This window comes from Aminobacterium sp. EBM-42 (genome assembly GCF_001896635.1).
GTDB lineage: Bacteria > Synergistota > Synergistia > Synergistales > Aminobacteriaceae > Aminobacterium > Aminobacterium colombiense.
Window position 1 is genome coordinate 56,489 of sequence record NZ_MPPC01000017.1, and the last position, 56,621, is coordinate 113,109.

A 56,621-nucleotide genomic window follows, 5' to 3' on the forward strand; every position below is an offset into this window, starting at 1 on the left:
TTGGTTTTGCCACTGGTCTTGAGCGGATAGTGCTCGTTATGGAAGAGCAAAACTGTTCTTTTGGACCTAGCCCAGATTTGGATGTATATGCCATTGGCCTGGACGAAGCTTCTCGCGAGGAATTGCAGAAGCTGGTGGCAGAGCTTAGGCAGGCAAATATTTCAACAGACATGGATTATATGGAGCGAGGGATGAAAGCTCAATTTAAATCAGCCGATGCTTCGGGAGCGGTTTTTGCCTGTATTCTTGGTGGGAACGAGTTGGCTAATGGTGTGGTCAACGTTAAGAACCTCAAGACTGGCGAACAAGTAGAGGTTGAAAGAACAGCCGTCCTTAACTACATAAAAAGCAATTTATAATAATAAAGCGAGTTTGCCATCTGTTGTGGAGGTTATAGAATGAGCAGGTCGGAACATTTTGATGTATCCTGGAAACGTACTGTACGGTGTGGAGAACTTTCTCTTGATCAAGAAGACAATAAAGTTGTTTTGAATGGATGGGTTCGCCGTCGCAGAGACCTCGGAGGACTTATCTTCATAGAGCTTTGGGATTATACAGGAGTTACACAAGTTGTGATCAATCCTGAGCTTGTTCCCGAAGTGCATGAACGAGCGAAGTCTTTGCGGAGCGAATTTGTTATTTCGGTTCACGGTAAGGTTCGGAAACGACCAGAAGGAACAGTAAATCTCTCTATGAAGACAGGCGAAATAGAAGTTGTAGCTGAGGACTTTATGTTGCTTTCCCCAGCAGCTCCTTTGCCTTTTGAAGTTTCCGATGCTACCAATAAAGTGGATGAAAATTTAAGGTTGCGCTATCGTTATCTCGATTTGAGACGGGATAAAATGCAGCGCAATCTCCGAATTCGTAACCAGATAATCAGATTTACCCGTGATTTTCTTGCCCGTTACGATTTTGTCGATATAGAGACCCCCATGTTGACAAAATCTACACCGGAAGGAGCCAGAGACTATCTTGTTCCGAGCCGTGTAAACCCTGGCACTTTCTACGCTTTGCCTCAGTCGCCGCAAATCTTTAAACAAATTCTGATGGTCAGTGGTTTTGATCGGTATTACCAGATAGTGAAATGCTTTAGAGATGAAGACCTCCGTGCTGACAGGCAGCCGGAATTTACTCAGATTGATATGGAAATGAGCTTTATCACAGAGGAAGATATTTATGCCCTGGTTGAGGAGTTTATGGCTGGTCTCTTTAGGGAGATAGCTCAAGTTGACATTCCTACTCCTTTTAGAAAAATGGACTATTGGGAAGCTATGGATCGTTTTGGCAGTGACAAACCAGATTTGCGCATCCCTTTTGAAATACATGATGTCGCTTATATCTTTAAAGAAAGTGACTTTGCACCATTTAAGGATCTTTTAGCCAAAGGCGGGTACGTAAGGGGCTTGCCCTTGCCCGGTGGCGCATCCCTTTCTCGGAAGGAAGTTTCACTTGTTGAGGAAAAGGCAAAAAAACTTGGCGCAAGCGGACTTGCGTGCTTCCAGTTTAAAGAGGGTTGTCTGAAAGGCCCTCTTGTAAAGTTTCTTTCAGAGGAACAGCGGCAGCGCCTTGTAGAGAAGGCCGCGTTGCATGAGGGTGATGCATTTTTTGTATTAGGCGACCTGAACCGATCTGTAGCAAGCCAAATACTGGGACAGCTTCGCCTGGATCTCGCAAAAGAACATAATCTTATGGATAGGGATAAATGGGAATTCCTTTGGGTTGTACATTTTCCTCTTTTCGAGAGAGATGAAGAAGAAAATAGATGGGTTGCAGTGCATCACCCATTTACGTCTCCTGTAATTGAAGACCTTCCTTTTCTTGATAGCGAGCCTCAAAAGGTCAGGTCACGAGCCTACGACTGTGTTCTTAACGGGAATGAAATAGGAGGAGGGTCTATCAGAATACATGATCCTGAAATACAGGAAAAGGTGTTTCAATGCCTGGCATTTAGCAGAGAAGAAGCCAGAAAACGTTTTGGTTTCCTTCTCGATGCCTTGAGCTCAGGTACGCCGCCTCATGGCGGCATTGCCTTTGGTGTGGACCGCCTTGTAATGCTTCTTTGCGGAGCCTCATCTATTCGCGATGTAATGGCATTTCCCAAAACCCAGAAGGCCCAGTGCTTAATGTCTGGAGCTCCTTCTTTTGTAAGTCAGGAGCAGCTGGACGAACTCCATATCGATAGTCTGGCCGAAGAAGACCAGGAATAGCATACTAAAAGGCCGGAGCGATCCGGCCTTTTTAAACAAAGAAAGGAGATGAAAACTATGGTTCGTATTCATTACGTAGGGCATGCCGCATTTCTCATCAAGACAGAAGAGTTCCAGCTTTTAATTGACCCTTTTATAACGGGGAACCCTCTTGCCGTTGACACAATAGATGCCTTCACTAACGTAGATTACATTTTTGTTACCCACGGTCATGGAGATCATCTGGGGGATACTGTAGAAATTCACAAGCGCACAAAGGCTACAGTGATTACAAATTTTGAAATTTCTCAGTATCTTGGTAATAAAGGCGTTGCGTGCCATGCCATGCATATTGGCGGTTCTTTCGCATTTCCCTTTGGCCAGGTGAAAATGACTCCGGCTCTTCACGGATCTGGCATAACAGACGAAAATGGAAATGTTATACCCGGAGGGAGTCCCTGTGGCTTTCTCATCGAAATTCAAGGCTGTAAAATCTATCATGCAGGGGACACAGGGCTGTCTGTGGAAATGCAACTTTTAAAAGACGAACATATCCATGTGGCTCTTCTGCCTATTGGAGGGAATTTTGTAATGAACGTTAAAGATGCTGCGAAAGCTGCAAATATTATTCAACCCTCTCTCGTTGTCCCTATGCATTACAACACTTTTGACCTTATTAAAGCAAATCCTGAAGAACTTGCACCTCTCATTACTGGCGATACGGAAGTTCGAATTCTTCAGCCGGGGGACGAGCTTCTTATCAAACCCTGACTCTAGTTTCTTTAATACCGCAGATCGTAGGTAGGATGGTAAACCTTTTCGTCATGAAGTCCCTGTGCTTGTTTTTCTAGTGCTTTTTTTGCCTCTTCTCCCATATTGACAGCCAGGATAGACGAGAGAATGTGTATAAGGAAAAGGGGGCCAATAAGAGAACTCCCAAAGGTAGGGCTCATATCGCTCACAAAGAACGAGAGATCAGCGAACTTGCAGATTGGAGCAGCTGGACTATCTGTAATAGTGATGATGTTGGCCCCCCGTTCTGCTGCTAGTTTGATCGAATTTGTAACCTCTATAACGTAGCTTGGCAATTCGCAAACTATAACAAGATCACCTTTTTCTATGGCTCGAGCTTGTTCGATGAGAGCTAGAGAACCTCTTTTCAGAAGTACGCCCTTCAAACCTAGTTCCAGCAGGCGAGTGTAAAGAGATTCAGCTACGAGGGCAGATATTCCCCAGCCTATGCAGAAAATGGTTTTTGCTTTCTGCAGCATGGCGCAAAAAACTGCGGCGTTGTCAGCCTGAATCTGGTTCCAGGTGTCATCGATGTTCGCATGCTCCAGGCGATATATTTCTTCTGGAAGATTTTTGTGGTCTTTCATAATTTTTGAAAGCATGGCAGAGGGATTGACTTGCTGCAAAACAGTTTTTTTAAGAGTGTCTTTCAATGCAGCATACCCATCGAATCCAAGCATTCTTGCTACACGAACAAGCTGCGCTTTTGATACGTCAAGCTTTTCTGCTACTTCTCCGATGGATAAAAAGGCTGCTTCTCTAGAATTGGCAAGAATATATTCTACAACCCGTCTCGCCTTATTAGGCATTCCCTCCATCTTATGTCTTAAGAGATCAAGGAATTCCTGATCAGACATGATCAAACACCTCCATCAAAACGTAATACTCTTTACATAGTTAGTGTACTTAAGTTTATTTCAAGATGCAACTAACGTCAATAATAAACAAAAGTTAGTTGGTGTTTTCCCAAATTACGATTTGAGCTTTTAGTTTTTCAGGTGATTGTCCTGTCATTTCAGATAAAAAAGAAAGTCCCCAACAGTTATGTCCAGTAAGTAAGGAAACATCTTTCTGAAATATAATCCATGGGCCTTTAGAGCTTATGCCAGTAAGCCTTAAAACAAAGGCTACACTTTTGGCCAATTCGCCAAATGAAGGATGATGCGGTCCTGCCGAAACTGATCTTTCTAAGCTTTCCGTTTGTTGCAGGCCAACTCGTTGCACAGAGAACCCCAGATTTTTGGCATAATAGAGAAGGGTTCCGACCCAATGGGCTGCTTCAGAAACTGAGAGGGGAGTGTATTGACCACTTAGTAACAAGTTTTCCAGCATAGTATTTCTTAAGACTAGACATGGGTAGAAACGCAAGGTTATACTACGCGGTCCCTTTAGTTCCGCAAGCTTAAAAAGATCTTCAAGACTGCTCTTCAAGTTTTGCGTAGGGAGTCCGACCATCATTTGGGCGGCGACGGAAAACCCCTGATCAAGGAGGAGTTTAAGGGCTTTTAATCCATCTTTTTCACTATACCCTCTGTTACAAAGTGATAGCACATGGTCGTCAAGGGATGAAATTCCAAGCTCTACCATAGAGATAGGAAATTTCTTTAGCCTTTCTACAGTATCTCTAGAAATACAGAGAGGGTGAGTCGAGAAGCGAACAGAACTTCCTGAAGGCGCAGCAACTATTGCTGCTAGATATTCTTCCTGCAGCCTTTCTGGCTGGCACGTAAAACTTCCCCCAAAATAACAGAGCTCTACTGGTTCCAAAAGTGTGGATAGCATAGTTACCACCTCGTGAGGCGAAGGTGGTTGATATTCTCCAGTAATAGCCCTCTGATCACAATAGATACACCGATGAGGGCAGTTTCTCATAGGGAGGAAGACGGCTCGCCTTTTCATCTTTTCTTTATCACTACTTGTCTAAATTCTCTTTGTTTTCATTTTGCCAAAAAGAAACGGTTGTTTCTATAAGCTGCAGAAGAAAGCAAAGTTCATTTTTTGAAAAACAATGGCTCTTATACCAAATTCCCCCACCCCCATGATTTTCGAGGAGTTCTTCGAGGTGGATTCGCCCAGATTCATCTGAAGGAGTTCCTTTTACCAAATCTGTAATTTCCACATCAAGGGCTTGCGCTAATTTTGAAAGAAGCTTCATAGAAGGAAGCCTCCTGTTACTTTCAAGGGCTTGAATGTAAATCCGGCTTACATCGGTTTTATCCGCAAGGGCCTGTTGGGTTAAACGTGCGGCTTTCCGCAATGTTTTGATACGTATCCCTAAACTCATAAAATAGAAACCTCCATTCAGAATCATTGTCGTATAATTTATATCATAAAAAGAATGATTACAAATCGTACATCATGTAAGAGAAACCCTCTCTTGACTGATTCTACCTGCTGAATGATACTACAGGAAGGGTAAAAATAAAGATGTAAAGTGATTTGTTATAGAATTAAGACAATGGAAAGGGGATTACAGACGTGGATTTTCGACAGCTCGAAAGTCTGGTGGAAGTACTCGGAAAAGGAAGCATTTCTGGAGCTGCAGCATCCCTTGGTATTTCTCAACCTGCCGTAAGCAAGCATATTGCCCGTCTTGAAGAAGAAATGGGCATAAAGATTTTTGTGCGGGGTCAGAAGTGCTCTAAGCTTACTGTAGAAGGGGAAATTCTTTATGATTTCGCCAAAAAAGTTGTTTCTTCTCTCAATGATATAAAACGAGAAGTGACCAATGTTTCTTCTGAGGTGGCCGGTACGGTGACCATAAGTGCGAGTTCAATACCTGGCGATTTCGTTTTGCCGTCAATACTCGTAGATTTTCGCCGTCAATACCCTTACGTAAATGTGGAGGTCTATATTTCAGATTCCAGAGAAGCCTTGGAAAGACTGGTAACCAAAGATACAGATATTGCGGTGACGGGTTTTAGCCGCAATACCTCTGGTCTTGAATCTTACCCCCTCTGTGAAGATGAACTTGTTCTTATCGTTTCTCCTGACCATCCACTGGCCAATCGCAGAGCAGTGACCATGAAAGATGTGGAAGATCTTGATCTCATTGGCCGAGTTCCCGGTTCCGCCACTCGCAGGATATGGGAAGATGCCTATAAAGAGCATTTTGGGGTGGAGAAGGAGGTCGGCTTGAGCTTTGGCCATGTTTCTGCTGTTGTAAATGCTGTAGAATCTGGAGGGGAAGGTGGCATTGTTTCCAGACTGGCGGTGGGCAAAAACACACACCTTGTTACAATTCCATTTTCCCCGGCATTAAAACGATTTTTTTACATTACTTATGGGACAGTTTCCACCCGTGCCATGAAAGTGCTGATAGATTTTTTGCGCGAAAGGGTGCTACAAATAATTGGAGGTGTAACTCGTGTCGACTGAGTTGGTTTTTGATCCTGTAGCTAACGTAACGGCTTTTCTTCGTGAAAATGGATATGATGTAAATATTACCATAAGCTGCCAGACTATTTTCACAGTGGATGACGCAGCTCTTGCTGTAGGGGCTCCTGCTGAACATATACTAAAGACCCTTCTCCTTCTTGTAGATGAAAAACCCGTCCTAGCCCTCATGTCAGGCCCTAACAGAGTAGACTTAAAAAAGGTAAAGCAGGTTTTTGGAGCTAAAAAGACAAAAATGGCTTCACCTGATTTTGTCTATGGCTATTCGGGCTATAAAATTGGAGGGGTCCCCCCTGTAGGATATCCGGAAAAGATCCCCGCAGTTCTTGATGAGGACCTTTTCCGGTATGAAACAGTTTGGGCTGCAGCTGGAACTGACCACGCCTTTTTTCCCATATCCCCTGAAAGACTTCAAATTCTTACGGAAGGGCGAAAGGCCGACATTAAAAAAGAACGATAGGTTATAGCCTTGTTTCGGGAGCTAAAGCCTCGAACCACTCGTCAAATTCACGGTTCAAATAAATTGTTTTGAGCGGAATGATGCATATTTCTACATTGTGATGGACGAGAGCCTGAAGAATATGTCCACCTAGGCATGTGTGGTCGGGGCGGCTGAAAACAGCGTGTAAATGGGGGTAGATCCCTTCGTGTTTGTAACTTACGTTACCGTTAAGGGCCAAGAGTTCCATAACGTTGTTATAGGTGGCTTTCTCATATTCTTTGCCATTGAACCATCCAAAAGTAACATTTGTTACCATGCCTGCTGCTGAAACAACAACTGCAGAGTCAACATCCCGTTCTTTGCAGACGAAACTGATGGAATTATGGATGTCTTCCCCATGGGTGAGCCGTAAAACAATCATTTCGTCAGTGGCTGCATACTTCATTTCTACACCTCCCGGTGGGAAATGATCTTTTGAAATATTGTATCACGAAAAGTCGATATTTTTAAAATATTATTTTTCGTATTACAACATGAGGGTTTCATATAATATGGTTTAACATATTTCTTGTGTTATTAGCAGGTGTTGTTGCAGGTTTTCTTAATGTTGCAGCAAAAGGCGGTAGCAGTAGTATGTTAATGTTGCCTTTTTGGGTTTTTCTTGGCATGAGTTTGGCTAATGCAGGCAGAGATAGGGTTCTCAATCCTAGAGAAGCAATTCATTTTGCAAGTGCTGTGAAAATGACATATGACGTTCTTCAATACGATATAAAAAGTATCAAGAAGAGCTGGGCTGTATTACTAGAAGAGCTGCCCAGCTCTTCTAGTTTATTGCGAGTAGAGAAATTTTTGAAGCTCTGAGCCTTTAAGGCCTGCTCCGAGGCCAGCGGAAAGTTTTAACCTCGCTTGAAGGGGTCTTAGATTCCCTCCGTCGTACACCCCTAGCTCAAGAAGTTTGTTGAGGCTCCCTTCAAAGTTAAAAAACCGCCGTGTACGTCCCATAAAACAGCGAGAGGAAATGACAACCGGGATGCCGTCCCTGATGATCTTCCTTAAAAAGGGGATCCATGATGGAGAAATAGTACCATCTCCGAAACCTGCGATAACGAGTCCATCGAGATCTCTATCTTTTGCTTCTGATAAGAGTTTGATAAGAAGCTCTCCTCCTCCAAGATTAGCGTATATCAACTCCACATTTCTGGCAGGAACATGATCTCCTTCAAGCACTTTGCTGCGTTTGTGAATTCTTAATATCTGTATGTCTTGACCAATTATCTCGCCAAGCGGGCCTCTGTCAGGTGATACAAAAGCGCTTCTGCGATGGTTTGTTTCCTCCGTTATTTCAGAGGCTGCAAACAACTGGTCCTGTAAGCACACTAGAACACCTAACCCCCAGCATTTTTGGGATGAGGCAGCATACATAGCCTGGGTTAAGTTAATAATAGCATCCGTACCCGGGACATCAAAAGGAAGTGTTGCTGCCGTGAAGATGACAGGTTGGGGGTAGGCCCAGAATAGATCTGTTAAATAGGCCATTTCTTCAAGGGTGTCAGTGCCGCTTGAAACAACAATGCCGTCCACACCTTCTATTATTAGCTTATTCAATATTTGAATAAGGTCAGTTGTCATACGAATAGAGTAGTGGCTACTTGGCTGATGGCTCCAATCTACAAGGAAAACATCTTGCGACATGTCCTCTGGAAGCCACGAAAGCATGGTTTCGCCACTTAAGAAGGGCTGGTGTCCAGAGTCCTCTTCTGTCTTCAACCCTATTTGCCCTCCAGCAATTACCAGAGCAATCTTCCCTCTTTTGGGCATTAGATCATCTCCTCCTTAAAACTGACAGACTTATACGAGAAATGGGAAGAGTGCATTGGCGATGATTTAGTATCCAAGATTTTCTCCTACAACGATTACGTGGGTTTCGCGTCCCGTGGTGGGGCGTTCAAGAATAAGAATTGCCCTGCAAACTCGAGTGGCGCTGTTGCAATCCACACAGTGGCCGACATGGGAACATGGAGTATCAATATTCAGGCGGATGGCGTTCGGAGGTGTCGCCTTATCTCGAATGCGGGCAAGGGCGCTGTCAACATCCCGCGCAATCTTGTTAATTCCAACGACAAAGATCAGTATATTAGTTCCCCATGCCATAGCGCTGACACGATTACCAGTGCCATCAATATTAACAAGCATGCCTTCTTCCGTTAATGCATTTGAGCTTGTAAGAAAATAATCTGAAAGGAATTCTTTTTTCAGAACTTCTTTTTTTTGCTCTGGACTTAAAGTGGGGTCCCAATGCTGAGCAATAGTGCAACCACGTTCTTGGAGTTTTTCGATAGCTCCAATTTGTCGGATGGTTACACTGCCGGGAATACCCACGGTAGCATTTTGGGGTATAAGTTTTAATACTTCTTCTAAAGCCTGTTCTCCCGTGTCTACATAAATAGCTTCAAATCCCTTGGACGTGAGGTTTTTAACGACATTGACACCTAGTTGTCGATTGCTGGCAGTCTGTGCTGCAGCAAATGGATCTTTTTTATTCGTCATATTTTTGCCTCCTTGTTATGCCCTATAGGGGCTATGATAAACGTGTCTATCATTACAAGAAAGATGGAAATTGTCCAGACATGATGTAAAGGTTTTGTCCTTGACACTCTTTTTGAAGGAGCGTATAATCACTCTGCTTTAAGAGGAGGTTTGATTCTGCCATGAGAGAAGAAGATCTTCTTGAAGATCGAATTTATCTAAACCAGCTTTATGATCTATACGGAGCTCTTTTGACAGAGAAACAGCGTAATGCTTATGAACATCATGAGTTTTCAGATCTTTCCATTACAGAAACCGCTGAACGTTTAGATACTACAAGGCAAGCTGCTTTTGACCTTATATCCAGGGCGAAAAGCAGGCTGGAAGAACTTGAAGCTCTTCTTAAACTGCACGAACGGATAAAGAATCTTGAAAAGCGAATAGAAGATTTGGAAGAGCGTTGCCAGGATAAATAGTACCCCCTTTCCTAGGAGGGATTCGTATATGTTTGAAGCGTTGAAAGAGCGTCTAGAATCTGTTTTTAATACTCTAAAAGGTAAAGGTAAACTATCAGAAGAAGATGTTAATGCCGCTTTGAGAGAAGTCCGCCGGGCCCTACTCGAGGCTGATGTAGACTACAAAGTAGTGAAGTCACTGGTAGACTCTATTCGGGGACGTTGTATTGGCCAGGAAGTTCTTGATTCTATTACTCCGGGTCAGCAGGTTGTCGCCATTGTGTACGAGGAACTTGTAAGTTTGATGGGGGAGGATGTTGTCCCCTTTATCATTTCTTCTAAGCCTCCCACGCTTTGCATGATGGTAGGTTTGCAAGGAAGCGGTAAAACCACATCAGCTGTAAAAATAGCAAAGCGCATTCAAAATGCCCATAATCCGTTGGTCGTAGCTTGCGACCTTCGTCGGCCTGCAGCCATAGAGCAGCTGAAAGTACTTACACAGCAGAGTAAAGTTGCTTTTTATGGCCCCTCAGGGGGAACCCAGGATGTTATCAAAGTAGCTAAGGAAGCCCTTGCCTATGCAGAGGATCATTTGAATGACGTTATTATTTTTGACACTGCGGGACGGCTTCATGTGGACGAAGATTTGATGGAGGAACTTTCTAGGCTTAAAGACCTTGTAAATCCTCATGAGATCTTGTTAGTAGTAGATGCTATGACAGGGCAGGAAGCAGTCAAAGTGGCAACAAGTTTTCATGAAAAGCTTTCTTTAACAGGTGTTGTTTTAAGCAAATTAGATGGTGATGCCCGAGGCGGAGCTGCATTGGCAATTAGAGCTACAACGCAGGTTCCCATAAAGTTTGCAGGTGTTGGAGAAGGTATTGATGCCATTGAATTGTTTGATGCCAAGCGGATGGCTCAGCGAATTATTGGCATGGGAGATGTGATGGGACTTGCTGAAAAAGTTCAGCAAGTGACATCTCAGGAAGATGTCGCGAAAATTACGAAAAGTCTTAAAAAAGACAAACTCACCATGGAGGATCTTTTATTGCAATTCGAGCAGATAGAAAAGCTCGGGCCTCTTGATAAGGTTATTGACATGCTTCCCGGCATGGGAAAAATGAAAGAATTAAAAAATGCTGAACTTGATCCGAAACGGCTAAAACAATCAAAAGCAATCATACAATCTATGACTCTGGAAGAACGCCGCAATCCTCAAATTATCAAAGGGAGCCGAAGGCGGCGTATTGCAGAAGGATCTGGAACTACTGTGCAAATGGTTAATCAGCTTCTCAAGCAGTATGACCAGATGAAACAACTTTGGAAGTATATGGGCAAAGGTAAAAAAGGTTTTCGCCTTCCGAAAGGACTTTTCGGAGGCGGAGGGTTTCCTTTCTAATCTAAACAAGGAAAGAAAATAAAAGATTGATCTATTTTTTATTAAAGCAGGAGGTGTCACATTCAATGGCGGTACGTATTCGTTTAGCCCGGTTCGGGCGCAAAAAAACTCCTTTTTATCGGCTTGTAGTAGCCGATTCGAGATCACCACGTGATGGACGGTTCATTGAGCTTCTGGGAACCTATAATCCCATGGTGGATCCCGCGGACATTAAGATCGACGAGGAAAAGGCTCTCTATTGGCTGAAAAATGGAGCTTCTCCCTCTGACACGGCTCGGGGCATCCTTAAGATGGCTGGTGTGTGGGAGAAATTCGCTGCAGAGAAAAACTCTGCTGAGTAATGATGGCTAATTACCAAGAACTTGTAAAATACATTGTCGATCACCTTGTTACTATCCCAGACCAGGTAGAAATTACCACAGAAGTGAATGACCGGGGAATAGTGATGGTTTTGATCAAAGTAGCTTCTGAAGATGTGGGACGGGTGATTGGAAAACGCGGCGCCACGATCAATGCCATCCGTTTAGTGGCAAAAGCTGCTGCTGTGAAAGAAAATGAACGAGTGGAAGTGGATATTGAAGCAGATTGAGGTGTGACGGTCCATGGAAAACCGTAACCTTGTTACAATTGGGCGTATCGTAGGAGTGCATGGTTTGCGTGGGGGTATTAAAATTTTTCCTCTCACTGATTTTCCCCAGCGCTTTTTTACGATGAAAAACCTTGCGGTTTATGGCGAAGATGAAAAACCTCTGGCTGTACTCACCGTTCAAGATATGAAATTTCTGGATGGCAAAGGAATTATCGTTGCCGAAACCCGTGAACTTCAAACGCCTAAAAGTGCTGAAAGCCTGAAAGACTGCTTGATCAAAATTACATCTGAAGAACGGTATTCTTTGGAAGAAGGGGAATACTGGATTGATGATTTAATCGGTATGAAGGTGTTTGAAAAGGGGAGCGGCCGCTATCTAGGGATGGTGCATAACGTTTTCTTTGCCGGGGAAAATGATATCTACACCGTGATTTCAGATGACGGAAAAGAGCATTTTATTCCCGCAGTATCAGAGTTTATAAAAAAGGTGGACATTGATAATCGCGTTATGGAAGTTGAGATGATCGAAGGATTGTGGGAGTAATGCGCGTTACTATAATTACCGCATTTCCTGAGTTTTTTCGTGATTTTCTTTCTACAAGCATCATTGGCCGGGCTGTGGAAACAGGTTTGATCAACGTAAATTTGATTAACCTCCGGGAGTATGGCTTCGGAAATTATCGACAGATCGATGATTATTCTTTCGGCGGCGATGGCATGGTGCTCATGGCCGAACCTCTTTCAAAGGCGCTGGAAAAGGCTCGAGAGGGTCATCAGGGGGTAGATACTGTAGTCTATCCCAGTCCTCAGGGGGCTATGCTTACCCAAGAAATGGTGGAGTCCCTTGCGAGCAGGGAGCATGTTATTATCATATGCGGCCATTATGAAGGCATCGATGAACGCTTTGCAGGGAAGTGTGTGGATCTTGAGGTTTCCATTGGAGACTATGTGTTAACTGGGGGAGAAATACCAGCGATGGCCATTATTGATGCTATGGCTCGTCTTGTCCCAAATGTAGTAGGAAGGGGCGGGGCAGTAGAAGAAGATTCCTTTTTCAGGGGTATGCTGGATTTTCCTCACTATACAAGACCAGCACTGTGGGAAGGAGATCAGGTACCGCCCGTACTCATTTCAGGGAACGAGAAAGAGATCGATAAATGGCGTAAGCAGCAGTCTGTACAGAGAACATTGCGAAGGCGACCTGATTTATTAAGTCGAGCTAACATAGCATCGTACCTTGAAAAAGGAGTGTATCTGGCTTTGGTCCACCATCCTGTTATGGACCATTATGGGCAAAAAACGACAGCGGCTCTCACTGGTCTTGATCTTTCGGATATTAGTCGTTCTTGTCGTACTTATGGGCTACGTAAATTTTTAGTGGTTACTCCTCTGAAAAGTCAGCGGGAACTCGCAAAAACCATGGCCGCTCATTGGGTGAAGGGCTATGGAGCATCTTTCAATCCGAGCAGAGCGGAAGCATTTAAGACAATGAAAACGGTTCCAACTCTTGATAAGGCTATTGAGTGGATAAAAAGCAAAGAACACGAAGAGCCTCTAGTTGTTGGAACCACAGCTAGAGCTTGTTCCGGGGCAATTCACTGGCTGGAAATGAAAAGGACTCTTCTGGAGAGCCAGAAACCAGTGCTTTTTGTGTTTGGTACGGCTTCCGGGTTGCACAAAGAAGTCACTGAACGATGTTCTGTTCTTTTGCAGCCTCTTTCTGGGGGAAAGGAAGATTATAACCATCTCTCTGTTCGAACTGCGGTAGGAGTGATTCTCGATAGGTTTTTCGGGTGGAGATAAACGATTTTTGTAATGGAGTAAGGAGGGTTAGCAATGGATGCCATTAAACTGGTTGAAAAGAAATATATGAAAAACGAAGTGCCAGAATTTCGTTCAGGAGACACTGTTCGTGTCCATGTGAAAGTTACTGAAGGGGCTCGTGAGCGTATTCAGGTTTTTGAAGGTGTTGTAATAGCGAGGAAACATGGCGGAGTCAATGAAACTTTTACCGTCAGAAAGATTTCAAATGGCGTTGGCGTTGAAAGAGTTTTTCCAATCCACTGTCCTTCAATCGATAAGATCGAAGTAAAACGCCTTGGGAAGGTACGTAGAGCTAAACTGTACTATCTGAGAAAGCTCAGTGGTAAGGCTGCTCGTATTAAAGAAAGAAGAGAATTCTAAGTTTTTAGCATCTCTATGTATTGACTTAATGGGCAAGCCCCATTATAATAACCGTCGTTCTGCGGGGGTGGCGGAACGGGTAGACGCGCAAGGCTAAGGACCTTGTGGCCTCTGGGCTGTGGGAGTTCGAGTCTCCCCCTCCGCACCATATTGGGTTTGAAAGGGAAACATCGTACGATGTTTCCCTTTTTTAGTGCGCGCCGTTTTCGGATTACCTCGTTATGAACGTTCTTTGATTTTCCGCGTTCAAAACGGTGAGGCTATAGCTTTTCGAATATATTCTTCCATAAGGGGAACAGCGAAATCATTAAGATATTTTTGAATTGATTCTTCTGAGTAGGCAACGCATCCGTTTTCTCCCACATAATTTCCGCTAAGTACACAATCTAGCTGACGTCGTCCCCCCTCCCATGATATCCCAAGGAGGCTTTCGATCTCACTGCCTTTACTAATATGGCGGAGGGGCATCTCCAGGGAGAGACCAAAAAGCTTAAAGAGAGCTATGTACCCATCAAGGGATACACTGATCTGATTTATTTTTATAGCACTGTCATGGGATTCTCTTTCTCCGGCTATAACAGTTTTTATTCCAAGCTGAAGGGCCAGGGGGATACGGATCCCATGAAGATATAGGTGGCAGCCTATACAGGGTGTATAAAAACCAAATTTAGCCAAGGATATAGCCGTGATAGAGCCGCAAACTCTTTTCCAAAGGGCTGGTGAACCCATAAATACAGGAGAATAAATATGGACCGATAATGAGCGAAGGTGATCTTTCATATAATCAAGGTTATCGTATAAACTTATCCAGTCGCCATATTCTGTCGCGGTGTAAGCGATGGTGGGAACAACCCCTTTAACAGAGTGGTTTTCCATGTATTTAAAAAGAGCAGCGAAACTATCTCGTCCCGCGACCTCAATGATGACAACATCCTCCGTAGCCCTTATCCTCTTTATGTCATCTCGTGGCAGCATCCATGGCGGAAAATCTGCAATGAGCTCCGGTTTTCTCAGCAGAATAGCTTTGAGTCGTTCTTCCATGATTCTCACCCTCTCAATGGGATGTATGGGCCGGGATAATACGGTTGGTCTACTGGTGAATCCATGAGTCCTGCGAGCTTCCCTCTATCTAGAAGGTTTAGGGTCATATACATGAGCTCATGCCCTCGCAACAATCCCAATCCGCCTGCGGCACAACTTATTTCATCAAAGACTTGTACGGAGTCTTTTCGAGTATAACGTCCACTCATAATGATGGGCACAGTTTCTCCAGAGTGAATCATGTTTCCTACACTGGCGGTAGAATGGTCAGAGGTTACGATAAACAGTACCTCGTCATCAGGAACTATTACCTCATAAGCGAATTTAAAAGCCTTGTCCAGGGCCTCTATCACATCTATTTTCTTTTGATAGCTTCTTTTGTGAGCCGCTTCATCTGTTGCCTTAGTATGAACATAGATAAAATCATAATCTGTCGCTTCATAGGCTGTGCGAAGCCGTTCTTCAAGGTCTTTCTCAGGGGCATCTGTGTCACTTACACGAAGGATATCCATGCCAAGAATAGAACACAAGCCATGATAGATGGCACCGGAAGCTATGCAGAGTGCCCGAAGCCCCCATTTCTGGTGGAAAGGTATAAGAGGGCGGTATTGCCCAGCTCGCTGAAGACCTATAAAATTTATTGGAGGTTCGTTGTCCCTCTCTCTTTTGCTGTTTATAGGATGGGAAGACAAAATCTCATAGGACCACCTCATGTAGTCATTAAGAATTTCAGCGGTGTAATGTGCTTTTTTGAAATTCTTTGTGTCTTCTCTGGGGAGAACTTGCATAATAGGCCGTTCTTCATAGATAGGATTGGAGTCTGTTACCTCCGAGGAAAGCCCAGGTCCCCGCATGATGGAGAGCCCGGCGATACCAGTGGTGGGAATAAATTCGATCTCTATGTTGTCCTTTCTATAGAACCTGATAGCGTCATGAAGTGGTTTTAATACGGAAGGATCAGGATTCATCTTTTCAATCTTCAAGATAAAGAGGTTTTCTTTTTTGTCTACTGAGAAAGTGCGAGAAAGCAAGGACACGTCGCCATCTCTTACAGGAACCCCCTCTGCCCTGGCTTCGATGTACCCTCTCCCGGGGAAGAAGGCGAGATCATAGCCAAACATTATAAAGTGGGCCATTTCACTTGGCAAAGCCTGACCTTGCAGGCAACTATGATAGAGGCCGCATGTGCCTGATGCCGCAATACGATCCAGATTGACAGTTCGAGCTGCCTGAAGGGGTGTCTTCCCTTCCAGGGGGGCTATTCCTTTATCTCCCAATCCATCGAGAACAACCAGTATACATCTCATGAAACGATTATAATATAAAAATATTAGTGGGAAAAGAATTTAAAAAGCGTGAAAGATGGGGGGCTGCACCAATGAAGGCACAAATAGCTTTCTCGCCAAGTTTCTCGTATTTTTTTTATCCTTCAAAAGAAGAAATGACGCCTCTTAATTTTCCCTTGCAAAGGCTTACCTCCGTAAAAGACGGTGTGGAGGCTTTGGGTGTGCCTCACACTGAGGTGGGGGAGATTCTGGTTAACGGAATTTCTGTTGATTTTAATTATCTTTTGAAGGATAGAGACAAGGCATGTATATTGCCGTTTTCCCCGCCAGTTGATGTTACTAAAGCGACACTTTTAAGGCCAGTACCTCTTGAGCGGCCTTCTTTTGTAGTTGACATTAATGTAGCCAGACTAGGATCCCTTCTTCGATTGATGGGGCTTGATACTGTTTACAACCATGCATGGCGTGATAAGGATATTGCTGCTATTTCTAAAGATGAAGGGAGAATTGTAATAACGAGAGACCGTTCCTTGTTAAAGCGAAAAATAATAACCTATGGACGGCTTATTCGCGAGGAAAGGCCCTGGGCCCAGCTATTTGAGGTTATAAAGTTTTATAATCTAAAATCGTGGCTTTTTCCTTTTAGCAGATGCAGTTTTTGTAACGAGACTCTTCGCCCCGTCCAAAAGGAAGATGTTCTTGATCGCCTGGAGCCTCTTACGCGGTTGTTCTATAATGAGTTTACCGAATGTCCAAAGTGCGGAAAGGTCTATTGGTCAGGATCTCATAAGCAGAGGATAAAAGAGAGAATTCTGGTTATGCTGGAGAAATCTCAGCAGTTGAAAGCAGAGGATGATTATACTTCTGATAACATGTTTTAATATAAAACCACAGTAGTGAAAAGAGGAAGGATTGATCATCACAATGTCTGAGGCAAAATTTGACAGATTGTTTAATCCCCGCTCCATTGCGTTAATAGGAGAGGGGCTTGCATGGAGCGGAGCGGCTGCAAGAGCTGAGAAGACCCTTCAGGAGTCTTCTTTTAATGGCCCCGTTATTGAGATTAAAAATGAAGAAGCCACTTTTCAACAGGTGGATTTAGCCATTTTAGACGTGGCGACATGTCGTTTGCCTTACTGGCTTGGCAGATGCGGAGAAGAAAATATTCCTTATGCCATGCTCCTTGCATCGGAACAAAGTGGAGTGTGGAGTCAAAAAGATAAAGAGACAGTCAGTCGAATACTTTCGAAAAGCGCATTACGCATTATAGGTCCGGATTCCATGGGATTTATCAATTTAAAAGATAAGATTGTTATTTCTCCTTTTCAAGGGTGCTTCAGCAAAGATCAATACGAGAAAGTAGCGCTTATTTCGCAAAGTGGGGATTTGGGCTTTGCTGTTGCTTCTGCTGCTCGATTAGCAGGGACAGGCTTTCGATATGTGATAACAACAGGTGGGACATCAGATATAGATTTGGCTGAGGTTGGAACATGGATTCTAAATGATCCTTGTGTAAAGTTAATGCTTTTCTGTCTGGAGGGATTGCGTGACGGAGTAGCTTTTTTAAGAATGGCTCGTGAAGCCAATCTGAGGGGAGTACGCCTTGGAGTTCTTAAAGCCGGGCAGAATGTTTCATCTCGCCAGGCTATTTCAAGTCATGTATCGGCTGGTGCAGGGAATGCGGCAATTTGGAGTGCTGCATTTAAGCAGTTTGGAATTCTTCCCCTGCGTGACACAGATGAAATAATAGACCTGGCCTGTGTCTATAATTCCTTCCTCCCCCCTGCTGGGCGAAAAACTATCATTGTTTCTCCTTCCCGAGGAGCAGGCATTGCCTTTTCTGATAATTGTTTTGAAGAGGGGCTGAAGGTGCCATCAGTTCCCGAAGATCTTCAAAGAGAGCTGAAAAAAAGCCTCCCTTCTGATGTTTATGTAAATAACCCTATCGATTTGGCTTCCCTTGGAATGGAGGGGGCAGAATATGTAACCTACCTGCTCCGACGTCTGATGAACTCTCCCAATTTGGACATAATAGCTGCTGTTTTAACAGAAAGCCGGGGAGAAGAAGTGCGAAATATTATGGCAGCGTTGCTTGATGTGGTCAGGGATAGAAAGCACCCGGTGGTGTGTTGTTCTATGGGAGGCATAGAGGAAGAAGAAGTGAGGGAAATGTTAAAGGAAGAAGGTATTCCCTTTTTTACCAGCCCAAGACGATGTGCTCGAGCCTTAGCGGGCTTGAGTGTCGGCATCCCTTCTCTTGAAGCATCAATGCCTGTAAGTTGTGAGGAGTGTGCTGTGGCGGAAGAGAAAGAAGGACTCCCTGACCTCCCCCAAAGCATGACAGAATATGATGCGAAACGACTTCTTGCTTTTCACAATATAGATATTACCAAAGAATATTTGTGCCACTCATTGGAAGAAGCTATTGAAACAGCAGAAACTATTGGCTATCCAGTTGCCCTCAAGGTGATGTCTCCGAATATCGTCCATAAAAGTGAAGCCCGAATAATAGCATTAAATTTGAGAGGGGAAGAGGAACTTAGAAATGCCTATGGCCGCACCTTGGAAAAAGCCAGACTGGCTAACCCAGCAGCGGATATCAGGGGGGTACTTGTTCAGGAGATGCTCGAGGACGGTATAGAGTGTACTGTTGCGATCAAACGGGATACTGTCTTTGGAGCGGTACTATCTGTTGGCCTCGGAGGTATATACGCGAGTGCCGTTCGGGATTTTGTCATGAGAGTTGCTCCTGTGGACGAAGAAAGTGCTATGGCGATGATTAGAGAATTGAAGGGATACTCTCTTTTACGCGGGGTTTGGGGGCGCCCTGGTTATGATGTGGCGGCATTTGCTAAAATGGTGGCCAGCCTTTCAAGATTGGCGTGTACTGAAACTAGGCTTGTTCAATTGGAAATAAACCCTGTTTTTGTAAAGAAAAAGGGTGCTGTTGTTGTGGATGCATTTGTTCTAAGGAGGTAACAATGACAAACTGGATGTGGATTCTAATTGCATATTTAGCAGGATCTTTCCCCACAGGATATGTCTTTGTTAAATTATTTTGTGGTGAAGATATCCGCACATTTGGTTCTGGGAACATAGGCGCCACTAATGTTGGACGTCGGATGGGGAAAAAATGGGCAATTATCGTGACGATTATAGATATGATTAAAGGCGGAATGGTGCTTGTTTTAGCAAGATCTATGAAAGTGGAAGGCTCCTCGCTTCTCGCTCTAATGGCATTTGCTAGTGTATGCGGGCATAATTTCCCCATATGGCTTAAAGGCAAAGGCGGCAAGGGTGTGGCGACGACCTTTGGTGTGGTTTTCTTTATGATACCTCCCTATAGCTCCTATGCTGCTTTGGCAGCTGGCATAATATGGTATGGAACCTTGAAAATTTCAAGGTATGTGTCTGTGGCTTCAATAGCATCTCTTTTCAGCCTTCCCCTTATTTTCATAACCCTTAAAATGGATTCTTCTCATGTTTTGGCAGTTCTCTCCATGGCTTTTCTGGCTCTTGTCCGCCACAAAGAGAACATAAAACGTATACGCAGCGGAGAAGAGAACCAAGTAGGCAAAAAATAATCTATCCCCCCTAATTCTGAAACAACCTTGACTAATATTGACCAATTCTCTACAATAAGAACACCAACGATTCAGGGTAGGAGGTTTGTGTTATGTCGAGCCTGACTGAGGTTATTGAAGATTATATTAATAAGCTTTTTCAAGAAGAAATGGAAGAAGAAGCTATTTCTTTACGACGTAAAGACCTTGCGGAATTCTTCGGTTGTGTCCCGAGTCAGATCAACTACGTTTTAAGAAGCCGTTTCACTCCTGAAAGAGGATATATAGTAGAAAGCCAGCGTGGGGGACATGGTTATATCCGCATAGTTCGTATCTGTTACGATGTGCCGGAAGAAAAGATAAGTCATATTGAAGATATAGTGGGTAATGCTGTAAGTGAACAGGATGCAAAACGTCTTTTAGCTGCCCTTCAGGACAGAGAGCTTCTTTCTGCGAGAGAACGTCTCGTGATAGAAGTGGCGATGAGGTTTTTAGATGAAGTGGCCAGCTCTGATTTCGATGTATCTCCTTACAAGCGAAATGCTTTGCAGGCCGAGATCTTAAAACGAATGCTTCGAGGTCTGGCCCTTGCATAAGAGCATTATTTGAAAGGGTGGAAAACCATGTGGCAGTTTTTTACGGAACGGGGCAAAAAAGTAGTTCAGCTTGCCCATAGAGAGGCTCTTCGGATGGGGCACGACGTAATCGGAACAGAGCATATCCTTCTTGGCCTTCTCGTAGAAGGAGAGGGTGTCGCTGCTCAGGTTCTCAATTCACTTGGCGTGAACTTTCAGGAAGTCCGTCGGCAAACAGAAGAACTCGTAGGAAAGGGACAGCCTATATTAAAGCCTATTGATCTTCCGTTGAGCCCACGAGCAAAACGAGTGCTTGATCTTGCCATTAAAGAAGCTCGGAATATGGGAGTTAACTATGTAGGCACAGAGCATGTGCTTCTCGGTCTCTTGGCCGAAGGGGAAGGTGTGGCAGCTCAGATCCTTCTGTCTTCAGGTGTAGATACTGTTATTGTTCAGCGGGAAATAAGCCGTTTCATAGCAAATAACGAAGCAGATAGGGGGGTACAGCCAGATCTATCCGGCGAAGGGCAAAGGAGCCTGCACTCCAAGACCCCTACTCTCGATCAGCTAGGTATAGATCTTTCAGAAAAGAGTCGAAAAGACGAACTTGACCCCGTTATAGGCCGAGACAAAGAAATTCAGCGAGTGATACAAATTCTTGCCAGACGAACCAAAAACAACCCGGTCCTTCTTGGGGATCCTGGAGTAGGGAAAACTGCAATAGTGGAAGGACTGGCACAGAAGATTCAAGATGGTAATATTGCTGAAATTTTGAGAGGGAAAAAAATAGTTCAGCTGAACATAGGAAATCTCGTAGCCGGAACAAAATACCGCGGCGAATTCGAAGAGAGGATGAGAAAGCTCTTAAAAGAACTTCGAGAAACAGGGGATGTTATCATCTTTATCGATGAGATTCACTCCATAATCGGTGCCGGTGGCGCAGAGGGAGCTGTGGATGCTGCCAATATACTCAAGCCAAGTTTATCGCGAGGTGAGTTTCAGGTCATTGGCGCTACTACATTAGATGAATATCGTAAATATATAGAAAAAGACGCAGCCCTTGAACGGCGCTTTCAGCCAGTAATGGTTGAGGAACCCTCGGTAGACGATACGATTAGCATACTTGAGGGACTCAGAGATCGATATGAGTCCCATCACAGGGTAAAGATATCAGACGATGCCCTTGTCGCTGCCGCTCGCCTTTCATCAAGATATATTACAGAGCGTTTTCTTCCCGATAAGGCGATTGACCTGATCGATGAAGCAGCTGCCCGAGCTCGCTTGAAAACCATGGAGATTCCCGCAAATCTTAAAGATATAGAACATGATCTTGAAGAGGTTCGAAAAGAAAAAGAGGCTGCCGTAACCTCTCAGGAATTTGAAAAAGCTGCTCGTTTACGAGATACTGAACGGAAGATATCGGAGGAACTCGAAGAGAAGAAAAAAGATTGGCAGTCCAGGCGATATCAAGAGAAACCTCTCGTTTCTTTTGATGATATTGCCACTATAGTGAGCGAGTGGACGAATATTCCAGTAACTCAGTTGACAGAAGAAGAAACCCAGCGACTGCTTAGGATGGAGGAAGAGATACATTGCCGGCTTATTGGCCAGGAAGAGGCGGTTAGTGCCGTTGCCAGAGCTATACGTAGAGCGAGGAGCGGCATGAAAGACCCCCGTCGTCCCGTGGGCAGTTTTCTTTTCTTAGGACCCACAGGCGTCGGTAAAACTGAGTTAGCCAGAAGATTGGCAGATTTTCTCTTTGGCAGCGAAGACGCCATGATCCGTCTTGACATGAGCGAGTTTATGGAACGCCATGAAGTAGGAAAACTGATAGGGGCCCCTCCTGGGTATGTGGGGTACGATGAAGGTGGAAAGCTTACGGAGGCCATTCGTCGACGTCCTTATTCAGTAGTGTTGTTTGATGAAATAGAAAAGGCCCATGAGGACGTTTTCAATATCTTGCTTCAAATTCTGGAAGATGGTCGGCTTACAGATGGTCAGGGTCATACAGTTGACTTCAGGAATGCTGTTATTATTATGACCAGCAATATTGGGGCCAAAGATTGGGTCAAAGGGACATCCCTTGGATTCTCAATATCAGGAGAAGCGGATGGTTATTTCGATTGGGATAAAACTAAATCTGATATTTTGGATGCGGTGCAAAAAACATTTCGCCCTGAATTTATTAATCGAGTAGATGAGATGGTGGTTTTCAGGCCTCTGAGCAAAAAGGAAATGCTTGTTATCGTTGATATCATGTTATCCGACGTAAGGGAACGGTTGCGTTATCAAGATATAGATATTAAGGTTAGCGAAGAGGCAAAAGCGTTTATTCTCGAAAAGGGTTATAACCCAAGATATGGTGCCAGACCCTTGCGGCGAAAAATTCAGCAGCTTATAGAAGACCGGATGGCAGACATGCTGCTTGAAGGCAAGATCAAGAAGGGAAGTCTCGTCTCTATTGATGAGGACAAAGGTGAAATGACTTTTGAGTGTACAAAACCTCAAAAAAGGAAAAAAGAAAAGAAGGCGGCGGTTTAGAGCCGCCTTCTTTCATAAAAAATAACCCCTTTGTTTTTTCTCCTGCTGACAGAGCGTTTCATCCCCTGTACAATAACATGCACGGTTCTTCTTAAAATAATGAAGGAGGTGTCCCATGGGAAGTTCTAATTCGTGGTTTTTATTGTTCATCTTCTTTTTTATTTACCCCCAATTGAGGCAGCAGATCTTACATTGGCGAAGAATTACCGCGCTAAGGGCCTGCGAAAAACGCAGAAAGACGAGGATCATAACCCTTATCCATCGTCAGGAGAGCGTTGGTTTTTTTGGGATGTTCTCACGCAACTTCATCAACATTGAAGATTCTGAGGAAGTATTGAGGGCCATTCGCCTTACCTCTGAAGGAACCCCTATCGATCTTATTATACACACCCCGGGGGGATTGCTCCTCGCTGCGGAGCAGATAGCTTATGCATTGAAGAAGCATCCAGCAAAGGTTACAGTGGTTGTTCCCCATTACGCTATGTCTGGCGGCACTCTCATAGCCCTTGCCGCAGACGAAATTCTTATGGATAAACATGCAGTGCTTGGCCCTGTAGATCCGCAGATAGGGCAATATCCGGCAGCCTCTATTCTCAGAGCCGTAGAAGAGAAACCTGTATCAGAGGTGGAGGATACGACTCTCATCCTTGCTGACGTGAGCCGGAAGGCTGTAAAGCAGACCCGCTCTTTTGTGTTCAATCTGTTAAAAGACCGAATGGGTGATGAAAAAGCAACAGAATTGGCTTTAGTGCTGACCGAAGGCCGATGGACCCATGATTATCCGATTACGGCAGAGGAAGCCCAAGCCCTCGGCTTGCCCGTGAATACAGATCTATCTTCTCAAGTTTGCAATATTATGAAACTCTATCCTCAGTCGGGGATAGGAAGGCCATCTGTACAGTATGTTCCTATTCCTTATCCGTCAGCCCCAGATTAAAATAGTTTAGACGCAAGGCGGGAGATATGGTGAAAATGTTTGACAAAGCGCCTCAATGTTTGAGTAAGACTTCTTGTTTCAATAACGAACCTCCCCTTGAAGAAACCAGCATCTTGACATCTGGCTTCGCCTTTCCCAAATGGATGCGCGGGATAACCTTCGTTGTGGGATTTCTTATTTTAGCTATAGGCATGGCCAAACTTTTTTCTATGAAAATAAAGGGGCTTATGCTTATGTTCCCCTATGTTCTGGTGGGGATAGTTTGCCTTTCCATGGGTGGGATCAACAATTCGATGAGTATTTCTTCAGAAGGGGTAATTTACGCCCGGACAGTCTGGGGGAAGAAAAGGCAAGAAGTATTACCTTGGGAAACTGTTCAGTCTGTCGCAATTCTCCGCAAAAAAAATTTATTCTATGCGCGTTTTTTTAAAGAGGATGGGAAAGGATGGCAAATTCCCTTCCGAAGTGATCAATGGGAGATCTTTCAGTGTATTGTAAACAAATACCGACCAGACCTTACCATTGAAGATAAAACAAAAGTTTAACAGGCTTACGGGAGAGTAAAAGATGGATAAGTTAAAAATGGCATTCCCCTTCGCTCATCAAATCGCCATTGCCATTGGGATTGTTATTGTCTGGATTATTGTAAATAAAGTAGTTTCTTTGACAACCTCACGTGGTTTTGACCTGCTCCATAAGCGGCTGGTGAAAAACGGAAAAAACGGAAGCAGGCCAGCGGCGCTACAGCGGATCGAAACACTGAAAGGAATAACTCTAAATGTGGTGAAGTGGCTTATTGCCGTTATTTTTGTGTTGAGTCTCATTGGCAGTTTTGGTGTCAACATAACTCCGATCTTGACCGGTGTCGGCTTGGCGGGCTTGGGAATATCCATGGCTGCACAGAATATTATTCGTGATTTCTTAAATGGTATTTTTGTTGTTTTAGAAGACCATTACGGAGTGGGAGATTGGATAAATACATCTATGGGAGGTGGGACAGTAGAAAAACTGACTCTTCGCACCACCCATTTACGCGATATTGATGGAAATCTCATTATTATTCCTAATGGAAGCATCAATGGCGTTACAAATTATACTAAAAACTGGTCTCGCGCCGCGATCAAGATCCGAGTTCCTTTCGATTCAGATGTACGGAAAGCAATGAAAATAATGGAAGAGACAGCACATACACTTCAGCGGGAAAACTCCTCTCTTTTTATAGGCTCTCCCACAGTTCAGGGTATTCTTGATTTTCTTGACAGCTCCATGGTTTTGAGAACACTTTTTGATACGACACCAGGAGATCAGTGGGCATTATCCAGGGAATATCGCCTGAGGGTGAAAGAGGCTTTTGATGAGGCAAATATCCCTATGGCCATACCACAAACAGAAGTAAGGCTTCATTCTCTGGAGCCAAAGAAAATTCCGTAAGGGAGAGGGCGTTCCTTCCCTCCAGGAATGGCATTGACGATTTCTCCTTTCCACAGGAGTTGGGAGGAACCGCCACCATCAAGATTTAGTACTGTCGAGAGACCTAGGTTATGTGCAAGCTGGCTTGCCTCCATAAGGGTAACTCCATTGCTGTGCCAGGGGTCTCGGCCATCTACTACAATCCACCAGAGCGCCTTCCCATCAGTGCCAACAAGGGTTCGAGGATGTCTACGTTCTCGGAAACCTTTTGAAAACCCTTCATTTTTAGTTTGAAGTTGTCCATCCAATAAAAGCATAGGGCCGCCCTGCAGGGCAAATATGGCTTCCCGCATTGCTGAATCTCTCCATTGTACTTCTATTGAGAGGGGATTCCCATGTTCCAGCAGAGAATTAACTATCTGTATGCCATATCCCCTTGCAGCAAGAAGAACATGTCCTTCCGGCACGATTCGCCGAGCTTTGTCCCCTCGATTTAATTTTTTCACGGCCCCTTGCTGAAGTAAGAATGCCTCGGCGTCAGATTGCAAAGGACGGGGAAGGGCGCCAGCTTCCGGGGAGAAAAGAGCCAAACCGTTTTGTGACGGAAAAGTGTTTAAAGAGCCGATAGGCGCAATACGGTCATTTTTTCGTAGTACGGCTCGAAACTCGCCACTTCCGAAGAGAGCTTTACCCTTGGCAGTCCAGCCCACAGCGGAACGCCTTTCATATGAAGGAAAGAGGGGAATGCCATTGATTAATAGCGTTCCTATTGGTTTCCCTTTTGTAAAAAAACCTCCATTTATAGCTCCTTCAGCTTTTAACTCTTTATTCATTTGACTTAGGGGGAGAATATATTTTCCTAAAGAATGGGCGGTAACAATAAAAGGAGATTGCTCGTCCTTTATCTGTATGGCAGCCCAGAAGAGCGCGTTGCCTCCCTGTTCGCTATAGGGAACAACTTGTCCAGCCAGATCAGCGGGTATTCTAGCGAGAACTTCCCATGCTTTAACATAATTTGTGTATGGTCCAACATAAACAGCATAAGCACATTCAGTATTTGCCATAAAAGCCGACAAACCCTGTTCTGATAAATTCTTTTGGAGGGACAGGGCATTTTCTTTATCCTGGAACTCCTTTATGAATATAGCCCAGGAACTTGGCGGAGTGCCAATTTTCTCACGGCAGACCCGTAGGGAAGCGTATTCTCCATGAAAAGTCTGATCCCAACTAATAGAACGTCGACATTGTATAAGCCAGTCTTTTAGCTCTTGAAGATCCTGGGGGTTTAGATTTTCCAGGGGATCAGATAGAAAAACTTCAGGAGCACAAGGAGTACATGCTTTTCCCAAAGTTAGGTATGGGATCATATACTCAGGTATCTGCGGATTATTCTTAGGGACAAGAAAGTTAATGAGTCTTGCCTCGTGAGACCAACCCATGGCTTTGAAGGCGAAAAGCAATGCTTCCATGCGAGTCGCTTCTAGATCTGGATGGAATCGTTCTCCTGGGAAGATAATGCCATATGCCCGTGCTGTTTCTACAGCTGGGAATGCAGGGTGGTTTTCTGGCACATCTGAGAAATGTTCTTCTCCTGTCCATCTTGGGATAGCCAGAGATTCGATGATTGCTTCGGCCATTATTCCCCTGCTTATGGCTTCAGCGGGAATAGCCTGAAATATCAATAGGAATATGATAGAGGAGATACACCATAAGGCTGTTGTTGTCTTTTTACGTGCCATAGTCAGAACTCCTTTTCAACGTGATATATAATTATTCTCTCATCCCTTCTACAGGAGGGCAATCGTGCTTAGGACTCTTTTTGTATAGAAAGCAGAGAATGGCCATTTCGGAGGTTGACAGAACTGTCACTGCTACTTATAATACTCACGTTTCGCAATGAGGGGCTATAGCTCAGCTGGGAGAGCGCTTGAATGGCATTCAAGAGGTCAGGGGTTCGAGCCCCCTTAGCTCCACCAGAATATTTAAAGCAGCTGCACTGCGCAGCTGCTTTTTTCCTTTTAAGGCCTGTTTGAAGTTTCCAATATTTTTATATTTTCTTTTTTGTGTTTTGATGTTCTTTTGTACTATACTTGTTCCACTTGGCCCAATGGCTATTTTGTTTGTATAAAGAGGAGGAGGGTAAATGTCACCGAAGGGTTACCACTTTATTGTTGAGGCTTCAGGGTGTGGGGGCGTTATCGGACAAGTTGAACGTTTGCAGGAAATCCTAGTGGAAGCAGCGAAGAGAGCGAATACCCAAGTCTGGTCCGTGTCCTTTCATCGATTCCCTCCCAATGGAGTGAGCGGCGTTGTGGTTATCAGCGAATCGCATCTATCTGTTCATACGTGGCCTGAAGCACAATATATGGCTCTTGACATATATACTTGTGGTGAGCACAGCATGCCTGAGGTTGCTGTGAAATATGTGCTTGAACAGGTTGGTGCCGCCCATACCCATATAACAGAAATTACCCGTGGTATTGATGATGGCGACGAAATTTATTACCACTCGTTTATTACCTGGGAAGAGAGGCTGAAAGAAGAAGTAGAGTAGATGATTTTTTCTTCTCGTGTTACTTTTTAGGATGGAGTAAATACAAAAGAGGCCAGGTAGAACCTGGCCTCTTGCATTTATTATGGCAGCCCCAACGGGATTCGAACCCGTGTCTCCACCTTGAGAGGGTGATGACCTCGGCCGCTAGTCGATGGGGCCTTGTTTTCTGGCTGGGGAACCTGGATTCGAACCAGGATTACCTGATCCAGAGTCAGGCGTGCTGCCGTTGCACCATTCCCCAATATCATCTGCATCTTACGCAGCGAAGGGTATATTATCATGGTCTTTATGAAACTGCAACCCCCTTTCCTTTTCAGGGCGGCGAGATGATCAATTTGAAAGTCAAGACTTCTTTCAGAAATACTTTTTGGGATAGAATTCTGAAATATTTAATAAAATAAAATTTGACAAGTTTAAAAATAATATGTAGAATGTCGTCACTTTTAAGGATACAGAATACACCAGAGGCAAGGAGGGGAAAGCAGTGAATGTCAATCTAAATATATTAATTAACATAATAATTATACTTCTAGTCATTATTAGCTGCGGGTCCTCTTCCGGAGTGCCTACTGGCGTTTGATTTTTAGCCAGCAGACTTTTCGGGGGTCGGCCCTTTCAGGGTTCGACCCCTTTTTTTATACATCCATTCAATCACACTAATTTTTTAAAAAGTTAAACATTTAAAGAAGTAAAGGGAATTTTCGTGTAGAGTTTTTTGTTTTGAACATACAAACAATATTCAGGGAGGGATTTTTATATGAAACAGGAAAAAATGGAAAGGGAGCAGTGGGGAAGTCGAATTGGCTTTCTACTCGCTTCAGCGGGGTCGGCAATTGGTCTTGGTAATATTTGGCGCTTTCCCTACATTACGGGGAAAAATGGTGGGGCTGCCTTTCTAGTGATATATATCGCTTTGGCATTTACTATTGGGGCATCGGTAATGTTGGCAGAGTTTGCCATCGGGCGCGCGGCAAAAAAGAATGCAGTAGGGGCTTTCAGGGAGCTCAAAGGTGGAGTATGGCCTCTCGTTGGTTGGATGGGGCTGGCTGTGGCTTTTATTATCCTCTCTTATTATGCTGTCATCGGAGGGTGGACCTTTGCTTATATTTTTAAGTCTTTCACAGGTCTCATGTCGCTTCATGATACATCAGCTGCTCAGGATTCCTTTTTAGGCTTTATCGCCAATCCCACTCAAGTTCTCCTGGCTTTTTTGTTTTTATGCTTATGGTTGTTCTTGTAGTGTATAAAGGAGTTGGGCAAGGTATTGAGCGTGCCAGTAAAATTCTAATGCCTGGGCTTTTTATTGTCCTGCTTGTTCTTGTTACCAGGGCTTTGACACTTCCTGGAGCATCAAAAGGCATTGCTTTTTATCTTAAACCAGACTTTTCGAAAGTCACCGGAAGCACTATTATAGATGCTCTTGGACAGGCTTTTTACTCTCTCTCACTTGGTATGGGAATCCTCATCACGTTTGGCAGCTATATTGGGAAGAATGAAAATATCCCAAAGTCAGTTGTCACAGTTACTTTTCTTGATACCCTTGTTGCTTTTCTTGCGGGATTAATAATCTTCCCTACTGTTTTTGCTTTTGGTATCGATGCAGGAGCAGGGCCAGGCCTCACTTTTATTACCTTACCAGCCGTTTTTTCGAAGATGTGGGGCGGCATGGTTTGGTCGGCGCTCTTTTTTGTACTTCTCTTTATAGCTGCCCTTACCTCGTCAGTATCACTTTTTGAGGTTGTTGTTTCTTACTGTAAAGATGAACTGGGCTGGAGCAGAGGGAAGAGTTCACTCCTTATGGGGACGGCTATTTTTCTTTTTGGGGTTCCATCAGCCCTGTCCCAGGGGGCTTACCCTATCAATCTCTTTGGTAAAAGTTTTCTCGATGCCATGGATTGGATGTGCAACAATATCCTTTTAACTACAGGCGGTCTTCTGATTTGCCTTTTTGTAGGGTGGGTTGTAACAGATAGAATTAAAGATGATATCTCTAATAAGGGCAGACTCAATTTTGCGCTAATGTCGCCATGGCTTTTAATACTGCGTTTTTTAGCTCCTATCGCTATCGTCATGATTATGTGGAGCGGTCTTCGTTAAAGGTTCTACTTGTCTGTAGAGAGGACATCTTATTAAGATGTCCTCTCTTTTTTTAGCTGGAAACCTTATGGTATAGTGTATTATATTGCATGTCATCTGTAGATTCCTTTATTCCAGATTAAAAGATAAATGAAATTATACAAGGAGCGTGACAATAAATGAGAAAAAACAGCGCCTCATATAAAGAGATGCTGAAGAAACGTCCCCTGAATGTTCAGGCTTTATGGGAAAATGAAGAAGTAGGCTTAGTAAGCGGACGGGACATTGTCAGGGCTTTTCGGGAAGCTAATGCTATCATCCTTGCAGTTAATGCAAGAAATCCGCTAACTATAAAAGGGGTATTCAAAGCAGCTCAAAAATTAAATGCCGCTGTATTTATTGAGATCGCAAAGTCGGAATCAACATACTGCGCTGGTAATTTTGATAATCTTCCCGAGTATGCGGTGAAAACTTCCGCTGAATTAGGGCATGGTATCGTTTTTGGCCTTCACGTCGACCATTATGCCATTAAGTCTGAAAAGGATCTATTTAAAGCGGTGGGGCATCTTCCATCTGTGATTCAAAAAGGCTGGACGTCTGTAGCTATAGATGCTTCCCATATGCCGGATTGGGAAAACCTCTGCTTCACTCGGGACATAGCCATGCACATTCCTCCCTATCTGGGACTGGAAGTAGAAGTGGGCGAGATAAAGGGACCAGGGGAATTAACCACAGTTGAAGAGGCTCAATTCTTCATTGGTGGACTTAATTCATGGGGAATATTCCCTGACCTTCTAGCTATTTCCAATGGAAGCCTTCATGGAACGTACGATACAGGACAGCAGGAAGGAATTGATCTTCAGCGTACCCAGGACATTGCTCATGTTATTCGCCCCTTTGGTGTTTCTATAGCCCAGCACGGTATTTCAGGAACTCCCATTGAGAAGGTGGCTAAATTCGCTAATTTTGGAATCAATAAGGGGAACGTCGCAACCCTTTTTCAGAATATTGTCTTTGGGATAAAAATGGATTCTGATACGGGAAATGCCATAGCAGAGAACGGTTCATATGTTAAAGAACCCCATCGCGGCGTTTCAGAAAAGACATGGCAGAAAATTGTAGAGTGGTGTGACAGTCAGAGCTACAGCAGAAAAGATGGGAACTATAAAAAAGCGAATCTTCCGCTAGGAAACGTGATCTTAGAGGAATCCCCTGAAATCATTGGCCGTATTATCGACGAAACAGAGGAATGGGCCAGCCGCTTTATCAAAGCCTTTAACGCTGTGGACTCAGCAGACAGGGTGCTCGAGGTTATTGCAAAACGCTCTGATCATAATGGCGCCCCCGAGCAGGCTATTTTGGGAAAAAGATCAGATTATACAGAAGATCGAGCTCCGGGACATTCTCTAAAGGATGGGGGAGACTATTCAGATTAAATTCTGTGCAGCTCTTGACAGACATGTAAAGTAATTATATAAAGTTGCCTCAAATACGAATGATTTGTAGCAAGCGATGAAGAGGAGAGTAGTTTTGTCCCCGTCCGAAACAGAGAAGAAAAGCCACGGGCTGAGAGCTTTTCACGGAAAGACAGGATGAAGACCACCTCGGAGCAGGTGTCGAAGCCAGAGGGATAAGGCACAGGGAAGCCGCCCCTATAGCGGAAAGAGAGCCGGCATGTCCGGAAATGGAGTGGAACCGCGAGTGAGCCCACATCGTCTCCAAATTAAGGAGAGATGTGGGCCTTTTTATTTTTGGGAGGTAAGGAAATGGCAAGGCAGGGTATATTGCATCGATACGAAAAAGATTTGCCCTTAACAAGGGCGACACCCCGTATAACGCTCATGGAAGGTGACACTCCTCTTATTCACTTAAAAAATCTAAGTCGTGAATTAAAAGTGGAACTTTGGGCCAAGTTTGACGGCTTAAACCCAACGGGATCTTTTAAAGACAGGGGTATGGTCATGGCTGTCGCAAAAGCCCTTGAAGAAAAAACAACGGCGGTTATATGCGCTTCTACTGGTAATACATCTGCCTCTGCAGCTGCTTATGCTGCTTCTGCTGGTTTGGCCTGCTTTGTTTTACTCCCCGCAGGAAAAGTTGCTTTAGGAAAATTAACACAGGCCTTGATTTATGGGGCAAAGGTTGTCGCCGTCAAGGGAAATTTTGATGAGGCATTACAGCTGGCCCGAGAAGCAGCTCTTTCGAAAAAAATAACTCTTGTAAACTCTATAAATCCCTATCGCCTCTGGGGGCAGAGATCTGCTGCATGGGAAATTTGTGATGAGTTGCAAAAAGCTCCTGACTGGATTGTGTTGCCAGTGGGGAATGCGGGAAATATTAGTGCATATGCAGCAGGACTGGAATACTACAAAGAAATAGGAAAGATTGACTCGATGCCGCGCCTTATGGGTGTTCAGGCTGAGGGGGCCGCTCCCCTTGTGCTTGGACGGATAGTAGAAAAACCAGAAACAGTTGCAACTGCGATTCGCATTGGAAACCCAGTGAATGCTGAGAAGGCCGTTCGGGCAATAGAAATGAGTAATGGGAAGTTTGATGCTGTAACAGACACAGAGATTCTTGAGGCACAAAGAGAATTGGCATCTCAGGATGGAGTATTTGCAGAACCTGCTTCTTGTGCCCCTCTTGCCTTTCTCTTGAAACAGAAGAGGGCTGGCAAATTATCTGAAGGATTGCGAATTGTCCTTATTCTGACAGGGAATGGATTGAAAGATCCTGACAGCCCTCTTCAGGGTTTACCAGGGCCAATTTCAGCAGAGGGAACGTTGGAAGCTCTGAAAGGAGTTTTAGGATTATGAGGCTCTTTAGGGTGAAGGTGCCGGCTTCCAGCGCTAATCTGGGATCAGGTTTTGATACGTTGGGACTGGGATTGTCCCTGTATAACTTTTTTGATGTGCGAGCTTTTTTAAAAAAGGGGTCCTATGTTCTTGAAATAATAGGAGAAGGGAGCGGTGAACTCGGTAGAGAGAACAACGCTCTTATCCAGAGTTATGAATTTGCCTGCAACAAATGGGGGATTGATCCCCCGGGTCTGGATTTGTGTTCTCTTAACGCCATTCCTATGGCTCGGGGGCTTGGCAGTTCCTCCACGGCCATTGTGGCAGGTGTTGCCATAGCAAACACATTACGGGAAAATTCCCTTCAAAAGGATGAACTTTTATCTCTTATGGTAGAGTTAGAGGGGCACCCTGATAATGTTGTTCCGTGCTGTATGGGAGGGATGGTTGTCAGTGGAGTGGATGGAGGAATTATCCGCTTTGTAAAAATGCCGCCTTTACCTGAGGACATGGTGGCTGTTGTCGCAGTGCCTGAAGTTCGGGTGAGTACTCAGAGTGCACGAGAAGCACTCCCGACGAAAGTTTTTTTGAAAGATGCTGTTTATAATATAAGCCGAGCTGCTCTTCTTGCGGCTTCATGGAGTACAGGAAACTGGAGCAATCTTCCCTGGGCTATGGGTGATCGCCTCCATCAGCCCTTTAGGGCCCGCCTTTTTCCTGGGGGAGAAGAAATATTAAGGGAGCTTTCAAATGCACCAAATTGTTCGGGAGTGGCTATTAGCGGTTCTGGCCCGAGTATGATTGCTTTTGCCAGGGGATTGGCAGGAGATATTGCCAAACTTATGTGTTCGATTTTTTCTCGACATGGTATCCGGTCGCGCTTTTTCGTATTGAGGGAAGATCGCGAAGGCTTGAGCATCTTTTAGGCTGTTGACAATGAAGGGAGGGTATTTTTAAGATGACGAAGAGAGACGAGAACAAGCCAAACAGGCAAGTTGTGAAAAATTTGGATGTGGCTAAGGTCGCTTTGCTTGGAGTACCAGACATCCCTGGCATAGCTGCTTCCCTTTTTGCAGCCCTTGCTGATGCGGATATTAAGGTTGAAATGATTGTACAGAGCGTAATGAGGGGGCAGGTGAACGATATAGCCTTCCTTGTGCAGAAAAGTGGAATTGAAGGGGCAATACGAGTTTGTCGTGCCGTTTCTATGGAAATTGGCGCTCAAGGTGTGACCTTTGACACTGAAATAGCCAAAGTATCGGTTTTCCCACAGGATTTTGACCCTAAAGTTCCATCAAGGGTTTTTTCAGCTCTAGCTCACAGAGAAATCAATATCGATATGATTTTGGCGACTGAGTGTTTTGTAACCTGCGTGGTAGCAGCATCTTATGTGGATGACGCAGTAGAGGCGCTGGAGTGGGAGTTTAAAGAAGAGAAGAGCACCAGACAGAGGTCTTCTTCCAGTGACTGATATAAGGTAGAATAGCGACGGTGTTTTTAACACCATATTTTTTTATGGGTGGTGTAGCTTAATGAAAAAAGGCCTGAGGCATGTGAGAGCTTGTGCTGTTATTGCCTTTCTTTTTATCTATGCAGGAGCCCTATGGGGAATAGAAGCTCATGTAACAGCTGATACCATGGTGTATCACTCCAGAACGGGGGATTTTACAGCCGAAGGCAATGTGCGAATTCAGAGGATGGAGTTAGAGATAACAGCACCAATGGGAGAAGGCAATTCCCAGACGGGACATGTAATTTTATCTGGGGGGGTTCACATCTTTGGAAAATGGGAGAACGAACCTGTTGACCTTACGAGTGTCTTTTTAGAAGGACATCTTTCAAATGGAGGCAGATACTCCCTTCGGGAAAATGTTTCTGGATATTTGGGGGCACGCATAATAGATGCCCAGGAATTGGAAGTCAGTGAAAGCAGTTTCATTGCGAAAAAAGTAAAAAAGTTTGAAGACACGAAACAAAAAATGTTCCTTTCCGCTTCTACTGTTAAAGGGAACATCTCTAACGGGGAAACCACTGACATACAGGCGTCAGGCGATGTGGTCATTGTTATTACAGAAACAGATGGGCAGAAGACACGTATAACTGGCTCTAATGCGGTTTATTCTAAGGCCCAGGATAATATAAAAGTATGGGGGAATGCTCTTGCGGTACAGCCAGAACGAACCCTTAGAGCAGAAGAGATACTTTATTCCCCTCAATCAGGGAAAATATTGGCTTCTGGAAAACCACAAATAACAATTCAGATCCAGGATAAGGAAGGGAAAAAGCAATAATGGGCGCAAAGACGCTTAAAGCCAGAAAGGTTTGTAAGGCCTTTAAAGGGAGAACTGTAGTTTCATCAGTGGATCTTGATGTGCATATGGGTGAAATCGTAGGACTTCTTGGTCCTAATGGCGCTGGTAAAACGACTACGTTTTATATGATAGTCGGGCTTATAAAGCCAGATTCGGGGCGCGTAATGATTGACTCAAAGGACATTACCCCCTTTCCTATGTTTCGCCGAGCTCGGATAGGAGTAGGATACCTTCCTCAGGAGGCTTCTATCTTCAGGAACCTCACAGTAAAAGAAAATATTGAGATCGTGCTGCAGGAGCTGGGAAAACCCCAAAAAGAAATAGAAACCATGGTCTCCCATATCCTGGAAGAATTAGGGCTAACATCTCTTGCTTCTATTCCTGGGTATGCGCTCAGCGGCGGCGAGCGAAGGCGGGTGGAAATAGCCCGGTGCCTTTCTATAATGCCAGATTTCCTCTTGTTAGATGAGCCTTTTAGCGGGATTGATCCTATCGCAGTCTACGACATCCAGCAGATCATTCTGAGCCTTCGGGCAAAGGGATATGGAATATTACTCACAGATCATAATGTCCGCGATACTCTGGCCATTACAGACCGAACATATCTGATTCATCAGGGAGAGATTGTTATAGAAGGCTCTCCTGATGAGGTGGCTCAGAGCGAAGTGGCAAGAAAATTTTATTTAGGAGACAGATTTTCCTGGTAAAGCAAAGGAATTTTTTCAAAATGCTGTTTTTCAAGTATGAGAATCAGTTTTTCAGCAGCGTCCTTAACCTTCTGGGACAAAGATTCACCCAGGTTCTGGCTGAAAGGCTGTATGCCAATATAGATAATTGTAATTTTCTGAGCGATATCTTCAAGAAGCATCCCTAATGGGAGGCCGTGAGTACTAAAAGAAACGTTCTCCACCATATGGAGTGGAATACGACGGACAGATCCCGGCGGAAGATTCATATCTGCAGCGTCAACGATCAAAAGCAGATTTGGGAGGTTCCGTTTTAATGGGGCAATATAATTTTCAGGTATAGTTTCGCAGTCTATGGCAGTGATCGGATGTAGAGCCCTTTTTTTATGCAGCTCTTTTGCGATAAAGGGTCCCACGCCATCATCGCCGAAAAGTGGGTTGCCAATACCCCAAAGTGTTATAGTACCCAAAGAAGCACCTCATTTCTCTTATTATTTCAGGAGGCGTATTATATGTCCTCTCGTGTTTCCCGAATGGTTCGCCATGCCCTGGTCATGATGGTTGGTACATTTGCTAGCAGAATTCTAGGACTAGCCCGAGAAATAGTAACGGCGGCACTTTTTGGAGCGTCAAGCCAGCTTGATGCTTTCTATGTTGCCTATACCCTTGCCAACCTTTCACGGCAAATGCTGGCAGAGGGAGCCCTGTCCGCGGCTTTTGTCCCTGTATTTTCTCAATCCCTGGTTCAAAGAGGGAAAGAAAAGGCATCTCACTTGGCAAGACAGGCTTTATGGATTCTCCTTGTAGCTGGAACAGCTGTCGTTTTCGCGGGCGTTATCCTGTCACCATTTCTTGTTAAAATTATGGCGCCAGGTTTTGACTCTGTCAAAGCTTCACTTGCAATTTCCATGACGCAATGGATGTTCCCTTTTTTAATTCTGGTGTCTTTGGCGGCATTGGCCATGGGTGTTCTAAATAGTCTTGATTCATTCTTTGTACCGGCCATTGCTCCTGCCCTGAGCAATGTGGTATATCTTCTGATTCTCTTTTTCGCTGCGTCGCGGCTAGGAATATGGACCCTCATTATAGCTGTTTTAGCAGGAGGGGTCTGTCAGATGGTGCTTCAATGGGTTTGGAGCGCCTGGAATGGAGTTCTGCTATTACCGGAAAAACCGAATTCAAGAGATCCTGAATTACGGAAAATGATGAAACTTTTTTTCCCTTATGCAGCTGGTCTCTCATTGAATCAGATTAATCCTGTCATCAGCCGCGTATTAGGTTCTTTTCTCCAGGATGGCGCTATTTCTGTGCTGAATTATGCTAACAGAGTGATACAGCTTCCTCTGGGGCTTTTTGTCATTGCCATCTCCCAGGCAGTCCTTCCTGAACTTTCCCGCTGCGCAGTTGGAGATGAAAAGGAATTTCGAGAAACAATGCGAGATGCGGTAAGATTTGCCCTTTTTGTTATTCTTCCAGTGACAATAGGTCTTGTGCTGGTTTCTGATGAAGTAGTTAACCTGTTATTTTATCGAGGGGCTTTTAATGCGTGGGCATGGCACGCTACTGGTATAGCTCTGGCCATGTATGCCTGGGGGCTCCCGGGAATGGCCTGTACGACAGTTTTTCTTCGGGGGCTCTATGCTCAAAGCAACCCAAGATCGGCGTTGCTCGTGACTCTCTCAAGCGTGGTATCCAACGTTGTATTCTGTTTGCTTCTTGTCAAACCTATGGGCTTTGCTGGACTTGCTCTTGCCACTTCCCTGGGGTTCACTTTCTCATCATTTGCAGGAGGGTATCTTCTTGCCCGAAGCATTAATCACCCTCTTGACATTTTAGGCGTAAAATGGACCCTTCGTATTTCCATAGTTTTAGGCGCTATGGCTTTTACAGTGTGGAAGTTTAAATCTCTATGTCCTTATCCAGTAGATGCAGGGTTGCTTTTAAGATGCGGCTGGCTCTTCATAGTCATGCTTCTGGGGGCTTTGATATATATGGGAGGGACACTGGCCTTTCATTTTCATGAGTGGCAATGGCTTAGAGGTGCTCTTAAGCGAAGGGATAAAGAATAGATTAAGGAAGGAGAACATAATGACAAGGAATAAAATGAAACTGGTTTTGCTGGTTTCAATCCTGTTAATGGGGCTGACTGGAACTTTGGGGTGGGCTTCTAACTCTCTGCAAGAGAAGATTGACGAGCGAACAACTGTTATATGGATTGAAGGAACAGCGTTGGGAGATATGGTTATTGGGTCTCGTGCCCAGGCGGCATTTGTATATGTAGATGGCACCCTTTCCCATGCTGTTGCCTCAGATCCCAATGCACCGGAATGGCTGAAATGGCATTCAAACCATTATTCAGATAAAAAACTAAAGAACAGGGCGCTCTTTATCATGCGATACAAAGCCATAAAACGATGGTCTTTTTCTCCAGAAATGATTCGAATCGGTGAGTATAAAGTAACTGACGACGATATACTCACGAGCAAAGATTTCATGGCCGTTGGCGAGCTCCCCCCTGATAGTACGGGGACCTTGGCTTTTTCCGTGCCTGCAAAATATGTTCCCAAGGGCCGGAATATTCTTATTTCATTGGGTGATTTTTCTGGAGAGCTGAATGTTCCAAAGAGGTGACAATGAGTGGAAAGACGATTTTTAACATTAGGGATAGAGAGCAGCTGCGATGATACGGCTGTTTCAATACTAGATGGACAAAGGGATGTTAAGGCTGATTTGATATCAAGCCAGATTAAGGATCATGCTCCCTTCGGCGGTGTAGTTCCGGAATTTGCTTCGAGAAAACATCTTGAGGCGATTCTTCCCTTGGTCGACAGAGCGTTGGAAAATGCGGGAGTTAGCGATCCTGCCCAGGAGCTGTCACTAATTGGAGTAACTGCCGGGCCAGGGCTTATGGGATCTCTTCTTGTAGGGGTTATGACAGCCAAAGCTCTTGCTCAGACATGGCATCTTCCCATATTGGGCGTTAATCATCTTGAAGGGCACCTTTTTGCGAATGTAGTTGCTTCTCCTGATCTGGAACCCCCTTTCATCTGTCTTATTGTTTCTGGCGGGCATACAGAAATAATTTTAGCAGAGGATTTTGGGAACTACAGTCTCTTGGGAGCTACGCGAGATGATGCTGCTGGAGAAGCTTATGATAAAGTAGCCAAACTATTGGGCCTTGGTTATCCTGGAGGCCCTATTATCGATTCTCTTGCCCATAAGGGAAATAGCGAAGCCTTTTCCTTTCCCGTTCCTTTAAGATCAAGTGACGAGATTGCCTTTAGTTTCAGCGGCTTAAAGACAGCGGTACTATGGGCGGTAAAAGATTTGAAAGAAAAAAGTGTTGATCTTCCTATCGCTGATCTTTGCGCTTCTTTTCAGAAAGCGGCAGTGGAGGCTTTGATGACGAAAGTGGAACGAGCCGTCGAAGTGACGGGCATACGAAAAGTTGCTATATCAGGGGGAGTAGCTGCCAATCGAGGATTACGAAACGCTTTACAGAGAAAGAAAGACTGGAATGTGTTTATTCCACCAGCAATAAGGTGTACGGACAATGGGGTAATGATAGCAGCTGCTGCATATAACGGGTATAAAAGAGGCCTTATTTCCGACCTTTTTTTAACCCCCAATCCTTCATGGCCGCTGGTTTAGCGCTTATTAAAATTAAAAAAGTAAGAAAAAGATAGAAATTAAGAGTTAATAGGATAATATCATGAATAAACATGGCTAAACGCTTCTAGTTATCCTTGAGATTCAAAAGTAGGGCAATTAATATCTAAGCCGTTCGGTTAGCACTCAATGACAAGGAGTGCTAATATACGAGACAGGATATTATTATAGGGAGGGATTTTCGAATGAATTTAAAACCGCTTGGTGATCGTCTCGTGGTGAAGGTCATCAATCAGGAGGAAAAGACAAGGGGAGGAATTGTTCTTCCAGACACTGCAAAAGAGAAACCTCAAGAGGGAGAAGTTGTAGCAGTTGGCACAGGAAAAGTTTTAGAAAACGGCCAGAAGCTTCCTCTTGAAGTTAAGGTTGGCGACCGCATCATTTTCAGCAAATATGCTGGAACTGAAGTGAAGCTTGACGGAGACGAATACATCATCTTCAGCGAACGCGATGTGCTTGCGATTGTTGAAAAGTAAGAGACGAGAATTAGATCTTTAAGGGAGGAATACAAAAATGCCGAAGATCCTAACTTTTAGTGAAGAAGCCCGCCACGCCATGCTGCGTGGTATTGATAAAGTTGCTGATACAGTGGGGGTTACCCTTGGGCCCAAAGGACGGAACGTTGTCCTTGAGAAGAAGTTTGGCTCACCCACGATTACAAATGATGGTGTTACCATCGCAAAAGAGATCGATCTTGAAGATTCTTTTGAAAATACAGGCGCTCAGCTTGTTAAAGAAGTAGCTTCTAAAACAAACGATGTTGCTGGAGACGGAACTACTACCGCTACAGTTCTTGCCAGGGCCATCATTCGCGAAGGCATGAAGAACGTTGCTGCTGGTGCCAATGGGATGCTTATGAGACAGGGCATAGAGAAAGCCATCGACTTTGTGGTGGATGAATTGAAAAAAATGGCTATTCCCGTTAAGAACCGTGATAAGATTGCCCAGGTCGCCGCAATTTCCGCTAACGATTCCGGCATAGGCCAGCTTATAGCAGAAGCCATGGAAAAAGTCGGACAGGATGGCGTTATCACTGTTGAAGACAGCCAGACTGTTGGAACAACTCTTGAAATGGTCGAGGGACTTCAGTTCGATAAAGGCTATATCAGCCCTTACATGGTGACAGATCCTGAGAGAATGGAAGTCGCTCTTGATGATGCATATATCCTTATTCACGATGGAAAGATCAGCAATATAAAAGACCTTCTCCCAGTGCTTGAAAAAGTAGTGCAGACTGGTAAACCTCTTCTGATTATTGCTGAGGATGTGGAGGGAGAAGCTCTCGCCACCCTTGTAGTTAACAAACTGAGGGGCGTTATGCAGGTCGCTGCAGTGAAGGCCCCTGGTTTTGGTGAACGCCGCAAAGCCATGCTTAGCGATATCGCCATTGTAACTGGTGGTCAGGTTGTGAGTGAAGATGTAGGCATTAAGCTTGATAGCGCTGACATTTCCATGCTTGGTAAAGCAAAGAAAATCCGTGTTACCAAAGAAGAGACGACCATCGTTGAGGGTTCTGGTAATCCAGACGAGATCCGCAAACGGGCAGCCCAGATCAAACGCGAACTTGAAGACTCTACGTCCGATTACGATAGAGAAAAACTACAGGAACGCCTTGCCAAGCTCGTTGGCGGCGTGGCCGTTATACAGGTGGGGTCCGCTACCGAAACTGAGCAGAAAGAACTGAAGCACCGCATAGAAGATGCACTTAATGCTACAAGGGCTGCAGTAGAGGAGGGTATTGTAGCGGGTGGCGGCGTAGCCATAATCAACTGCATTGCCTCCCTCGAGAAATTCCTCGAGAACTTTAATGGTGATGTAAAAACAGGTGGAACTATTGTTCTGAGTTCCCTTTCGTCTCCCCTGCACCTTATCGCCCAAAACGCAGGATTCCAGGGCGATGTCATTGTTGAGAAAGTCCGCGGCTTAAGAGCTGGGAATGGTCTTGATGCGTCTACTGGCGAATATGTAGATATGATTGAAGCCGGAATAATAGACCCCGTTAAAGTTACGCGGAGCGCTTTGCAGAATGCTGGCTCCATAGCAGCCATGGTTCTGACTACTGAAGCTATTGTTGCCGATAAGCCGGAACCCAAGGGTGCAAGTCCCATGCCTGGCGGCCCCGGAATGGGCGGCATGGAAGGCATGTACTAGAATTTGTTATAAAGATGGAAGCCCCCACTTTGTGGGGGCTTTTTCTTTTACACTTCTTCCCTTTCTGGTAATATAATTCATATAACGTATTTACCTTGAGAATTTAGTTCTTTTTCGGAGGAATGCAAATGGATAATATCATAATTCTGGACTGTGGCTCTCAGTTCACTCAATTGATTGCCAGGAGGATCAGGGAACTGAAAGTACATAGCGAAATTATCCCTTGGGATGTATGCATAGATGATATTCGCCAACGCAAGCCACGTGGCATTATCATATCTGGCGGGCCCCAGAGTGTCATGGACGAAGATAGTCCAACGGTTCCTATGGAGCTTTTTGAATTTGGAGTCCCCATATTAGGGGTTTGCTATGGAATGCAGCTGATTGCGAAACTTTTCGGTGGGCAGATCGAGTCTGGTTCGAGCCGAGAGTATGGCAGGACCGCCATCTCATTGAAAGATTTAAATTCTTTGCTCTTCAAAAGTGCTCCTGGAACTTTTGAGGTGTGGATGAGCCATTGAGACCATATTGCTAAACTTCCTGATGGAGCACTGCTTTTGGCAGAAACAGATGGCGGCGTTCCTGCAGCCTTTGCTATAGAAGAAAAGGGCATTTGGGGACTGCAATTCCACCCAGAAGTAGCACATACACAAAACGGGATCACGATCCTGTCCAATTTCCTTTTTAACATTTGTGGCTGCACTGGCGATTGGGATCTTGGAAGCTGGATCGATATGATGGTAAAAGATGTACAGCAGAAGACAGAAAACGCCAGGGTCATATGCGGTCTTTCAGGGGGTGTTGATTCTACTGTTGCAGCTGTCCTTACATCAAAGGCTATTGGCGATCGCCTTGAATGTATCTTCGTGAACAATGGATTGTTAAGACATCGTGAGGCGGAGCGGGTTCTTGAAAAGTACAAACAGCTTGATCTAAATGTACACTATGTGGATGCCAGTAACCGTTTTCTTGACGCATTAAAAGGAGTTATTGATCCAGAACAAAAGAGAAAGATTATTGGTGAAACATTTATACGAGTGTTTGAGGCAGAGGCAGCCAAAATACACAATGCAGAATGGTTGCTTCAAGGCACTCTCTATCCTGATGTCATAGAAAGCGGGCACAAAGGGAAAGGGGCCTCAGTCATTAAAAGCCACCATAATGTTGGTGGTTTGCCGGAAGATATGAAATTAAAAGTACTTGAGCCCTTAAGGGATCTATTCAAAGACGAAGTTCGAACCATAGGTGCGTTGCTTGGCGTTCCGGAAGAAATTGTAAACAGACAGCCCTTTCCAGGGCCAGGTCTAGCTGTTCGTTGCCTTGGCGAGATTTCTCGGGACCGTCTTGATACATTAAGGGCGGCAGATGAAATATTCAGGGAGGAATTTTCAAAAAGCGAGACATACTTTACAGTTTGGCAGTCCTTCTGCGTCCTTTTGCCAATAAAGACCGTTGGAGTAATGGGAGATTCAAGAACATACGCAGAAGTTGTCGCCCTTAGGGCAGTGGAATCAAGTGATGGAATGACGGCTGATTGGGTTCGAGTTCCGTATGATGTTCTCGATAGGACAGCAAGACGTATTTGTAATTCTATCAAAGGCATTAATCGAGTTGTGCTAGATGTTACCAGCAAGCCGCCCTCTACAATAGAGTGGGAATAAAGAGTAATAGATTTGCACGGAAAGGCGCAGCCGTATGACTGCGTCTTTTCTGTAAAAAAACTGAAATGGGTGAGACTTTTGGCGTATGAGAGCAGGCGTCCCTATAAACGGATTAGAAGTTTTTTTCTGCCCTTTACGGTTGTGTTTTTAGCCTTGGGGGCTCTTGCGTATCTGGTATCATTTAATCTTCTTCGGCCACTGGCATGGTCTGCGATCTTGTCTTTTTTTGTTTATCCTTTTTACACCCTGATTTATGAAAAAATTCTTAAGAAAAAATATGCTAATATAGCAGCTTCTTTAACAACCGCAGTGATTATTGTTCTGATCGTGGTTCCGTCAATTTTTGTAGGAGTAACCCTTGCTAGAGAGGGCATTAGAATATATGGGCATCTTGCTACAGTGCTTTCGAGAGTGAATGTAGAGCAGGGGAAGACTATCATGAGTGTTTTCTTTCCCGACGTCCTGGCAGAGAGAATACGTCCATTTTTGGCTGAATACCCCTTTCTCGTCAACGTAATAGAACAAGTTGGTTCGTGGATAGCCTCAACGCTGGCTACCCTGTCGCGATCCTTTCTTGGGGATACCATTCGCATTCTCTATCAGCTTATAGTGATTGTTGTAGCCTCTTTTTTTATGATCCGGGACGGCCATATCATTCTTGACTATGTCAATGATATCGTTCCCCTCCCTTTAAAAGAGAAAGAGGCTTTTTTTAACAGAGCGAAACAAATTCTTCAGGCTGTCATTTACGGCATTACCCTGACTGCAGGAGTGCAGGGCTTTCTTGGAGCTTTAGGCTGGTGGTATGTAGGACTTCCCAGTCCGGCCGTTTTTGGCGCGGTAATGGCCTTGCTTGCCATGATCCCCTTTATAGGAACGCCCCTTGTCTGGGGACCTGGCGCAATATACCTCTTTTACAGCGGGCAGATCAAAGAAGCGCTCATTCTCGCCATTTGGGGATTAATAGTTGTGAGCATGGTCGATAATTTTATCCGCCCCATATTTATTTCTGGTGGAGGAAAGGCCCATGTCCTGATCATTTTTATAGGTGTTGTTGGTGGTCTGGCATCATGGGGGTTCCTCGGTCTTTTCCTCGGACCATTGGTCATAAGTCTTTTTATTTTTCTTCTTGACAGCTACCGTAATATTTGGAAAAACTACATCAGAGAATATGGGATTAGACCATCTTCTGCCGTATCGCTGAAGAAAAAAGAGGAGTGATCCTTAACAATGGCTTATATCTTTGCTGTTTCCGGCATGAAAAATAGCGGCAAAACGAAACTTTGCCTTTTATTGCTCAAGTATCTGAAAGAGGCAGGGATCCATGTTGGGTATATAAAGCATTCTCATGAAAAAGTTCTATCGCCAATGGACACAGACACAGGAAAGGTCTTGTCGCAGGGGATTCCCGCTCTTTATTGGGGTGTTGATGGGTGTCGGTATGAAAAGCCTGGAGAGATATCGATCTATGACATTCAAAACAGAATAGGGAGCAACTTTGACATTCTACTTCTAGAAGGTGGGAAATCCTTTCCCTGTCATAAAATATGGCTGGGGGAAGCGGATACATGTCCCGGGAACATTCCTGGCATAGTCGCATATTATGAAGCAATACCAGCAAAAAAAGGGGGGAGAGATGACACCAAACGTTTTTTTTCTTTTGGAGAAGAGTCTTCTATTGCTGATTTTATCATCGCATTGTATGAAAGGTCTTCTGAACGGCTATCTTTAATAATCGAAGGAGAAAAAATTCCTCTAAGACCCTTTGTTTCCGATTTCATAGAGGGGGGAATCAAGGGGATGCTTTCTTCGCTCAAGAAAATTGATAAATTAAATGGAGATATTGCAATATCTATAAAGAAAGAAAAAGATAAATAGGTTTTATCACTTGTCTTTGCTAGCTCTCCTTACTATAATTGATTGAGTTTTTGGCCATAGTTGCCCGCCCTTGAGGCGGGCTGTCTTTTTCAAGCTTTTTTGAATTAAGGGAGGTTTCTTTATATGGATGCGTTTTGGATCGTTGTCGGATCTGGAGTTCTGGCTCTTGCTTACGCGTTCTTCGCGTATGGCAAAGTCAAAAGGTTTAAAGTTGAAAACGAAAGGGTCAATGAACTTTCAGAAATTATTCATGGAGGAGCGATGGCTTTCCTTTCAAGGGAATATCGCTGGCTGTTCCCCTTTGCTCTTCTTGTTGGCGCTCTTCTCTGGTTTACAATAGGGATGGGCACATCTATTTCATTTCTTGTAGGGGCTCTTTTTAGTGCTGTCGCCGGATATATCGGTATGACTGTTGCTACTCGTTCTAATGGTAAAACTTCTTTTGCCGCTACCTTAGGAATGAACGAGGCTCTGGGGATTGCTTTCCGGGGTGGAAGCGTCATGGGGATGTCTGTTGTTGGGCTGGGGGTTCTTGGAATTATGATCTGTTACGCTCTTTTCAAAGACCCCAACATTGTAACAGGATTCGGTTTTGGCGCTAGCTCTATCGCTCTTTTTGCCCGTGTCGGTGGAGGTATTTATACAAAAGCCGCAGACGTTGGAGCGGATCTTGTGGGAAAAGTGGAAGCAGGAATTCCAGAAGATGACCCCAGGAACCCAGCTGTTATTGCAGACAACGTTGGAGACAATGTAGGTGATATCGCGGGGATGGGCGCAGACCTCTTTGAGTCCTATGTCAACTCCATTATTGCTGCCATGGCCATTGGCCTGACTATATTTGGAGATAGAGGGGTCTTTTATCCTCTTTTACTTTCTGCACTTGGCATAGCTTCCGCTATTATTGGTACAATGTTTGTCAGGGTTAAAGAAGGTGGAAACGCTCAGGTTGCCCTTCGTGTTGGTACCTTTGTAACTGGCGGTGTGATGATCTTCGGTTCTTACTTTATTACCAAATCGGTATTTGGAGATCTTACCCTGTTCTGGTCTGTTCTCTCCGGGGTGGCAGTAGGGGTACTTATTGGTTATGTGACAGAAATATACACCTCAGGAGACTATGATGCGGTTAAGCAGATTGCCAAATCATCTGAAACTGGGGCGGCTACGGTTATCCTTTCAGGTATTGCTGTGGGAATGAAGTCTACAGTTATCCCTGTTATCTTGATCTGTGTAGCTACCCTTGTAGGGTTTAAGTTTGGAGGCCTCTTTGGCATAGCCTGTGCTGCTGTAGGAATGCTTTCCATTACAGGTATGACATTGAGCGTTGATGCCTACGGTCCAATTGCGGACAATGCGGGTGGTATCGCGGAAATGAGCCATCTTCCCCATGAAGTTCGCGAGATTACTGACAAGCTTGATGCTGTTGGAAATACGACTGCGGCAATGGGCAAAGGACTAGCTATTGGGTCTGCGGCTCTCACCGCGTTGGCTCTTTTTGCTGCCTATGCTCACGCTGTGAACCTGGATGCTATCGATTTGAAGGATCCTTATGTCATGGTGGGGCTCTTTGTCGGGGGGATGTTGCCCTTCCTGTTCAGCGCTCTGACAATTCAGGCAGTTGGACGAGCCGCTCAGTCCATGATAGATGAGGTGAGAAGACAGTTTCGTGAAATCCCAGGGATTATGGAAGGGACAGGGCGCCCGGAATATGAGCGCTGTGTAGATATTTCCACAGGATCAGCTCTTAAAGAAATGGTATTTCCCGGCCTGCTGGCTGTTATCACTCCAATTCTTGTGGGGTATATCCTTGGTCCTGCAGCCCTTGGCGGACTTCTCGGTGGAGCTATTGTCACAGGCGTCATGATGGCTATTTTCATGTCGAACTCTGGTGGAGCCTGGGACAATGCGAAGAAGTTTATTGAAGAAGGCAACTTTGGTGGCAAGGGAACAAGCAATCATGCCGCAGCTGTCGTTGGAGACACAGTAGGAGACCCCTTTAAAGATACAGCGGGTCCCAGTTTGAACATCTTGATCAAACTTATGACTGTCGTTGCCCTTGTTCTTGCTCCTCTCTTTATATAAAAAGACAGGATTTTTCAAAAGGGTGTATCATTTAGAGGGGAAGGACCTCCATCCTTCCCCTCTCTTTATTATTTTATGGAGGTGAGATCGAGTGGGTGATGATGTAGTCCGTCAGATAAAAGATCGGCTTGACATCGCAGATGTTGTGGGGGATTACGTTCGCCTGCACAAAACTGGTAAAAATCTCAAGGGGCTATGCCCCTTTCATCAGGAAAAAACGCCATCGTTTATTGTTTCTCCAGACCGCCAGACATTTCATTGTTTTGGGTGTGGCGAAGGAGGAGATGTTTTTTCTTTCATAATGAAAATAGAAGGATTAAATTTTAGAGAGGCCCTGGAACTTCTTGCTCAAAGAGCTGGAGTTGAAGTTGAAACAAGTCCAAGCCATTTTTCAACAAAAGGGAAACGATCACTTTACGATATAATGGAAACTTCCTTGTTTTTCTACCGCTCATCATTGAAAAATCAAGGCGGCCGTTTGGCACAACAATACCTTAATTCACGAGGAATGAATATAGAGAGCGCTTCTCTCTTTGAGATAGGTTGGGCGCCGCCTACTTGGGATTCATTATGGCGCCTTCTTTTCAAAGAAAAAGTTTCTTTGAAAGAAGCCCTTGATTGCGGTCTTGTTATTGAAGGGACGAAAGGCATATATGACAGGTTTCGAGGGAGGGTGATCTTCCCTATTAGAGACGTGTCTGGTCGGCTTCTTGCTTTTGGCGGCAGAATCATTGATGGAGATAGCGCAAAATATATAAATAGTCCGGAAGGTGTCTTATATAGCAAACGGAAGAACCTTTATTTGCTTCATATGGCTAAACAGGAAATACGTGAAAAAAACAGGGTTATTCTTGTTGAAGGGTACATGGATGCTATCCGTCTGCACATGACAGGGTATAAAGAGGCAGTTGCTTCGTTGGGAACTTCCCTTACAGAAGATCAAGCGCGGTTGTTAAAGCGTTTTACTAACAATTGCTTTATTTGTTACGATTCTGATACGGCAGGGCAGGAAGCTGCGGTGCGCGGCATGTATGTTTTGCAGCAGTGCGGCCTTGACGTTCGCGTTGTAGAACTACTTTCAGGAAAAGACCCAGATGACCTTCTTTCTAACGAAGAAGGGAGAGAGCTTTTTAGAAAAGCAATGGAGAGAGCTTTGCCTCTTGTGCTTTTTCATCTCTCTCTCAGGCAAAGGCAGCTGGAAAATCCTGATACCAGAAGGGCGGCTGCGGAGGACTTGCTACAGGGGTTATCTCAACTTAGTCCTATTGATATAGCACCATTTCTTTCAAGTGTCAGTGCCGCCTTGGGGATTCTCCCTTATGAGTTGCAAGAGCAGCTGGAATCAATTCGCTCAGCGAAAAAATCACAAAAAACAATTTCATCAGAGCAGAGTTATAAAACCATGAATAATAATGAAAATTCTTCTCGAAATTCAGTTGTTGATCCTCTCGAAGCCGCTCTTGTATACTGTCTCTGGAACGATATAGCCCGGAGGCGAGTGGCGCGGCCAGAGGAAGTTTTTTGCCTCGTTGAAAATGAAGATGTAAAAAACATGTTAGCAGCCATTTTCTCAGGCCATTCCCCAGAAAGCCTTGAGGAACATTGGAGGACCCTAAATGAAACAACACCCTTTGCCATTCTTGCCGGTGGAGGTGCTTTCTGTGATTCTTTCAGCGAGGATCAGGATTGTTGGGACGCGATCTCGTTGGCTTTAGAGAGAAGGAGAGAAGAAGAAGTCTTTAAAAAGATTCATGAAAGGATGCTTCGAGGAGAAGCTTCAAAGGAAGACCTCGAAGAGTATAGTAAAATTGCAAAAAAATTGAAATCTCGCTCATAGAATCTTTGTTATACTTAATTTGAATTTGTGTATGGAGGAACAATGTGTGAGGCTAGATAAATTTCTTAAAGAGTCCCGTCTTGTAAAGAGAAGGGTCGTGGCGCAAGAAATGATAGGTATCGGTGCGGTGCGGCTCAATGGTCGTCAGTGCCGTTCTTCTGCTCAAGTCTGCGTAGGTGATACTGTTGAAATTGCATATATGACACGGGTTCTTAAAGTTACAGTCTTAGTCGATGATGAAAAAGAACTCAGAAAGAAACAGTCTATACCTTATGTGCTGCAGGAAGAACGAAGAGTGAATAGCGACGAAAAGCCATGGTAGCATCACTCATAAAAATTAAAAATGGAGATGATAGGCATGGGAGTAATAGCGGGTGTATATGGTAGAGAAATCCTCGATTCTCGGGGAAATCCTACTGTTGAAGTGGAAGTCTGGCTTGATAATGGCATTATTGGAACAGCTGCTGTTCCATCGGGGGCATCCACAGGAACCCATGAAGCTCTTGAATTAAGAGATGGTGGAGATCGCTATATGGGCAAGGGGGTACTGACAGCAGTAGGAAATGTAAATGATAAAATAGGGCCAGAATTAATAGGGTCAGATCCTTCTGAGCAGGTGTTCATTGATATGGCAATGGTTCAACTGGATGGAACTCAGAATAAGTCCAACCTCGGCGCTAATGCCATGCTTGGTGTCTCCATGGCGGTGGCCAGGGCTGCGGCAGAGGACCACGGTCTTCCTCTATGGGCCTATTTGGGGGGCATAGGACCCAATCTGTTGCCAACCCCTATGATGAATGTAATTAATGGTGGCGCCCATGCTGATAATAATCTGGATATCCAGGAGTTTATGATTGTTCCCCATGGTGCAGGTTCTTTTACAGAGGCCCTTCGAATGGCAGTGGAAACGTACCACGCCCTAAAAAAAACTCTTATAAATCGCGGCTACAGCACTGGGATTGGTGACGAAGGCGGTTTTGCTCCTAACCTACAAAGCAATAGGCAAGCTCTTGATTTGATTTTAGAGGCAGTAGAAAGTGCCGGTTACACTCCTGGTGATCAAATTAGCCTGGCACTTGATGTAGCTGCTTCCGAGCTCTATAAAGACGGCTGCTATAATTTTGAAGGAGAAGGCAAGATCTTAACAAGAGAAGAAATAGTATCTTATTATGGTGATCTATGCAAAGCCTATCCTATAGTTTCTATTGAAGATGGCATGGCTGAAGATGACTGGGACGGCTGGTCTGTTTTGACGAAAAACTTGGGCAAAAGTATGCAGTTAGTGGGAGATGACCTTTTTGTAACCAACCCTGAACGTCTCGAGCGGGGAATTTGTCAAGGGGTTGCTAACTCCATTTTGATTAAATTAAATCAGATCGGAACTGTGACAGAAACCATGAAAGTTATTGATATGGCTATACGACAGGGATATAGTACAGTTATATCCCATCGGTCAGGAGAGACAGATGATACTTTTATCAGCGACCTGGCGGTCGCAATAGGAGCTGGTCAAATTAAAAGTGGAGCCCCTGCGCGTACGGATCGTGTGGCAAAATATAACCAGCTTTTACGTATAGAAGAAGAAATAAGCAGCGGGCTGGGCACAGAGTATGCAGGTTTGACTCGTTTTAATATTTGCAGGTAATAAGGGGTTTTTCATATTTTTTAGAAAAACTAAGGACGTGAAATTATGAAAATAGCAGAACCTACGGTTGAAAGACTTGTTCAATATCACCGATTGTTAGAACAGCTTTATAATGAGGGGCAAAAAGTAGTGTCTTCCCAGGAAATAGGGGAAATGCTGGCCTTTAAAGCGAGTCAGGTAAGAAAAGATCTTTCTTATTTTGGGGAAATAGGAAAGCGGGGGGTTGGGTATCACGTAGAAAAGCTATACAGGCATATCGACGGAATCCTGGCCTCACCTCGCAAGTGGCCTATAGCGCTTATAGGGGTAGGCCGCCTGGGCGAAGCTCTTCTCGGACATAAAGCCTTTAAAAGTCCAAAATTTGATATAAAGGCGCTCTTTGATGTGAACCCAGAAAAAGTCGGGAGAAAAATAGCAGGCATATCTTGCTACCACGTGGATGACATCAGTGATGTTATGAGAAAAAATGGCATAGAAGTCGTGATACTCACGGTGCCTTCTTCTGTAGCCCAGGAATGTGTGGACAAAATAGTACAGGCAGGAACAGTCAAAGGAATTTTGAACTTTTCTCCCTTGTCAATAGTGGCACCTGATAGTGTGCTTATTTATAGCGTTGATATCTCAGTAGAACTGGAAAAGTTGCTTTTTTACCTCAAACATCGTGAAGAGCGCTAAAAAGCCCCTTTCATGCTTACGATATTCTGTTAGAATATCACTGTTAAAACTCAAAGGATGAATTAAGTAGAGGAGGCGTTTTCTTTGAATCAACAATGCGGTCAGACAACTGGAGCAGGAGGAGCACAAGGTGGTCTTTTGGGAATGCTTTTCCCCCTTGTTATATTTGTGCTTATTTTTTATTTCTTCATTATTCGTCCCCAGAAGAAACGTCAGAAACAGCATGATGATCTGTTGGCGGCCTTGACCCGGGGCGATCAGGTTATAACAGCGGGTGGTTTTTTTGGTATTATCCGCGAAGTTAAAGATGATAGCATCATCCTTGAAATTGCTGACGGCGTAAAGGTGCGCATTCTTAAGTCTTCAATTGTCAACAAGAGATCATCTGTGGCTGAGCAAGGGAAAGAAAAAGTTACTGAAGAACCTAAAGAAGTTTCTGAGGAACACAAAATAGAAGAAAAGACAACCGAAGAAAACGAGAAAAAATAAGGTAACAAAATAAATTTATTTGCAAATGGAGAGGGCATTCGTAGTGTCCACTCCATTTGCTTTGGTTTTATCAATTGTGAAAAAACGCGGAACTTGAGGTTTAGGGAGGGTAAAGTCATGTTGAAAAAAGACCGCTGGCGGCTTGCTATAGTTATTGTTGTTGTTGTGGCCGCCCTTTTATCAGTCTTTCCTCTTGATGGGAAGATAAATTTAGGTCTTGATTTGAAAGGTGGAGCTCATATTGTTCTCCAGGCGAAGCCTACTTCTGGAAGTGCGCTGACAGATGATAGCATAGAGCGTCTTCTCGCAGTTCTAAGGAATCGTATTGATCAATATGGAGTAGCGGAGCCCGTTATTCAAAGGGAAGGACGCGATCGTGTCATTGTAGACTTGCCAGGGGTGGAAGATCCGGAGGCGGCCCTTGAGTTAATAGGCAAGACCGCGTTGCTTGAGTTTAGGAAAGTGCTTGGTGCGACTCCAGCAATGCCTCCTGGTCCAGAGCGCCAGAATTATGCCAGTGATGATGAATTTCAGGCTGCTCAGAAGCGGTGGAATGATGCAAAAGTTGAAATAGAAACATATAAAAGTGAGCTAGAGAAGCAGGTGGGGATTGCAGGTGGCGATATTGTTGCCAAGGATGAAGAAGGCCGATACTTTTTGCTGGGCCCATCTCTTGTAAGCGGTAAACACCTTGTAGATGCCAAAACACAATTTGACAATCTTGGCCGTGCTGTTGTTACCCTTGAATTTAACTCTGAGGGGGCAAAACTCTTCGAACAGGCCACTGCGGAAAATGTAGGGAAACAGATCTCTATCGTACTTGATGGGAATGTGGTTTCAGCCCCAGTAGTTCAAGAGCGGATAAGTGGTGGAAATGCACAGATCTCAGGACGTTTTTCTACTGCAGAAGCTCAGAGACTGGCTATAATGCTTCGTGCAGGTGCACTGCCCGTACCTGTAGACGTTCTTGAGAATAGATCAGTTGGCCCAAGTCTGGGGGCTGACTCTATCAACGCTGGGCTTAAGGCTGGTCTTATCGGGACCCTGTTGGTTCTGGGCTTTATGTTGCTTTATTACAGAACTCTTGGCATAGCCGCCGATGTAGCCCTTACTGTCTGTCTCTTGCTGGTTTTTGCTGGCCTTATCAGCTTAAAGGCAACTCTGACCCTACCTGGTATTGCTGGTATCATTTTAACTATAGGTATGGCTGTTGATGGGAATATATTAATTTACGAGCGGATAATCGAAGAAGCAAAATTGGGGAAAACACCCACTGCTGCGATTGATGCGGGATTCAAAAAAGCCTTAACCACCATTCTTGATGCCAATATTACTACGCTAATAGCAGCCGGAGTGCTTTACTACTTTGGAAGCGGGCCAATACGGGGTTTTGCTGTAACGTTAAGCATTGGTATTTTGGCGAGTGTTTTCAGTGCAATTGTTGTTACGCGTGTACTTCTGCAGGTTCTTATGGGCGGTTCTAAGTCCCCATTTTTAGTGAACCGTTCATAGGCGAGGGAGGTTTGCGACATGTTCAGAAGAGATTTCTCATTTAAATTTATGAAACATCGAAGACAAGCGATCCTTCTAAGCCTGGGTCTTATTGTAGTGAGTCTAGTGCTTCTTTTTACCAAGGGGCTTAACCTCGGTATTGATTTCACAGGGGGGAATCTTATTCAGGTAGAGTTTGCCTCACAAGTTCCTGTTGGCGACGTCAGGGATGTTTTGGCGGAAATTGGCCAGAAACAGGCTGTCATTCAGGGATATAGCGATAATGGCGTCATTATCCGAGTGAATGTAGACACTGAGGAATCACGCAAAGAAGTGATTCAAACATTGAAAGATAAGTATCCAGGCATGGAAGTACTGCGATTTGAAAAGGTAGGCCCTGTAGTAGGCGAAAAATTACGAAGAGAAGCCTTTCTGGCTGTAAGTTTAGCTCTTCTTGGAATATTGGCTTATATCACGGTCCGCTTTAAATTTCGCTTTGCGGTTGTCAGTGTTATTGCCCTTATGCATGACACTATTATAACCTTAGGGATCTTCAGCTTGCTGGGACGCGAGATATCATTGCCCTTCATAGCTGCCATTTTAACTATTGTGGGTTACTCTCTTAATGATACAATAGTAGTGTTCGACAGAGTGAGGGAAAATTGGAAGTATCTGAGGCAAGAGGGACTTCTTGAAGTACTAGACATGTCAATAAACCAGACACTCTCTAGAACTATCAATACGTCCTTAACAACCTTTTTTCCAGTTTTAGCCCTTTTCATATGGGGTGGCGCTGTAATAGCCAACTTCTCCTTCGCTCTTCTTTTAGGCATTCTGGTTGGAACGTATAGTTCAGTCTGTATTGCGAGTTCCCTTCTGGCTGAATGGTATTTGAGATATCCCGAGAGTAAGAAGTAGCAGTGACGATCCAACTTTTTATGGTATGACAACAAGGGGGCTTTTAGGGCCCCCTTGTTTCTTATAAAGTGAACAGGCTTTAGCGTTGCTTTACTAAATATAAATACTCCATTAAAATGAATAAAATCTACCTTTTTGCAAAGTAAATGGTCAAAATTAAAATCACTTAAAGGAGATGATGAAAGTGGCCATTACTATGATTGATAGAGCAAAGGGAATTCTTTCTCAAAAAGCTATTGAAAAGGCAGCCTCAATGCTCAAAAAAGGAGATGAGAAAAACTTAACAACTCTTTTTAGGGGAATAGCCGGCATCGCGCCGGCACGTTATCATAGAGAAACATTTAAACAGCTCGCTGACATGGTAGAAAAGAATGATCCTTTTGTAGGTTTCGTTAAAAGAATTGCTCTGGAACTTAACCCCCATTGCCTTTCCAAGTTCATTCACAACCTAGTTGTTAACTTTATGGTTCTTGGTCGGGGTATCAGGGATCAAAAAGAGAAAGAATATAACGTTCACCTTCCTAATTTTATGGTGATCAGCCCCACGATGAAATGCAATCTTCACTGCAAGGGCTGCTATGCTGCAGAGTATGATACGAGCAGGGAGCTCACCTTTTATGAGCTGGACAATCTCTTAAAAGATGCTAAGGATCTCGGGATGTATTTTTTCACTTTTTCGGGGGGAGAGGCCTTCTTCCGCAACGATCTTTTAGACTTATGGGAAAAACATAATGATTGTTATTTCCAGGTATACACAAACGGAACCCTTCTTGATGACAAAATGGTGGATCGACTTGTTAAACTTGGCAACGTAATGCCTATGATCTCAGTTGAAGGGAGTCGAGAACAAACGGATTTTCGTCGTGGTGCCGGCGTTTATGATAAAGTGATAGCTGCTTATCAAAGATTAAACGAGGCAGGGGTCATGTTTGGTTTCAGTGCCACTTACACTCGTTCTGCCGCAGATTATATGGCCAGTGATGAGTTTATTCAGACCATGATTCAGCGGGGCTGTAAAGTTGGCTGGTTTTTCCAATATGTTCCTGTAGGTGAAAATCCAGATTTAAGTTATATGGCAACGCCCCATCAAAGGGCAAGACTTCACGAAAAAGTAGAGGAATGGCGCCATAGAGATGATTGTCCTATTTTTATCGGTGATTTTTGGAACGATGGTCCCTATGTTGACGGATGTATGGCGGCAGGAGAGCGATATTGGCATATAATTTCAGATGGAAGCGTAGAACCATGTGTTTTTGTGCCTTTTGCCGTGGATAATATTCGCCAAAAATCCCTTGTTGACATTGCACGAAGTCCTTTCTTCACGTATATTCGTAATCAGCTCCCCTACGACGGAGAAGATAATCTTCTTCGTCCATGTATGATTCTGGATCATCCAGATGTACTTAGGGAAGTGGTAACTAAATTTGGAGCTAGACCATGTCACGGGGGTTTGGGCAATCTTCTCTCAGGAGAGATTCCCCGTGCCCTTGATGAATATGCGCAAGAGATAAAGCAAATTTACGATCCCTTATGGGAAAAAAGGGAAAAGGGAAAATATCTGAAGAGCCTTGAGAAAGAAGATAAGAAAGAATGGCTTGAAAGGATGACTTTACCCACTGGTTCTGAAGAAAAATAATATGGCTGGATCCTTAGGAGGGAGTCACATGAGAAGTTATGCTTTGGCAGTAGGACTTGCTATGCTCATATCGGCTGTATTCGCCTTTCAAAATACAGGAGAAATTACTGTCAATTTTTTAATTTGGACACGGCAGGTTCCTCAAGGTATCTGGGAAGTGGCTGTTTTTGCAGGAGGCTGCGTTCTCATGTGGTTGGTTTCCATGTCAGCAGCCCTTGAATCTCGTGGGAAGTATAAGAAACAGATTCGAGAGCTCGATGGTAAAATGAAAAAACTGGAAGAAGAACGCACTTCTTTGCTGAATGCTTTAAATGCCACATCAAATGTAACTTCCCATAATGCAACTTCCTGTGTTGAGGAAGGCAAAGAGAATTGTATTGTTCTTCCTTCGGAGCCTTTGGAAACAGTGAAAGAAGAGTTTGAAACTACACCAAGAGAGGAAAATGAACAACAGTGACATCTTTTTGTTTGCGATCTAAATTAAATGTGACCACTCTTGAGGATTCTTGCCACAGAATTGCTAGAGAATTAAGCTGTCCACCCTTTGTAGCAGCTATATTAGAAATGCAGGGAAGAGTTTCTCTCCATGATATCGATAAGGCTCGGGCCTGGCTTAGTCCGAGCCTTGATTTCTTTGCAGCCTCATGTTTTCTTGGAGAAGGCGCAAGAGCGGTGGCCGAGAGATGGCAGAGGCTATCATCCCTTGGGAATGTAGTTGTTTATGGAGATTACGATGTTGACGGCGTT

The 56,621-nt window shown here is 44.4% G+C and carries 59 protein-coding genes, 4 tRNA genes and 1 pseudogene (2 of these 64 running past the window's edge); 51 read left to right on the forward strand and 13 right to left on the reverse strand.

Features of this window, described 5'->3' with window-relative positions; genetic code table 11:
- The 3 genes in view from hisS to BUC50_RS04955 are tightly spaced (at most 57 nt apart) and all read left to right on the forward strand, a layout consistent with a single transcriptional unit that may run on beyond the window.
- A protein-coding gene (gene hisS, locus BUC50_RS04945) for a histidine--tRNA ligase (RefSeq protein WP_013047940.1) crosses the window boundary here: on the forward strand, positions 1-359 show its end. Its footprint begins 904 nt before the window's first position; only the last 359 of its 1,263 coding nucleotides appear in the window; the start codon falls outside the window, past its left edge; its stop codon occupies positions 357-359.
- A gap of 39 nt (positions 360-398) precedes the next feature.
- Entirely contained in the window at positions 399-2,207 is a 1,809-nt protein-coding gene (gene aspS / locus BUC50_RS04950) for an aspartate--tRNA ligase (protein ID WP_013047941.1), read from the forward strand.
- Between the two features lie 57 nt (positions 2,208-2,264).
- Entirely contained in the window at positions 2,265-2,957 is a 693-nt protein-coding gene (locus BUC50_RS04955; protein WP_013047942.1) for a metal-dependent hydrolase, read from the forward strand.
- An 11-nt stretch (positions 2,958-2,968) separates the two neighbouring features.
- Here the strand turns inward: BUC50_RS04955 and BUC50_RS04960 are convergent, their stop codons facing one another.
- The 3 genes from BUC50_RS04960 to BUC50_RS04970 all read right to left on the reverse strand — a co-directional run bounded on the left by BUC50_RS04960 (position 2,969) and on the right by BUC50_RS04970 (position 5,262).
- Positions 2,969-3,835, reverse strand: a complete 867-nt coding sequence (locus BUC50_RS04960; protein WP_013047943.1) for a MurR/RpiR family transcriptional regulator — start codon at positions 3,833-3,835, stop codon at positions 2,969-2,971.
- Positions 3,836-3,929: 94 nt separating this feature from the next.
- Positions 3,930-4,877, reverse strand: coding sequence for a radical SAM protein (locus BUC50_RS04965; RefSeq protein WP_013047944.1), 948 nt, complete (start codon positions 4,875-4,877; stop codon positions 3,930-3,932).
- 13 nt (positions 4,878-4,890) lie between these two features.
- Entirely contained in the window at positions 4,891-5,262 is a 372-nt protein-coding gene (locus tag BUC50_RS04970) for a helix-turn-helix domain-containing protein (protein ID WP_013047945.1), read from the reverse strand.
- A 194-nt stretch (positions 5,263-5,456) separates the two neighbouring features.
- Here BUC50_RS04970 and BUC50_RS04975 point away from each other — a divergent pair, with 194 nt between their 5' ends.
- Positions 5,457-6,356, forward strand: coding sequence for a LysR substrate-binding domain-containing protein (locus BUC50_RS04975; RefSeq protein WP_286677207.1), 900 nt, complete (start codon positions 5,457-5,459; stop codon positions 6,354-6,356).
- The gene (locus BUC50_RS04980) at positions 6,346-6,834 is read left to right on the forward strand and encodes a YbaK/EbsC family protein (RefSeq protein WP_013047947.1); all 489 of its coding nucleotides are present in this window, start codon (positions 6,346-6,348) and stop codon (positions 6,832-6,834) included. Before BUC50_RS04975 ends, BUC50_RS04980 begins: the two co-directional genes overlap by 11 nt.
- A 1-nt stretch (position 6,835) precedes the next feature.
- On the opposite strand, the gene BUC50_RS04985 is transcribed toward BUC50_RS04980, so the two are convergent.
- Complete coding sequence (locus BUC50_RS04985) at positions 6,836-7,261, reverse strand: PPC domain-containing DNA-binding protein (RefSeq protein ID WP_013047948.1); 426 nt, start codon at positions 7,259-7,261, stop codon at positions 6,836-6,838.
- Between the two features lie 125 nt (positions 7,262-7,386).
- On the opposite strand from BUC50_RS04985, the gene BUC50_RS04990 reads away from it, so the two are divergent.
- Entirely contained in the window at positions 7,387-7,677 is a 291-nt protein-coding gene (locus tag BUC50_RS04990) for a hypothetical protein (protein ID WP_169302794.1), read from the forward strand.
- On the opposite strand, the gene BUC50_RS04995 is transcribed toward BUC50_RS04990, so the two are convergent.
- Both BUC50_RS04995 and BUC50_RS05000 read right to left on the reverse strand, forming a co-directional pair.
- Positions 7,645-8,634 (reverse strand): asparaginase, encoded by a 990-nt coding sequence (locus BUC50_RS04995; RefSeq protein WP_013047950.1) that lies wholly within the window; start codon positions 8,632-8,634, stop codon positions 7,645-7,647. The genes BUC50_RS04990 and BUC50_RS04995 overlap by 33 nt on opposite strands.
- Before the next feature lie 66 nt (positions 8,635-8,700).
- Positions 8,701-9,363 carry a lactate utilization protein gene (locus tag BUC50_RS05000; protein WP_013047951.1) on the reverse strand — a complete coding sequence of 221 codons (663 nt, stop codon included), beginning with the start codon at positions 9,361-9,363 and terminating at the stop codon, positions 8,701-8,703.
- Between the two features lie 161 nt (positions 9,364-9,524).
- On the opposite strand from BUC50_RS05000, the gene BUC50_RS05005 reads away from it, so the two are divergent.
- From BUC50_RS05005 to BUC50_RS05040, 8 genes are all read left to right on the forward strand, one after another.
- Positions 9,525-9,818 carry a sigma factor-like helix-turn-helix DNA-binding protein gene (locus BUC50_RS05005; protein ID WP_013047952.1) on the forward strand — a complete coding sequence of 98 codons (294 nt, stop codon included), beginning with the start codon at positions 9,525-9,527 and terminating at the stop codon, positions 9,816-9,818.
- A gap of 28 nt (positions 9,819-9,846) precedes the next feature.
- Positions 9,847-11,196 carry a signal recognition particle protein gene (gene ffh, locus BUC50_RS05010; RefSeq protein ID WP_286677208.1) on the forward strand — a complete coding sequence of 450 codons (1,350 nt, stop codon included), beginning with the start codon at positions 9,847-9,849 and terminating at the stop codon, positions 11,194-11,196.
- A 65-nt stretch (positions 11,197-11,261) separates the two neighbouring features.
- Complete coding sequence (rpsP, locus tag BUC50_RS05015; protein ID WP_013047954.1) at positions 11,262-11,537, forward strand: 30S ribosomal protein S16; 276 nt, start codon at positions 11,262-11,264, stop codon at positions 11,535-11,537.
- A gap of 2 nt (positions 11,538-11,539) precedes the next feature.
- Positions 11,540-11,785 carry a KH domain-containing protein gene (locus tag BUC50_RS05020; RefSeq protein ID WP_041459500.1) on the forward strand — a complete coding sequence of 82 codons (246 nt, stop codon included), beginning with the start codon at positions 11,540-11,542 and terminating at the stop codon, positions 11,783-11,785.
- A 13-nt stretch (positions 11,786-11,798) separates the two neighbouring features.
- Positions 11,799-12,329 (forward strand): ribosome maturation factor RimM, encoded by a 531-nt coding sequence (gene rimM / locus BUC50_RS05025; RefSeq protein ID WP_013047956.1) that lies wholly within the window; start codon positions 11,799-11,801, stop codon positions 12,327-12,329.
- Positions 12,329-13,588: a tRNA (guanosine(37)-N1)-methyltransferase TrmD gene (gene trmD, locus BUC50_RS05030; RefSeq protein ID WP_013047957.1), complete on the forward strand. Its 1,260-nt coding sequence runs from the start codon at positions 12,329-12,331 to the stop codon at positions 13,586-13,588. The genes rimM and trmD overlap by 1 nt, the downstream gene beginning before the upstream one ends.
- A 33-nt stretch (positions 13,589-13,621) precedes the next feature.
- A complete protein-coding gene (gene rplS, locus BUC50_RS05035) occupies positions 13,622-13,969 on the forward strand; it encodes a 50S ribosomal protein L19 (protein ID WP_013047958.1) in 348 nt (115 codons plus the stop codon).
- A gap of 61 nt (positions 13,970-14,030) precedes the next feature.
- Positions 14,031-14,117, forward strand: a tRNA-Leu gene (locus BUC50_RS05040).
- 98 nt (positions 14,118-14,215) lie between these two features.
- Here the strand turns inward: BUC50_RS05040 and BUC50_RS05045 are convergent.
- Complete coding sequence (locus BUC50_RS05045) at positions 14,216-15,010, reverse strand: hypothetical protein (RefSeq protein WP_013047959.1); 795 nt, start codon at positions 15,008-15,010, stop codon at positions 14,216-14,218.
- 5 nt (positions 15,011-15,015) lie between these two features.
- Positions 15,016-16,317 (reverse strand): BPG-independent phosphoglycerate mutase family protein, encoded by a 1,302-nt coding sequence (gene apgM, locus BUC50_RS05050; RefSeq protein WP_013047960.1) that lies wholly within the window; start codon positions 16,315-16,317, stop codon positions 15,016-15,018.
- Positions 16,318-16,388: 71 nt separating this feature from the next.
- Here apgM and BUC50_RS05055 point away from each other — a divergent pair, with 71 nt between their 5' ends.
- The 8 genes from BUC50_RS05055 to BUC50_RS05090 all read left to right on the forward strand — a co-directional run bounded on the left by BUC50_RS05055 (position 16,389) and on the right by BUC50_RS05090 (position 25,343).
- Positions 16,389-17,177: a Mut7-C RNAse domain-containing protein gene (locus tag BUC50_RS05055; RefSeq protein ID WP_213700804.1), complete on the forward strand. Its 789-nt coding sequence runs from the start codon at positions 16,389-16,391 to the stop codon at positions 17,175-17,177.
- A gap of 43 nt (positions 17,178-17,220) precedes the next feature.
- Positions 17,221-19,275, forward strand: coding sequence for an acetate--CoA ligase family protein (locus BUC50_RS05060; protein ID WP_013047962.1), 2,055 nt, complete (start codon positions 17,221-17,223; stop codon positions 19,273-19,275).
- Between the two features lie 2 nt (positions 19,276-19,277).
- Entirely contained in the window at positions 19,278-19,880 is a 603-nt protein-coding gene (gene plsY / locus BUC50_RS05065) for a glycerol-3-phosphate 1-O-acyltransferase PlsY (protein ID WP_013047963.1), read from the forward strand.
- 92 nt (positions 19,881-19,972) lie between these two features.
- The gene (locus BUC50_RS05070) at positions 19,973-20,455 is read left to right on the forward strand and encodes a CtsR family transcriptional regulator (protein WP_013047964.1); all 483 of its coding nucleotides are present in this window, start codon (positions 19,973-19,975) and stop codon (positions 20,453-20,455) included.
- A 27-nt stretch (positions 20,456-20,482) separates the two neighbouring features.
- Entirely contained in the window at positions 20,483-22,975 is a 2,493-nt protein-coding gene (locus BUC50_RS05075) for an ATP-dependent Clp protease ATP-binding subunit (protein WP_013047965.1), read from the forward strand.
- Between the two features lie 115 nt (positions 22,976-23,090).
- Positions 23,091-23,912, forward strand: coding sequence for an SDH family Clp fold serine proteinase (locus BUC50_RS05080; protein WP_013047966.1), 822 nt, complete (start codon positions 23,091-23,093; stop codon positions 23,910-23,912).
- Positions 23,913-23,971: 59 nt separating this feature from the next.
- Complete coding sequence (locus BUC50_RS05085; RefSeq protein WP_286677209.1) at positions 23,972-24,457, forward strand: PH domain-containing protein; 486 nt, start codon at positions 23,972-23,974, stop codon at positions 24,455-24,457.
- Positions 24,458-24,479: 22 nt separating this feature from the next.
- Entirely contained in the window at positions 24,480-25,343 is an 864-nt protein-coding gene (locus BUC50_RS05090) for a mechanosensitive ion channel family protein (protein WP_013047968.1), read from the forward strand.
- Here the strand turns inward: BUC50_RS05090 and BUC50_RS05095 are convergent.
- Positions 25,313-27,061 carry a phosphodiester glycosidase family protein gene (locus BUC50_RS05095; RefSeq protein WP_013047969.1) on the reverse strand — a complete coding sequence of 583 codons (1,749 nt, stop codon included), beginning with the start codon at positions 27,059-27,061 and terminating at the stop codon, positions 25,313-25,315. The two genes, BUC50_RS05090 and BUC50_RS05095, sit on opposite strands and share 31 nt — an antisense overlap.
- Positions 27,062-27,222: 161 nt before the next feature.
- Here BUC50_RS05095 and BUC50_RS05100 point away from each other — a divergent pair.
- Positions 27,223-27,298, forward strand: a tRNA-Ala gene (locus tag BUC50_RS05100).
- Between the two features lie 167 nt (positions 27,299-27,465).
- On the forward strand, positions 27,466-27,876 hold the full coding sequence (speD, locus tag BUC50_RS05105; RefSeq protein WP_273312624.1) for an adenosylmethionine decarboxylase: 411 nt from the start codon (positions 27,466-27,468) through the stop codon (positions 27,874-27,876).
- 83 nt (positions 27,877-27,959) lie between these two features.
- On the opposite strand, the gene BUC50_RS05110 is transcribed toward speD, so the two are convergent.
- Both BUC50_RS05110 and BUC50_RS05115 read right to left on the reverse strand, forming a co-directional pair.
- Positions 27,960-28,035, reverse strand: a tRNA-Glu gene (locus BUC50_RS05110).
- Positions 28,036-28,043: 8 nt separating this feature from the next.
- Positions 28,044-28,117 (reverse strand) — tRNA-Gln (locus BUC50_RS05115).
- A 516-nt stretch (positions 28,118-28,633) separates the two neighbouring features.
- On the opposite strand from BUC50_RS05115, the gene BUC50_RS09650 reads away from it, so the two are divergent.
- The 3 genes from BUC50_RS09650 to BUC50_RS05125 all read left to right on the forward strand — a co-directional run bounded on the left by BUC50_RS09650 (position 28,634) and on the right by BUC50_RS05125 (position 31,388).
- Positions 28,634-29,116, forward strand: coding sequence for a sodium-dependent transporter (locus BUC50_RS09650; RefSeq protein WP_353743412.1), 483 nt, complete (start codon positions 28,634-28,636; stop codon positions 29,114-29,116).
- Entirely contained in the window at positions 29,095-29,973 is an 879-nt protein-coding gene (locus BUC50_RS05120; protein ID WP_353743413.1) for a sodium-dependent transporter, read from the forward strand. Before BUC50_RS09650 ends, BUC50_RS05120 begins: the two co-directional genes overlap by 22 nt.
- 158 nt (positions 29,974-30,131) lie before the next feature.
- On the forward strand, positions 30,132-31,388 hold the full coding sequence (locus BUC50_RS05125) for a class II fructose-bisphosphate aldolase (protein ID WP_013047973.1): 1,257 nt from the start codon (positions 30,132-30,134) through the stop codon (positions 31,386-31,388).
- 49 nt (positions 31,389-31,437) lie between these two features.
- Here the strand turns inward: BUC50_RS05125 and BUC50_RS05130 are convergent, their stop codons facing one another.
- On the reverse strand, positions 31,438-31,665 hold the full coding sequence (locus tag BUC50_RS05130) for a hypothetical protein (protein ID WP_286677210.1): 228 nt from the start codon (positions 31,663-31,665) through the stop codon (positions 31,438-31,440).
- A gap of 53 nt (positions 31,666-31,718) precedes the next feature.
- On the opposite strand from BUC50_RS05130, the gene thrC reads away from it, so the two are divergent.
- From thrC to lptB, 5 genes are all read left to right on the forward strand, one after another.
- On the forward strand, positions 31,719-32,768 hold the full coding sequence (gene thrC, locus BUC50_RS05135) for a threonine synthase (protein WP_013047974.1): 1,050 nt from the start codon (positions 31,719-31,721) through the stop codon (positions 32,766-32,768).
- Positions 32,765-33,673: a homoserine kinase gene (thrB, locus tag BUC50_RS05140; RefSeq protein ID WP_013047975.1), complete on the forward strand. Its 909-nt coding sequence runs from the start codon at positions 32,765-32,767 to the stop codon at positions 33,671-33,673. The genes thrC and thrB overlap by 4 nt, the downstream gene beginning before the upstream one ends.
- Positions 33,674-33,705: 32 nt before the next feature.
- Positions 33,706-34,218, forward strand: a complete 513-nt coding sequence (locus BUC50_RS05145; RefSeq protein ID WP_052292794.1) for an ACT domain-containing protein — start codon at positions 33,706-33,708, stop codon at positions 34,216-34,218.
- A 61-nt stretch (positions 34,219-34,279) separates the two neighbouring features.
- A complete protein-coding gene (locus BUC50_RS05150; protein ID WP_013047976.1) occupies positions 34,280-35,038 on the forward strand; it encodes an LptA/OstA family protein in 759 nt (252 codons plus the stop codon).
- Positions 35,038-35,766 carry an LPS export ABC transporter ATP-binding protein gene (gene lptB, locus BUC50_RS05155; protein WP_013047977.1) on the forward strand — a complete coding sequence of 243 codons (729 nt, stop codon included), beginning with the start codon at positions 35,038-35,040 and terminating at the stop codon, positions 35,764-35,766. The genes BUC50_RS05150 and lptB overlap by 1 nt, the downstream gene beginning before the upstream one ends.
- Here the strand turns inward: lptB and BUC50_RS05160 are convergent.
- A complete protein-coding gene (locus BUC50_RS05160) occupies positions 35,739-36,215 on the reverse strand; it encodes a hydrogenase 3 maturation endopeptidase HyCI (RefSeq protein ID WP_013047978.1) in 477 nt (158 codons plus the stop codon). The genes lptB and BUC50_RS05160 overlap by 28 nt on opposite strands.
- 42 nt (positions 36,216-36,257) lie before the next feature.
- Between BUC50_RS05160 and murJ the strand changes: the two genes are divergently transcribed.
- The 19 genes and pseudogenes from murJ to BUC50_RS05255 form a co-directional block, all read left to right on the forward strand.
- Entirely contained in the window at positions 36,258-37,814 is a 1,557-nt protein-coding gene (murJ, locus tag BUC50_RS05165) for a murein biosynthesis integral membrane protein MurJ (RefSeq protein WP_013047979.1), read from the forward strand.
- A gap of 19 nt (positions 37,815-37,833) precedes the next feature.
- On the forward strand, positions 37,834-38,376 hold the full coding sequence (locus tag BUC50_RS05170) for a hypothetical protein (RefSeq protein WP_273312635.1): 543 nt from the start codon (positions 37,834-37,836) through the stop codon (positions 38,374-38,376).
- 6 nt (positions 38,377-38,382) lie between these two features.
- Positions 38,383-39,396 carry a tRNA (adenosine(37)-N6)-threonylcarbamoyltransferase complex transferase subunit TsaD gene (gene tsaD / locus BUC50_RS05175; protein ID WP_013047981.1) on the forward strand — a complete coding sequence of 338 codons (1,014 nt, stop codon included), beginning with the start codon at positions 38,383-38,385 and terminating at the stop codon, positions 39,394-39,396.
- 203 nt (positions 39,397-39,599) lie between these two features.
- Positions 39,600-39,890 (forward strand): co-chaperone GroES, encoded by a 291-nt coding sequence (gene groES, locus BUC50_RS05180; protein ID WP_013047982.1) that lies wholly within the window; start codon positions 39,600-39,602, stop codon positions 39,888-39,890.
- A gap of 37 nt (positions 39,891-39,927) precedes the next feature.
- Positions 39,928-41,565, forward strand: coding sequence for a chaperonin GroEL (gene groL / locus BUC50_RS05185; protein ID WP_013047983.1), 1,638 nt, complete (start codon positions 39,928-39,930; stop codon positions 41,563-41,565).
- Between the two features lie 128 nt (positions 41,566-41,693).
- A pseudogene (guaA, locus tag BUC50_RS05190) lies at positions 41,694-43,226 on the forward strand (glutamine-hydrolyzing GMP synthase).
- Between the two features lie 69 nt (positions 43,227-43,295).
- Positions 43,296-44,447, forward strand: a complete 1,152-nt coding sequence (locus tag BUC50_RS05195; RefSeq protein WP_273312197.1) for an AI-2E family transporter — start codon at positions 43,296-43,298, stop codon at positions 44,445-44,447.
- Between the two features lie 9 nt (positions 44,448-44,456).
- Positions 44,457-45,104, forward strand: coding sequence for a molybdopterin-guanine dinucleotide biosynthesis protein MobB (locus BUC50_RS05200; protein WP_013047986.1), 648 nt, complete (start codon positions 44,457-44,459; stop codon positions 45,102-45,104).
- 123 nt (positions 45,105-45,227) lie between these two features.
- Positions 45,228-47,183 (forward strand): sodium-translocating pyrophosphatase, encoded by a 1,956-nt coding sequence (locus BUC50_RS05205; RefSeq protein ID WP_013047987.1) that lies wholly within the window; start codon positions 45,228-45,230, stop codon positions 47,181-47,183.
- 91 nt (positions 47,184-47,274) lie between these two features.
- Entirely contained in the window at positions 47,275-49,020 is a 1,746-nt protein-coding gene (gene dnaG / locus BUC50_RS05210) for a DNA primase (RefSeq protein WP_013047988.1), read from the forward strand.
- A 46-nt stretch (positions 49,021-49,066) separates the two neighbouring features.
- Positions 49,067-49,342: a S4 domain-containing protein gene (locus BUC50_RS05215; RefSeq protein ID WP_013047989.1), complete on the forward strand. Its 276-nt coding sequence runs from the start codon at positions 49,067-49,069 to the stop codon at positions 49,340-49,342.
- 36 nt (positions 49,343-49,378) lie between these two features.
- Positions 49,379-50,665 (forward strand): phosphopyruvate hydratase, encoded by a 1,287-nt coding sequence (eno, locus tag BUC50_RS05220; RefSeq protein WP_013047990.1) that lies wholly within the window; start codon positions 49,379-49,381, stop codon positions 50,663-50,665.
- Positions 50,666-50,710: 45 nt separating this feature from the next.
- Positions 50,711-51,340 (forward strand): redox-sensing transcriptional repressor Rex, encoded by a 630-nt coding sequence (locus tag BUC50_RS05225; protein ID WP_013047991.1) that lies wholly within the window; start codon positions 50,711-50,713, stop codon positions 51,338-51,340.
- Positions 51,341-51,424: 84 nt separating this feature from the next.
- Positions 51,425-51,829 (forward strand): preprotein translocase subunit YajC, encoded by a 405-nt coding sequence (yajC, locus tag BUC50_RS05230; RefSeq protein ID WP_013047992.1) that lies wholly within the window; start codon positions 51,425-51,427, stop codon positions 51,827-51,829.
- 117 nt (positions 51,830-51,946) lie between these two features.
- Positions 51,947-53,341 (forward strand): protein translocase subunit SecD, encoded by a 1,395-nt coding sequence (gene secD / locus BUC50_RS05235; RefSeq protein ID WP_013047993.1) that lies wholly within the window; start codon positions 51,947-51,949, stop codon positions 53,339-53,341.
- Positions 53,342-53,359: 18 nt separating this feature from the next.
- Complete coding sequence (gene secF, locus BUC50_RS05240) at positions 53,360-54,238, forward strand: protein translocase subunit SecF (RefSeq protein WP_013047994.1); 879 nt, start codon at positions 53,360-53,362, stop codon at positions 54,236-54,238.
- Positions 54,239-54,416: 178 nt separating this feature from the next.
- Positions 54,417-55,874 carry a radical SAM/SPASM domain-containing protein gene (locus BUC50_RS05245; protein WP_420794731.1) on the forward strand — a complete coding sequence of 486 codons (1,458 nt, stop codon included), beginning with the start codon at positions 54,417-54,419 and terminating at the stop codon, positions 55,872-55,874.
- Between the two features lie 28 nt (positions 55,875-55,902).
- A complete protein-coding gene (locus BUC50_RS05250) occupies positions 55,903-56,331 on the forward strand; it encodes a LapA family protein (protein ID WP_013047996.1) in 429 nt (142 codons plus the stop codon).
- A gap of 29 nt (positions 56,332-56,360) precedes the next feature.
- Positions 56,361-56,621 carry the 5' portion of a single-stranded-DNA-specific exonuclease RecJ gene (locus BUC50_RS05255; RefSeq protein WP_041459509.1) on the forward strand. Its footprint extends 1,371 nt past the window's final position, so 261 of the gene's 1,632 nt are visible here — the first part of the coding sequence; its start codon is at positions 56,361-56,363; its stop codon lies beyond the right edge, outside the window.

Coding starts and splice junctions, on each gene's coding strand:
- plsY (WP_013047963.1), top strand. CDS start 19,278: ATGACAAACTGGATGTGGATTCTAATTGCATATTTAGCAGGATCTTTC.
- BUC50_RS09650 (WP_353743412.1), top strand. CDS start 28,634: ATGAAACAGGAAAAAATGGAAAGGGAGCAGTGGGGAAGTCGAATTGGC.
- apgM (WP_013047960.1), bottom strand. CDS start 16,317: ATGAGATGTATACTGGTTGTTCTCGATGGATTGGGAGATAAAGGAATA.
- BUC50_RS05090 (WP_013047968.1), top strand. CDS start 24,480: ATGGATAAGTTAAAAATGGCATTCCCCTTCGCTCATCAAATCGCCATT.
- BUC50_RS05145 (WP_052292794.1), top strand. CDS start 33,706: ATGACGAAGAGAGACGAGAACAAGCCAAACAGGCAAGTTGTGAAAAAT.
- BUC50_RS05070 (WP_013047964.1), top strand. CDS start 19,973: ATGTCGAGCCTGACTGAGGTTATTGAAGATTATATTAATAAGCTTTTT.
- thrC (WP_013047974.1), top strand. CDS start 31,719: ATGGCAAGGCAGGGTATATTGCATCGATACGAAAAAGATTTGCCCTTA.
- speD (WP_273312624.1), top strand. CDS start 27,466: ATGTCACCGAAGGGTTACCACTTTATTGTTGAGGCTTCAGGGTGTGGG.
- BUC50_RS05130 (WP_286677210.1), bottom strand. CDS start 31,665: ATGTGGGCTCACTCGCGGTTCCACTCCATTTCCGGACATGCCGGCTCT.
- BUC50_RS05000 (WP_013047951.1), bottom strand. CDS start 9,363: ATGACGAATAAAAAAGATCCATTTGCTGCAGCACAGACTGCCAGCAAT.
- rplS (WP_013047958.1), top strand. CDS start 13,622: ATGGATGCCATTAAACTGGTTGAAAAGAAATATATGAAAAACGAAGTG.
- BUC50_RS05045 (WP_013047959.1), bottom strand. CDS start 15,010: ATGGAAGAACGACTCAAAGCTATTCTGCTGAGAAAACCGGAGCTCATT.
- BUC50_RS05250 (WP_013047996.1), top strand. CDS start 55,903: ATGAGAAGTTATGCTTTGGCAGTAGGACTTGCTATGCTCATATCGGCT.
- BUC50_RS05225 (WP_013047991.1), top strand. CDS start 50,711: ATGAAAATAGCAGAACCTACGGTTGAAAGACTTGTTCAATATCACCGA.
- BUC50_RS05150 (WP_013047976.1), top strand. CDS start 34,280: ATGAAAAAAGGCCTGAGGCATGTGAGAGCTTGTGCTGTTATTGCCTTT.
- thrB (WP_013047975.1), top strand. CDS start 32,765: ATGAGGCTCTTTAGGGTGAAGGTGCCGGCTTCCAGCGCTAATCTGGGA.
- BUC50_RS04970 (WP_013047945.1), bottom strand. CDS start 5,262: ATGAGTTTAGGGATACGTATCAAAACATTGCGGAAAGCCGCACGTTTA.
- murJ (WP_013047979.1), top strand. CDS start 36,258: ATGTCCTCTCGTGTTTCCCGAATGGTTCGCCATGCCCTGGTCATGATG.
- BUC50_RS05120 (WP_353743413.1), top strand. CDS start 29,095: ATGCTTATGGTTGTTCTTGTAGTGTATAAAGGAGTTGGGCAAGGTATT.
- groES (WP_013047982.1), top strand. CDS start 39,600: ATGAATTTAAAACCGCTTGGTGATCGTCTCGTGGTGAAGGTCATCAAT.
- BUC50_RS05075 (WP_013047965.1), top strand. CDS start 20,483: ATGTGGCAGTTTTTTACGGAACGGGGCAAAAAAGTAGTTCAGCTTGCC.
- BUC50_RS04995 (WP_013047950.1), bottom strand. CDS start 8,634: ATGCCCAAAAGAGGGAAGATTGCTCTGGTAATTGCTGGAGGGCAAATA.
- lptB (WP_013047977.1), top strand. CDS start 35,038: ATGGGCGCAAAGACGCTTAAAGCCAGAAAGGTTTGTAAGGCCTTTAAA.
- BUC50_RS04985 (WP_013047948.1), bottom strand. CDS start 7,261: ATGAAGTATGCAGCCACTGACGAAATGATTGTTTTACGGCTCACCCAT.
- BUC50_RS04965 (WP_013047944.1), bottom strand. CDS start 4,877: ATGAAAAGGCGAGCCGTCTTCCTCCCTATGAGAAACTGCCCTCATCGG.
- secF (WP_013047994.1), top strand. CDS start 53,360: ATGTTCAGAAGAGATTTCTCATTTAAATTTATGAAACATCGAAGACAA.
- trmD (WP_013047957.1), top strand. CDS start 12,329: ATGCGCGTTACTATAATTACCGCATTTCCTGAGTTTTTTCGTGATTTT.
- BUC50_RS05060 (WP_013047962.1), top strand. CDS start 17,221: ATGTCTGAGGCAAAATTTGACAGATTGTTTAATCCCCGCTCCATTGCG.
- BUC50_RS05005 (WP_013047952.1), top strand. CDS start 9,525: ATGAGAGAAGAAGATCTTCTTGAAGATCGAATTTATCTAAACCAGCTT.
- rimM (WP_013047956.1), top strand. CDS start 11,799: ATGGAAAACCGTAACCTTGTTACAATTGGGCGTATCGTAGGAGTGCAT.
- rpsP (WP_013047954.1), top strand. CDS start 11,262: ATGGCGGTACGTATTCGTTTAGCCCGGTTCGGGCGCAAAAAAACTCCT.
- eno (WP_013047990.1), top strand. CDS start 49,379: ATGGGAGTAATAGCGGGTGTATATGGTAGAGAAATCCTCGATTCTCGG.
- secD (WP_013047993.1), top strand. CDS start 51,947: ATGTTGAAAAAAGACCGCTGGCGGCTTGCTATAGTTATTGTTGTTGTT.
- BUC50_RS05020 (WP_041459500.1), top strand. CDS start 11,540: ATGGCTAATTACCAAGAACTTGTAAAATACATTGTCGATCACCTTGTT.
- BUC50_RS05205 (WP_013047987.1), top strand. CDS start 45,228: ATGGATGCGTTTTGGATCGTTGTCGGATCTGGAGTTCTGGCTCTTGCT.
- BUC50_RS04960 (WP_013047943.1), bottom strand. CDS start 3,835: ATGTCTGATCAGGAATTCCTTGATCTCTTAAGACATAAGATGGAGGGA.
- groL (WP_013047983.1), top strand. CDS start 39,928: ATGCCGAAGATCCTAACTTTTAGTGAAGAAGCCCGCCACGCCATGCTG.
- BUC50_RS05055 (WP_213700804.1), top strand. CDS start 16,389: ATGAAGGCACAAATAGCTTTCTCGCCAAGTTTCTCGTATTTTTTTTAT.
- BUC50_RS05095 (WP_013047969.1), bottom strand. CDS start 27,061: ATGGCACGTAAAAAGACAACAACAGCCTTATGGTGTATCTCCTCTATC.
- BUC50_RS04955 (WP_013047942.1), top strand. CDS start 2,265: ATGGTTCGTATTCATTACGTAGGGCATGCCGCATTTCTCATCAAGACA.
- BUC50_RS05080 (WP_013047966.1), top strand. CDS start 23,091: ATGGGAAGTTCTAATTCGTGGTTTTTATTGTTCATCTTCTTTTTTATT.
- BUC50_RS05200 (WP_013047986.1), top strand. CDS start 44,457: ATGGCTTATATCTTTGCTGTTTCCGGCATGAAAAATAGCGGCAAAACG.
- BUC50_RS05125 (WP_013047973.1), top strand. CDS start 30,132: ATGAGAAAAAACAGCGCCTCATATAAAGAGATGCTGAAGAAACGTCCC.
- BUC50_RS05245 (WP_420794731.1), top strand. CDS start 54,417: ATGAAAGTGGCCATTACTATGATTGATAGAGCAAAGGGAATTCTTTCT.
- BUC50_RS05170 (WP_273312635.1), top strand. CDS start 37,834: ATGACAAGGAATAAAATGAAACTGGTTTTGCTGGTTTCAATCCTGTTA.
- ffh (WP_286677208.1), top strand. CDS start 9,847: ATGTTTGAAGCGTTGAAAGAGCGTCTAGAATCTGTTTTTAATACTCTA.
- aspS (WP_013047941.1), top strand. CDS start 399: ATGAGCAGGTCGGAACATTTTGATGTATCCTGGAAACGTACTGTACGG.